This window comes from Bhargavaea cecembensis (genome assembly GCF_001619585.1).
Lineage (GTDB): Bacteria > Bacillota > Bacilli > Bacillales_A > Planococcaceae > Bhargavaea > Bhargavaea cecembensis_A.
Genome location: NZ_LQNT01000011.1, coordinates 170,349 through 225,868 on the forward strand (window position 1 = coordinate 170,349; position 55,520 = coordinate 225,868).

Below are 55,520 nucleotides of genomic sequence, written 5' to 3' on the forward strand. Positions count from 1 at the left end.
GGGCAAAGTCCATTTCGTGGGTGACGATCACCATCGTCTTCTTCTCCTCCGCTATGCGTGCAATCACGCGCAGCACTTCCCCTACCCATTCGGGGTCCAGCGAAGAGGTCGGCTCATCGAACAGGATGGCATAAGGGCTGACTGCTAGCGCACGGGCGATTCCGACACGCTGTTGCTGGCCGCCGGACAGGGCGACCGGGTAGTTGTCCTCTTTTTCCGACAGCCCGACTTCCTTCAGCAAAGCCCGGCTCTTTTCGTATGCATCGCTCTTTTTCATCTTTTTGGCGACGATCAGGGCATGCGCCACGTTTTCAAGAGCGGTCTTGTTTTTGAACAGGTTATAGTGCTGGAACACCATGGACGTCTGCATCCGGAGCCGGTTGATGTCCGCCCGCTTGGCCGTGGCGGCATCAACGGACTGATCGCCGATCTGGATCAGCCCGGAATCCGGGCGCTCGAGAAAGTTCAGGCAGCGGAGCATCGTGGACTTCCCGGACCCCGAGGGCCCGATCACGACCACGACTTCCCCGTCATTCACCTCAAAATTGATTCCTTTCAGCACTTCTGTGCTGTTAAAGCTTTTTTTCAGATCCGTGACCTTGATCATTTGGTACCTCCCTACCATGATTAACCCTATAAGGTTAGTAGGTTTAACTGGAGTTAGTATAGTGTGATATTTCTATATCGTCAACGAGATTTACTTACCCTAATTCTGTAAGTGCTTCATCTGTATTTTTTTGTGAAAACAGCATAAAAATCCCCTTGCTGCAGATTTCATTCCGCAACAAGGGGACGGGCTTATATGGCTATGGTCCTGCTCATCCACATTTATTCTTTCTTCCCTTTGTTTGATTCAAACTCGTAGACGGCAACCGTCCCCGACACTTCATGGGTAGCTGCCAGAAGCGGCTTTCCGGTCGAACTGGCATCGGCAGGGATGAATTGCAGACCCTCCGGCGAGACATCGCCTTTCACGTCTTCGCTGAAGTCACGGCTCGTGATGAATGTGATGAACTTCGGCTTTTCCGGACGGCTCAGGTCATACACCATGATGCCGCTTGTGCGCTCAAGGGCGATGAAGGCATAGGTCGTGCCGTTGATGTCACCGGTCACCACGGTTTCCGGTTCCGGCCCTTTTGAAGAGCTGCGGCCGTCATACGTGATCTCGTCATTTGTCGTATTGAAGTATTCAGGAAGCGCCTTTGCGGTAATTTTCTCAAATTCATTGCCGCTGTCATAGACGAGTTCCATCGTTTCGGCGTCGAAGATGGAGAAGCTGCGTGCGCCGTATGAATAGAGCGCTTCGTAGTCTCCTTCTTCATTCAGCCCGTTCTCAAGCGTGATTTTCGTATCCGCCAGTTCATTCAGCAGCCCCTTGTCCAACAGACGGTCCAGCTGCTTCTGGTTATACCCTTCGTAGTGCTTGGCATTAAGTTTGATTCGGTCCGAAATGTCGCCGATGTCGGCTTCTTCGGAATACGCATCATAGTCCCTCGCGTCGCCTTCATTCGGCGTCAGGATATAGGTCTTGTCGCCAGCCGTGAACGTATCGATGGCGTCCGGCATGTAGAGACCGAGGAGCGGCAGCCGCTCCAGTTTCGTCTCACCGTTTTCTTTGCCGTCGAGTTCATTGCCCGGGATCGAGTGATCCTTCACGCCGAGACCCTTGACGCCGGTGATCCTGTCCGACTCCAGATCGACTGTAGCAATGGCATTGTTTTCTTGCATGGACACGAACGCCTTCTTGCTGTCATCGGAAACCGTGATGTATTCCGGCTCCAGCTGCTGCAGGACGCTGCCCTTTGAACCGACCCGGACCTTTTCATCCAGCGACACGCCTTCGAACGTCAGCGTCTTTGCAGTGAGTGTATCCAGGTCAATAATGGAAATGCTGCCTTCCGGATCAGCTGAGTAATCATCAGCCGGCTCGCCTTCGTTGGCGGCCAGCAGCTTCTTGCCGTCCGGCGTGAACGTCACCATGTCCGGCAGTGCGCCGACCTGGATTTTATCAACGAACTTCCCGTCCTTCGTAAGCAGAACGACGTAGCCCGGGTCTGTCTTCGGGTCACTGACGACAGACAGGGCAATCAGGTCACGATCCGGATGAGCCGCGACGCTGGTGATGTCATCCACATCCCGGATGTCAAATTCGGCAAGGTGGATGCGGTCCAACCGCTTCATATTATTAAATACACCGGAGTCCATCTGTTTAAATGAAACGATATCGATCGCCGACTTCGCTCCGTTCGTCACGAATGCCCGCTTCAGCTTCTCATCGTAAGCGAGAATCTCCGTCCCGCCCTCACCCGATCCGCTGTCATACTGCCCGACCTGCGACACCGACATCTGTCCGCCCTGGTACTGGACAAAAGCAGGCTCCTCCCCCAGCACTTTGTAACTTTGTCCGCCCGCAACCAGCAGCCCGGCGGCGGCCACGCCTGTCCATACGATATTCCTGAACTTCACTCCGGTTCCCTCCACTCAAATGCTTTCAATGGAGAGCTTAACAATCGAATGTTGAGAGATTGTTGAGGGCGTGTTAAAGAACCGATTAGCCAAAAAATCCCTCCGTGGGTAACTATCACGGAAGGTTTGTATCGTGCGGTTCCAGGAGAATGTCCCTTTCCGTCAGGTCCTCCCCCTCGATGGCAAGGGCGGTCATCCCCTTTTCCGAGCGGGTCTCATGCCACTCCCCCTTTTCCCAGAAGACGGCCGACCCTTCCTTGACGGAAATGAACCGTTTTTCTTCATTACAGACGGTCCCGCTTCCGCTGAGCACGATCAGCAGCTGCGGCACGGCAGCCTGATGGCAGCCGATGATGCCGTTTTCCCCAAGTGTCATCAGCGCGGTCTGGAAGCGGCCTCCGGAGCGGACAAAAGGCTGGATGGTGAAATCAGATCGGTCATGTGTGACAGGTTTCGCTGTGCCCGCATCAAACCGGAACCGCTTCACTCCTCTTCTCCGTTCAGCCTTCTGACGATCTCCGAAATTTTGCCGCGTCTGGCTTTAAATCCGTTCTCGCCCGACCATAGAGACAGCAGGCCAGACTTGCCCTGTTTGCCGGCTGCCGAGCGGATCGGTTTGGTCAGGTCGTTCTGGATCGGGTACGGAGCAATTGCGGCGTCGGCCATTTCCTTGATAAAGCGGTTGTTGAGCCCGCGCGCATTTTTCCCGCTGAATGCTTTTGTGATAACCGTCTCGCCTTCTAAGGAATTCAGAATGGCCTCCTTATGTAGGGCATTTGCGCCGCTTTCCTCCGCCACGAGGAGCGCCGTCCCGACCTGGACGGCGGAAGCGCCGGCATCCAGCGCCGCACGGACCGTTTCCGCATCATGGATGCCGCCGGCGGCGATGACGGGGACCGTCAGCCTGGCCTTGTCGAGCAGTTCGCGCAGAGTCAGGAACCTGTCTTCGCCGATGAATGCCCCCCGGTGGCCGCCAGCTTCCTTCCCCTGCAGTACGATTGCGTCCATCCCGCTCCCTTCCGCTTCCATCGCCTCTTCCGGCGTCGTTGCCGTGCCGATCAGCAAGGCACCCGCGTCCTTCAGCCTCCGCACCGTGTCCTCATCAGGCAGCCCGAACGTGAATGATACCACCTCGACACCTTCATCAATCATGACATCCACCTGGCGCGAGAACTCGCTCTCGCTCAGAGCCGGCGGTTCCCCGGACAGTCCGAGTTCCTCCCGGTAAGGCGCGAGTGCCCGGTGTGCCTCACCGATCACTGTCTCGTTGCGCTCAGGATGCTCCGGCACGAACAGGTTGACGTTGAACGGCTTATCCGACCGAATCCGGATTTCCCGGATTGCCGCCCGTGTCTCCTCCGCTGTCATGTAACCTGCGCCGAGTGAACCCAGAATCCCCGCGTCCAGGCACGCAGCGATAAACTCAGGCGTTGTCGAGCCGGCCATCGGCGCCTGGATGATCGGGTAGTCCATCTCGAGTTCTTTCCACCAGTTTGCGTTCATTTGATCGTCTCCTTTGATTCCTGATCCGCCGTCTATTTCTCCGCCTCATTCCATTTCTCGTTCCGTCCATCGATTTCCTTCCTGCATGGCCTGCCCGCTTCCCGGGTAGACAGGGGGTATTCCGAACAGGGAGGTGCCGCCATGGAACAGCTTTGGAGAGCATTTGACGGAGTGATCCCGTTGCTCTTATTCACTGCCCTTGTCGCAGGGGTGACCTTTGTCGTTCTTCATCTCAGGAACCCCGAACTGGGCAGGAAACAGATTTTTGTAAATGTGCTTTTTGCACTGAGCATCATGGCGATCCTGTTTATCACGCTGTACCCGAAAAACCTCGGCCCTGCAGGGGAACAAACCGTTCACCTGATTCCATTCCAAAGCATGGCCGAGATGATTGCAAACGCGGAAAGTCCGGGAGTCCTGCTCCGCAATATCGGCCTGAACATCCTGCTGTTCGTGCCGTTCGGATTCCTGTTCGGGGCGAGAAGAACGGTGCGTAGACATACCGTTTTGAAAGGGACGCTTGCGGGCCTGCTGCTGTCCGGAGGCGTGGAAGCGGTCCAGTACTTTCTCGGACGCACGACTGACGTGGATGACGTCATCCTGAATACGTTCGGGATGATGGTCGGTTGTGTGGTGTGGAAAATGGTTGAATCGAAAAAAGCTCCCTAAAGGGAGCTTTTCACATGGAGAGGGCGGATTTACTCCCGAATCCCCACATATCCCGTTTTCTCCACAATCTCCTGCCCTTCTTCCGACAGGATCCAGTCGATGAACGGGGCAACGTTCGGGTTGTCCGTGCCCGCGGTGACGGCGTACAGCTCGCTGACGATCGGGTAATCGCCCGAGCGGATGTTGTCTGCCGTCGGCTCCACGCCGTCAATCTCGAGCAGCCGGACATCATGATTGCCGATCATCGACTGGGAATAAAACCGGAATGTATAGCCGATGGCTCCGCCATAGTTGCGGTAGTCGGCGACATCTTCGATGATGCCGCTCATGAGGTCCGCGGTCTGTTCGGTCGGCGCCTCCATGATCGGCGTGACGCCCATGAACGCTTCGAGCGCCGTCTGGCTTCCACTGTCCGGCGGCCTCTGGTAGGCGCGGATCTCCGCGCTCTTGCCGCCGATATCCTTCCAATTGGTGATCTCTCCGGAATAGATACCTCGGATCTCCTGCTGGGAAAGACCTTGGACCGGATTTTGTTCGTTGACGAAGAAAACGAATGCTTCTTTGCCGATCGGTGTCAGTTCCAGCTCTTTTCCCGCCTGTCTCGCGCGTTCTTTCTGGGCATCCGAGGGGCCGGCAACAAAGATCACATCCACTTCACCGTTGATCAGGCTTTCGTACGCCTGGCCGGTCCGGTTTGACATCACTTCGCTCATATAAGGGTCGTAATCCTTCTCCGGATACACCGCCTGCGCAAATGAGGCGTACAGCGGATAAAGGGCTGTCGCTCCGTCGATCACGGGCAGGTCACCTTCCAGCCTGAAAGAAGCGGGTTCATCCGTGGAGACTGCCTTCGTGTCCTCCAGGAACGGCGCATACTCATACAAATTCACTCCGTCGTCCTGCACGACCGGCTTGGTAAGCTTGTAAAGCGACGGCGAAGTGATGAGTAAGCCGATGGCGAGTAGCGCCAGCGGGATTCCAAATACAATCTCTTTCCGTTTGACTCCAAACACCGCAAAGCCGAACCATAAAATCACCGTGAGCACTCCTGCCACGATTACCGGCATCCACGCCTGCCCGCCGGCGAACAGCACCGTCAGAAGTAGAGGTATGGACAGAAAAAGAACGAAGATCACAATCCCGATAAACCCCAATACCTGTCCCGCTCGCTTCATGTAAGGCGCCCCCATTGTCACGTGTTACTTCCAACTATTGCATAACCATCACTGCCCCGCAATCCTTATTTCGTGTAGAATATAGGCAACATCATGGGAACGTGGCCGGCGCTGTTGAGCAAGCATAGAAACCAATGCGCGCTGCCGGCCCGTATCCTGAAGGCAGGTGAAGTCATGAAAAAACTGAACCATTTCTTCTTCGCGCTGATGATCGTCGGCGGTATCCCGGTGACTCTGGCGTTTTTTGATGTCGGACGTGGATTTTACAATGACTATCGCTGGTGGTTCGTGGGCGTCCTCTGGATCGGAATTATCGGCAACTGGATCACCGAGCGAAAACTCCGGAATCAGCAAACAGCCTGAACACGCATGCAATTGGCATGCGTGTTTTTGTGTGCACTGTGGGATAATATCCGGTTCACGTCGGCATACCCCGAATCGGCGACGGCAGCCTGCGATTTTGCGGCGGCAACCCCAGATTTCGCGACCGGAAACTTAGACTTTCACTGCCGGAAGCGCATGCGTGAGTGATTATCCCAAAATAAAAAACGCATGCAACCCGCATGCGTTTTTTTAAATGCTTTGCCTCGTACGCATCTGTTCTTATAAAGAAATGACTTCTTTTTCTTCCAGACACTGCTTCATGTATTTCTTCACCAATGTGGCGGCCCGTACTTTCAGATCGAGCTGGTCCGAAAGGTCGATGCGATAGTTCCATGCGGCAATGGCCTTTTTAAGGTCGTCACTATTCTCGCATTCATCATCAAAGTGGTTCTTGACCGTCCCGTATTGGAGAAACTGGTGGGTGTCACTGCCGCCGACAACCGGGACACCGATCGTGTACGAAAGCTCCTGAACCTCACGGCGGCAAACTTCCGGCCCTTTCACATGCAGGTCCTTCCCGTTCAGGTCAAGCGCATCCAGACGCTTCAGCTGTTCGGCCGGTACATTTAAGGCGAGGGGGGTGCTGTCCCGGAACGGGTGACCGCCGATCTTCAGCATATCCCGCGCCTCGGCCAGATCCATCAGCCCTTCAAAAGGAATGAAATTCCCTTCCGTCAAATGACCTTCCAGTGCGGCACGAATTGCACGGATTTCTTCACGTCCCCCGACCAGCAGGACGTGGCCATTCTCCCGGACGTCTACTTCGATTCCCGGGAAGACCTTCATCCCCTCGGCTTCATAGTGGCCGCTCCGGTATGGATATTCCGCGTCGAGGAAATCGTAGATATCCTCCCAGCGGGTGGTGTTGAAGTGCTCGGTGAGTGCAATGGCAGTCAAGCCGCTTTCTTTTGCCTCGGCCATCATCTGCCGGAAATAATCCGGCATGAACGGGGACTTTTTTGACAATTTGACATGCGTGTGGAAATCAATGATCATGATGAGCCCTCCCTCAGAACAGGATAAACAATGCCGCCGCGTAGACGGCTGAAAATAATAGAAAACCATAGTCGGCGCGACCCATCTTCAGGCCGGACAATTTGAGCTTTTTCACTGCCGGGTCATTAAAGCCGTTCAGGCTCCCCTTCGTCTCGAGCGCCTCGACAGTCGTCCGGGCACGTTTGGCCATAGACAACAGCAGCGGATAAAATGACAGGACTGCGAGCTTGATAAAGTATGCAATCGTGCGCCAGTACAGAAATCCGTGCTTTTCCGGCGCCTTCCCCCTCAACCGGAAAGATTGGAAGACGTGCTGATATTCCTCAATCAGGGTCGGAAGCATCCGGTAGCCATAGGCGATGCTGAAAGCTGCCTGGCCCGGGACGCCGATCTTCAGCAGGCCGTTGCTCAATTTTTCGGGGTCCATCGAACAGAACGCCGCGATACTCGCAAGGGAAATAACCGAGAGTTTCAGCGTCAGGACAAGCAACGGGTACATGACGGCCCAATCCCCTCCGAAAAACAGTGCCGCGATGAATAAGTAGCCGCCCTGTCCGAGCAGACCGAGACAGAGGATAAAAATGATCACCGGGCTCACTCTTGCCGTGAACGTAGCGGCTGCCATGAACAGGAACATTCCTGCCAGCACCTTTTCGTTATGGATAAACCAAGGGACGATTCCAAAGAAACTGTACCAAATAAACAGCGTGCGCGGATCGAGCTTGGCGAGGAACGTCCTGTCGTTGCCGTAGGCTGTGTTAAGCAGTTCCACTTTCAACTGCTCGACTGACAGCTTATCTACCAGCTTACGCGTATACTCCATGTTCAGCCTCCTTCCCTGCAAATCGCCGGACGAACTCATCCACCGTATAGGCCGGCGGCTCCCATCCGATTGATTGGCTGAAAGCGAATACCTGCGGCGGGATGAGCCCCGCCTTTTCCAAGAGCCGGGCATTGCCGAATACCGAATCCCGATCCCCGTCATGGATGATGCGGCCTTCGTTCATCACGATGATCCGATTCGCGAACTCGCATGCCAGCTGCATGTCGTGGGTTGCAATCACGACCGCCTTCAGCTGATGCTTCAATTCATCCAGCAGCCGGGTAATCTGTTTTCTCGTTGCGATATCGAGGTTCGCCGTCGGCTCGTCCAAGACCAGAATCTCCGGTATCATCCCGACACCGATTGCCAGCGAGACACGGCGCTGCTGGCCGCCGCTCAGGAGACGGCTGTCCCGCTCCCGCAGTTCCTCCAGCCGAAACTGCCGGAGAAGTTCCTCCACCCGCACTTCCAAATCTGGGGTCTTCCGTGCCTTCATGAAAAAGCCGACGTCTTTCTCGACGCTGTCATCGATAAACATTTGCTCCGGGTTCTGATGGATATAGGCGACCTTCTCCGCAAAGTATTCCGGGGGGCGGTCAGCGGTCCGCTCACCGCAGACCATGACCTCTCCAAGATCTGGCTTCACCAACCCTGTCATCAGCTTCATGAACGATGTTTTTCCCGCCCCGTTGTTGCCGACAAGAGCGATATGGTCACCATCACGGATGGTCAGGTTCAGATCGTCCAGAATCCGTCTCTTCTCGCGGGTGATCGTGTTCACCGAAAATCCTGTATCGCGGTATACGACCAGTTCCTCTCCGCCGCCGGTACGTGCCGGGCCCGTCTCGGACGGAAGCGGCCGGACTCCTCCGCTGAAATGCTTTGCCGCCTCATCAGGCGTGATCGGAAGAGGCCCGTCCACCCCGGCCAGGCTGGCGGCCTGGGTAACTTGAGGAGGGAAAATCTGGCGTTCGAGAAGAAGTTCAACTTCGTTCAGTGCTTCTTTGACCGGCTTTTTAAACAGCACTTTCCCGTCGTCCATCAGTACGACCTGCTGTGCGTATTCGGCGACAAACTCCGTATGGTGTTCGATGACGATGATGGTCTTTCCCTGCTCATTAAGAGACCGCAAAATATCGTAAATCTCCCTGGCATGTTTCGGGTCCAGCTGGGCGACCGGCTCATCGATGATGATGATATCCGGATTCAGCGACAGGATGCCGGCCAGTGCAAGCAGGTGCTTTTGCCCGCCGCTCAGCTGCCAGATAAAATCATCCTGCCGGTGGTCCAGACCCACCGAACGGAGCGCTTCGTGGCCGCGTTCCAGATAATCCGTCATCCCCTGGTGAAGCGGCGCGAAACACGCGTCATCCAGAACACGCGGACTGACGATCTGGTTCTCGAAGTCCTGATAGACATAGCCGACGATACCGGACAGCTCTGCCACCTTGCAGTCGAGTGTCCGCATGTTTTCCACGATGACTTCCCCTTCGAAATCGCCCGTATAGTAATGCGGAATCAGACCGTTCAGCAGCTTGCACAGCGTTGACTTCCCGCTGCCGTTCCCGCCGAGAATGGCAACAAATTCGCCTTTCTCGACCGTCAGGCTGGCTTTGTCCAGCACAGCGCGGTCACCTCCCGGATAGCGGAAGGTCACATCACGCACTTCGATCTGGGCAGTCATGACGCTACTCCGCCCGGCCCCGGAGGCATATTGTCACGACGGCGTTTCACCATTACAGCGATGACCGATACCGCGATAAGGAAAGCCATGCCGATGCTGACCCAGATCAGCGTGGTTTCAAGCCCGCCGCCAAGATCCGCTTCCCAATCAACCGGGTTAAAGTCCGTCTCCGACAGAAACTCGAACATGAACGCAAGGGATGCGAGCACCAGTCCGCCAGCCACAAGACGCGGTCCGATGACTTCCTTCAATGAGTAGCGGTCTGTCCGCTCACGGGGCTTCATGCCGAGAAGCGGCTCAATCTTGCCGTACAGCCGGGGCACGAGGTATACCGTCGGCAACAGCGCGAACAGGATGCCGGAGAAGAAGATGTCATTCAGGAAATAGAACCCTTCGATGATCACGACACTCTCCGCGAGACCAGGCACCACTTCCAGCTCTTCCACCCCGACCCAGACTTTCAGAACATCGACGGTCATACTGATGAACTGATGGATGATCACACCGAGCATCGCGGCGATGCCAACCTGGATCTTGTTTTTCGGATCCCGTACGAACGTTCCCGCGACATACATCGCCAGAGAGAAGGCGATGAACTTCTCCAACTCCCCGAATCCGCCGAACTGACCGAGCATCAGTTCACCAAAGATAATTTCGCCCACCGATGCGCCGATCGCCGCATACAACGGATGGAACAGGATGCACAGTGTCAATGGGATAAATGCAAAATACTCGACCGAGAACTCGATTGGCCCGATATAAACCTCTGGTATCAGCTCTGTGATCATGTTCGATAATCCGTACAGCGACATGGACAGGATAAAAACCATCATCTTCTGGGACTGCGTCAATTTGTACCGTTCAGACAGCTTTGCCATCTTCACGCCTCCTCTTGTTTGATCATCTTCATTGTAAGAGGGGGATGTTAACACAGAGAGCGAATACCGTTAACGATATGTAAATTTTTAAACTTTTGTTTTCATTCTGTAACTTTTCTATCATTTAAAGGCCTTTCTGGTATAGTGTGTGGAAAAAGGGGGAGAAGTGATGGCTATCATCCGGGAAGACTGGGACAATTTAACCCCCGGCCAACTCAAAGTGGCACAGTACGTGACGCGGCATCTCCAGGAGGTGCTGATCTCGACTGAACAGGAAATTGCGCTGGAAGCAGGGGTTTCGATCGCGACCGTCTCAAGGTTCTGGCGCGCAGCCGGCCACCGAAACCTGAAAGCCTTCAAGGCCGCCGCGAAAAAGGAGGTGGATGCCACACCCGCCGCGAAGATCCGACGCACACAGAAAGAGGACGCGCTGCTCCCCCTTGAGAAAGGGGTCGCACTTCTGCAGGAAACCCGCGACCATATGGATGACGGAGAGTTCAACGAGGCAGTCGCACTCCTGCTTCGGGCCAGGCGGGTATACGTGCTTGCGAACGGCCCGTCACGGGGTTTGGGCGAACTGCTCATCTACCGGCTGAAGAGGCTTGGCATCGACATCCGGCTGCTCGCGCATCAGGGAAACGAACTGTTTGAGGACGTCATCCACCTGGAGGCGGAAGATGCTGTACTCATGTTCTCTTTCGGACGTCTCCTGGCAGAGGCGAAAGTGTTGCTCGACTGTCAAAGGCGGCAGGGCTTCGGAACCATCGTGATCACCGACCGGCTGATCCCGTCAATTCACGGTGCTGCCACCCTGTACGCAAGCCGCGGGGAGGCCAGTGAATTCCATTCGATGATCGGCCCGGTCTACCTGATCGAAAAACTGATCCTTCATGTGGGCCAAACAGCGCCTGACCCGCTTTCCCGACTGGAAGAATTATCATCGCTTCGCAAGACTTATCAGAAAGAGCTTCCGAGATGACGAACACCGACAGGCCTTTTGCGCCGGTCCGATGATTGGCGTGATCCCGACGATTCTGGCGTTCTTTGATATTGGACGGTGTACATGCAATGACTATCGGTGGTGGATCATGGCCGGTTCGCGTCGGCATACCGCGAATTGCCGACGGTACCAGCCGAGTTCGCGGCCGCAACTCACAAATTCGCGTCGGCACCAGCCGAGTTCGCGACCGCAACTCGCAAATTCGTGTCGGCATAAGCCGGTTTCGCGACCGCAGCTCACAAATTCGCGTCGGCACCAGCCGAGTCCGCGACCGCAGCTCACAAATTCGCGTCGGCATAGGCCGGTTTCGCGACCGCAGCTCACAAATTCGCGTCGGCACCAGCCGAGTCCGCGACTGCAGCTCACAAATTCGCGTCGGCACCACCCAATTCCGCGGCCGCAACTCGCAATTTCGCGTCGCCACACCCAATTCCGCGACAGCAACTCGCAAATTCGCGTCGGCCACACCCAATTCCGCGACAGCAACTCGCAAATTCGCGTCGGCATAAGCCGGTTCCGCGACCGCAGCTCACAAATTCACGTCACATCAATGACCACAAAAAAAGCATGCCTCCGCATGCGTTTTTTATATTCCTATTTGCCTTCGTCCAGCAGAACCTCAACCTCCGAGCCCCCGGAAAGGGTTTTACCGTTTCCGTCAAAAACCTCGCTCGTTCTGATTATGAGACGGTCAGCCGCATCATCTTCCAGAATGAATCCAACACTTCCCTTTTTCGTCTCGCCCGGCCCAAGATTGCCGGCCAAGTTCTCGAGATAGATGTCGTCCTTCCAGAGCTTGCTTTCGCCGGTGTCCGTCTCCAGAACAGCGACCGGTTCGAATTGGATGGGGACATTTCCTGTATTCGTCACTTCAACAAACAGCTTGGCGACCGGGAAGTCCGTCTCTTCGGTGTATAAATGATAAAAATCGGTGAAGCTGGAGTCCGGATAGTAATGAAACAGCTTTGCTTCCCGAACGGTTACTTGGGCCGGGCCCGCTGTGATCCGCTTATCCCGGTTGCCGATTCTTAGCAGTTCTGCCTCGCCGCGTTCGTCCAGGACCGTCCCGCCGGGCTGAAGCAGCAGCCGGTCATCCGTTACCTGCGGGTTTAATGGGTAGCCTTTGTAATAAGGCGGCACATACTCAGTTGCCGGCAGTGTTGCCGCCTCCGCCTTGTGCACGTTCTGAATCCGCTCCGTCTCTACCATTTCCCAGGAACAGCCAGTGAGCATCAGTGTTGTCAGTCCGATCATTAAAGTCGCCCGTTTCATCCGATCCCTCCTACTCCCGCCTATTACCTGCCTTCATTCTAAGCATGGTTGGTATGTCCAACTGGCGAGAAACTATCCGTCTTTGGTCCGAACGCTTGCACCGGTACGTCCCCGACCGGATCAACGTCCGTTTTTCATCCCCTCCGCCTGATTGGAATTCCGACTTTCCTTTTCCGGAGCCTGTCCGGTTCCCAAGCTTCCTGAGCAGTCCTGCGAAATAGGGATCGCCACTTTTTCATGAAACTCATGAATTTCGCCTCCTTCGGGTGCTTTCCTGAGTGTCTAGAACTTGATTTCCACTTTGTCCCCGTCCTCACGATGATTCCCGTCTGCAGATCCGGTATGAAGGGTCAGGACTTGTGCATTCGCGTCATCCAGAATGAATCCGATGTTCCCGGTCTTCACTTCACCGGGGTCGATTTCACCGCCGAGCCCTTCCAGATAAATCTCCTCGTCCCAATGGAGCGTTTCGTCCTGATCAGTGACAATCATCGCGACCGGGTCAAAATGAATCGGCTCGTCTCCGGTGTTCCGAATTTCGACGAACAGCTTAACAATAGGGAATTCAGTCTCATGGGTGAATTTCCGGTAGCGGTCTGCCAGGCCGGGGTCCGGCTCGTAGCGGAGCATCTTCGATTCCCGGATCGTCAGCTCTGCCGGACCCGCGCTCACCTGCTTCTGCTCGCCGGTCGCCTTCAACACTTCCGCTTCTCCGTTGCTGTCACGAATCACCTCGCCGGGTTTCCCGAGCCGCCGGTCATCGGTGACGTGCGGATTCGGCTGGTAGTCCCCGTAAAAGGCCGGCACCTTCGACAGCACGTCCGCCTGCAGGGCCGCCGCCTCGACTTGCCGCTCCGGCGGCACCTGCTCCACAGGCGCGGCCACATCCCCCATGCATCCCGAAAAGAACAACGTTGCCAAACCGATCATGAACAGCCGTCTCATTGCAGCCTCCCTATGTCCGCTCTTCCGTCTGCTCCGTTTGCCCCCACCATACCCCCTCTGTATGAAGCCCATATGAAGCGCGTTTTAGAACTTTGTTAAGGATTAAAAAAACGCATGCGGCTGTCCGCATGCGTTTGCTTATTCGGCGATTTCTTTCACCCGCCCGACCTGTCCGTCTTCAAGACGCACTTTGATGCCATGGGGATGGGTCGGGGAATTCGTGAGGAGATCCTTCACAATCCCTTCGGTCAGCGCGCCCGTGCGCTGATCTTTCTTGAGTACAATTTTCACGCGCAGGCCGGGCTTCACGTCCGCACGGTTTTTTCCGTCTTTCATCCAAATCCGCTCCTTCCTTACTCCGTTGTACCACGTTTAAGCGGTTCTGTAACGGGAGAACCTGTATATCCGGAAGGGAGTGTTTGGATGAAGAAAGGAAATCGGGAACCGCATGAGCGCATGGCCGAGACCAATAACGGCCTTCGCGACACGCAGGAAGTGCTGTATCAGGACGAGTTCAAGCGCGCGGATGCTGCCGGCAGGAAAAACAACGAGCCGGGCAGCCGCCAGCAGGAAAAATGAAAGCAGCCGCCATCCGGGAAGGATGGCGGCTGTTTGTCGGCATAGCAAAGCCGCCCCGCACCAGCGGAACGACTTATCGTGAAGCATTCCCTATTTTCAGGAGAAAAAACCAAAATAAACAGAATATTTTACCTTTTACTGTATTTCTCCTTGTGTTGGGCGACGGATTGAACCCCTGCGACCAGGGCCACGACCCCGAGCAACGCTGCAAGCAGCATGGAACCCACCTTGAGCGTCAGGGATTCAGCGCCGGCCCCCGTCACGGCAATGATGGCGCCGGGGACGATAAACAGGAGAAGGATCCCGATATCCTTCACTGCCTCACTCCTTGTCTGTCAGGGTTTTCACGAACCGTTCCAGGCGGCGCATCACTTCATCCTCCGAAAGGGTTGTCATGCCGAACCGTCTCCAATGGGAAGAGATGCTGCCCGGCCCCTGTTCCAGCCAGCCATATACCGCCAAAAGGTCCCAATAGCGGCTGTACTCAAAGCCTCGGTCTTTCGACAATTTTTTATACGTGTTCAGGAACCTGTCCGCGACGTTTCCGCCGTGGATCAGTTCAAGCGCGACCCGCATCCGGCCGACGTCCAGCTGGGCAGGACCGCTGCCGGCATGTCCCCAGCCGGTTATACCGGTCACCCGGCCGTCCAAGAACAGCACATTGGCCGGCTCAAAGTCCCCGTGGACAAAGACCGGCGCGGCATCCGCCCTCTCCTCCCTGAAAATCCGGTAGGCCCGCTCCCAGGTGGCGCGTTCAAATGCCCAGCCGGGAATGACCGCTTCTGCCGCCGGCCGGTGTGCCTTCATATCCGGAATTTGGGTGATGTGAGTGGTCAATAATATACCCGCAATTTCATCGGTCCAAGCCTCAAAATCGAGCGGCTGCAAAAATGGGAACCCTTCGATTTGCGGCATGAGAAGGAACCTGCCGGCCATGCCTATTGCCTTTGGTGCGGGAAGGCCTTGGTCGGCGGCAGCGTTCAGGAACTTGAATTCCCGCTCCGCCGCTTGGGCCGAGGCCGTCTCCTTCACGACAAAGTGTCCGCCCTCCTCGTTTCGGAACGAGTAGATGAGCCGGTCCGACGGCAGGCGCCGGAACGATTTCAGGACGGACAGCCCCGCCTCGGCATCCACCCACTCCATCGTCTCATCGGGAAGATCGATGGTAGGCAAAAGGGTTTTCTGCCAGAACAGCAGGCCGAGCAGGGCACCAGCAGCAATCAGGATAAAGGCCGGCCAGTTGATCACCGTTGCGCTCAGCACGAGTGCCACGACCGCCGCTCCAAATTTCTTCTTCCACACGAGCATGATCCCGAGCAGCGCCAGGATCACCCCGAACACCGTCGGGAACAGGATCGTATCCAGCCGGATCCAGATTCCCTGCGTGACCTCCACTTTCACCGGATCGCCGTATCCCGGAATACAGAGTGCGCCGTACACACGGATCCAGTACGTGTAGTAGTAATACACCGTATATAGCCCGCCCGCCAGGACGAGCAGCCCCGGCAGATAATTGCGGACCGGGCGTGCCATAGAAGCCATGGCCATTCCTCCTATGATGTGGGGCTGAGTGGCGGGAAAGGAACCCGGTTAATGCCGGCGGGGCGTGAATGATACGCAACTGTTCGCGAATGTGAAGCAAAGCCCCGTGAATGTTACGCAACCCGCCGCGAATGTGAAGCAATGCCCCCTGAATGTGAAGCAACACTCAGCCGCTCACTCCCCCACGCGCTCACTTCCTGAACTGAACGTCCCCGTCAACGACTGTCATGAGCACATTCGCCTTCACGATATCGTCTTCCGCCACATGCTCCAGGTCGGCGTCGACGGCCGTGAAGTCGGCAAAATGTCCCGGCGCGATCTTGCCTCGGATGCTTTCCTGGCCGAGCACTTTCGCCGCCTCGGTCGTATACAGCCGGAGCGCTTCATAGCGGGAGAGTTTCTCCTCCGGCAGATAGCCGCCTTCTTTCGGGTCATTCGGCAGCTTTCGGGCGACGGCGGTGTAGATGCCGAGGAGCGGGTCCGGGGAATCAACCGGTGTATCGGATCCGCCACCGCAGATGAATCCGCGGTCCAAGAGCTTTTTCCACGCATACGCCCACTCGAGGCGCTCCGGCCCGAGGCGGTCTTCCGCCCACGGGAAGTCCGAGCCGACAAAGATCGGCTGGATGTCGAGGATGATCGGGAGTTTTTCCATGCGGTCGACCAGGTCCTCGCGCAGTACGCACACATGGATCAGCCGGTCGCGCTTGCCTGCCGGGCACGGATATTTCTCGATTGCTTCAATCGCCATTTCCGCGGCCGCGTCTCCGATCACATGCACCGCGATGGCCTCGCCGTGGCTGCGCGCAAGGCGAACCAGTTCTTCCGTCTCTTCCTGTGTCACGACGAATGTGCCGCGGTTGCCCGGGTCGTCCGAGTAGTCCTCCGACAGTGCCGCGGTCTTTCCGCCAAGTGCCCCGTCGATGAAGAACTTCATCGCGCCGGGCTCCGCCCACGGCTCGTTGTACGCCACATCCGCTTTCATCATGTCATCAAACACTGTGGAGCGGCGAAGCAGATGCGCGCGGAACTTCCGCTTGCCTTCACCCAGCACTTCATGAAACGCCTTCATCGGATTCTCATAGCCGCCAAAATAGCCGAGGTCATCGGTATGGCCACCTGTCAGCCCCATCGACACGAGGTCGTCGACTGCCGCTTCCAGAGCAAGGCGGATTGCTTCCTCCGACGGATGCGGGATAATCGACTCGACCAGGTCCTGCGCATCTTCCTTCAGGAAACCGGTCGGGTTTCCGCCAGAATCACGGACGATGACGCCGCCCTCCGGATCGGGTGTCTCTTTCGTGATCCCGGCAAGCTGCAGCGCCGCCGAGTTCGCGAGGAGCATGTGCCGGCATGTCCGCTTCAGCATCATCGGCTTGTCCGTCACGGCATCCAGTTCCGCCAGCGTCGGGACATGGCGATCCGGGAACAGGTTCTCATCCCAGCCCTCGCCGAGCACCCATGAGCCTTCCGGAACCGACTCCGCGGCCTTCCGCATGTTTTCCAGCAGTACCTCCGACGACGACACCGCGGACAGGTTATTGCTCAGAAGCTGCCGGCCGTGGCCGATTAGGTGCATATGGGTATCGACAAACCCCGGATAGACAACGGCCCCTCCGACATTTTCCTCCCGGTCTGCCTGTTCCTTCAGTTCTTCATATGTACCGGTCGCGACAACTCTGCCGTCCTCCACAAGCACCGCTTCGACCTTATGCCCTTCCTGTTCCATCGTCACAAACGTTCCGCCGTACCAGAGCGTCTTCATAACCATTCCTCCAATGAACCTGGATTTTCTTTTAGTGTAGCACTTTTCAGACAAGGAAAGTGTGAAGGGATTAAGGCGAATCTCTCCGTCTTCTGACCTGATTAATTTCCTTAAAACTGACCCTTCCAAATTCAAATTAAAGCCGATAAGTTTACTAGAGTTTATTCGTGAAAGGAAGACGATGCATGGAAGACCGAAGAACCCTTTCCCTGCTGACCGACAGCCTGCTGGCAGACTGGATGGATGAGCAGGCAACACGATCGGGCTACGTTCCCATTCACACCTATGAAGAAACAAAGCGCGTGACGATCCATGCTTTCAGTCAGGCGAAAGGATGTCTCATGAAAGTTGTCTACCATCGCCAGTCCGGGGAACGGACCGTTGAACGGTTTGATGTCCAGTCCGGTGAAATGATGATCCGGCGGACGGCCGGTGGGATGGGCTGACCCGTATATAGCGAATCAAATAAAAGGAGTACCGCCATCGACTCGATGCGGTACTCCTTTTCAGTTCAGTCATGCCTTTCACACAGTCAGTTCGCCGGCTGCTTCACTGGGAACCAGCCTTCGACCTCCAGAATGAGTTTCCACAGGGGTGTCGGGATCACTGCGCGTTCCTGGTCTTCCGGTGTCAGGAATGGGATGATTCCGTCCCCTTTCTGCGCTTTCTCGACCCAGTGCGGATCGATGACAAGCGCCCGACCGATCGAGACAAAGTCCACTTGCCCTTTTTCCAAGACGAGCGCAGCCTCTTCAGGCGTGTGGATGCTGCCGACTCCGATAAGCGGGACACGTCCGCCGATATATTCCGATATCAGCTCGGTACGTGATCTTTCGCTCGTGATGCCCCGGCGCGGCTTCGCCCATGCATCCGTCGTCGCGATATGCAGGTAATCCAGTTCCGCTTCCAGCAACTCATCGATCAGCGCAAAGGATTCCTTCATGGTGATGCCGGGCGTTTCCGGTTCCTCGGGAGAAAAGCGGTAACCGATCAGGAACGGTCTGTCGGCATGCTTTCCGATGACGCGCTTCACTTCCTCGATCAGTTTCCGTGCAAACAGATGACGGTCCCTGAACTCATCCGTTCTCCGGTTGGAGTGCGGGGACACAAACTGCTGAAGCAAATAACCCGTCGCTCCGTGCAGCTCGACGCCGTCGAAACCGGCTTCGATCGCCCGGCGTGTCGCTTCTCCGAAATCATTGATGATCGCGCAGATTTCTTCTGTCTCCAACGCTCTCGGGGGCTGGTCAATGCTATAGAATCCCCGGTCACCGAGTGGCGTCACCGAGTGGCGTCACCGCGCTTGCGCTGACTGTCTCCCCGCCCGGAACGAGTTTCGGAACTGCCAGGCGGCCACCATGATAAAGCTGGACGACTCCTTTGGCCCCACCCTCGTGGATCACGCCGGCCAGTTTCGACAGGCCTGCAATGGTACCGTCATGATCGATGCCCATCTGCCCTTCGAATCCTTTTCCGTTTTTCGATACATACGCGCAGGCGGTGATGATGGTCCCTGCTCCGTTTGAACGCTCCCGGTAGTAATCCAGTTCTTCCTGCGATACGAGGTCTTGTTTGTCTGCGGAGAAGGTTGTCATCGGGGCCATCATAATCCGATTTCTGACATGGACGCCGCTCTTAAATGTAAATGCCTCAAATAAGGCCTGATGATTGTTCATGATTTCCTCCCTGATCTGTTCGTTCCTTCGAGTGCTTCGATTTCTTTTGTGACTGCTTTGCTTCCGGCATGGAGTTTCGCCGCGATCTGCCTGATTTGTCCACGCGACAGTTCCTCCGCCGGAGCGGCAATCGCCAGTGCAGCGACCACTTTCCCGTCGCGGGATACCGGCACGGCAACGCATCGGATCCCTACGATCCGCTCCTCATCATCAAAGGCGAAGCCGTCCTGACGGATCGCCTTCAGATGGTAACGGAAAAGCTGTGAATCCTGGAACGTATTTTCCGTTGCACGCTCCAGCGACATCCGGCCAAGAAGTGACTCGAGCCGCTCGGCTTCCATGTGGGCCAGAATCACTTTTCCCAAGGCCGACTGGTGCAGTCTGGAACGATTTCCGATTTCCTCGTCTGCCGAATGCTGATAAGGGCTATGTAAAACCTGGGTCATGACGAGATCGGTCCCATCCACTTTTCCCAGATAAGTACTCATCTGCAAATCCTGCGCGGTCTGATAGACCGAACGCAGAGATGCCCAATCATTCATGGGACGATTTTCCTCAACATCACTAAACCGGTTCGGATTGAAAAAGTACTGGGCCTGAATTTTATAGAGATAGTCCATGTCTTCCAGAGTGGTCAGCAGCCTGAATGCCGTCGACTTGCTTAACTGGAGCTTTTTCATGACTTCGGCCATGGTAATTCCCTTGTATTGGCTGACCAGCTCCAGAACGAGAAGTCCTTTTTTCAACGTGGATACTTCGTTTTTCGACATGTCATCACCTCGTCTCCCGTAGTATAGGCACGCCGTTCCACCGCTACAACTTAAGCTGCCGTTGTTTCATTATGCGAAACTTTCTGGGAGAAGTAACACTTCCGAGAACTGGTTCTGAGATCGGGACGTTCAGAACCTCCCCCGCTCCTTTAATCTCTATGGTAAAGTGACGATAGTTTGCCGATAGGGGGATCCCTTTCATGATTAACAGAGAAAAGTTAGAGAACAACCAGGTGCTGCTCTACGTCATGGTCCTGGCCGCAGCCTTCGGATTCGGATTCATGGCACCGGACCTTGCCGGGCAGGTCGGCGGGTCCATTTCCATCATCATCGCGATTCTGATGTATAGCATGTTTTCACAGATCCCGTTTGTGTCATTGAAAGATGCGTTCGGAAACCGGCGGTATCTTGTTGCAATCCTGCTCACCAATTACATTGCCGTGCCGATCGTGGTGTGGTTCCTTTCAGGATTCCTGCCGGATCACACGCCGCTGCTGCTCGGGTTTTTCCTCGTTTTGCTGACGCCCTGCATTGATTATGTCATTGTGTTCACCGCGCTCGGCAAGGGAAACGAAAAGCTGGTCCTGATGTCCACTCCGCTCCTCTTCATCACCCAGATGCTGTTATTACCGGTCTATCTGTGGCTGTTCTTGGGCGATTCCGCGACAGGCATCGTCCGGTCCGGTCCGTTCCTGGAGGCGTTTTTCGGCCTGATCGCGGTCCCGCTCGGCATCGCCATTGCGGTCCAGCTATTGGCGCGTAAATCCTCTGCCGGCGGCCGGCTCATCGATCTGTCGGCTTGGCTGCCCGTTCCGTTCATGGCGCTGACCCTTTTCGTCGTCGTCGCCTCCCAGATCGGCAAGGTCTCGGCCTTTGCCGACCAAATCGTCAAGGTCATTCCTCTCTATATCGCCTTCATGGCCATCATGCCGGTCATCTCGCGATTCGTCGCCAAATGGACGGGCCTCGACACCGGGGCAGGCCGGGCGCTCGTCTTTAGCGGGTCAACCCGGAATTCCCTTGTCGTCCTTCCGCTCGCCCTGGCGTTGCCCGGTGAAGTCAGTACACTGGTCGCGGCCGTCATCGTGACGCAGACGATCGTGGAGCTTGCCGGCGAACTCGTCTACATCCGGTGGGTGCCGAAGCTTATTAAATAAAACAAGCCCTCAAACCGGATTGGTTGAGGGCTTGCTGGTTCTGCTCATTATTGTGCCGTGTATCCGCCGTCGACGATCAGGCTGGAGCCGGTCATGAAGCTGGAGTCGTCGGATGCGAGGAACAGGACCGCTTTCGCGATTTCTTCTGCCTGGCCGAGACGTCCCACCGGAGTGGCCGCCCGCAGGCCATCCTTCATCTCTTCCGGAATGATCGGTGTGTCAATGAAGCCCGGGCAGATGGCGTTGATGCGGATGTTGCGGTCCGCGTATTCAATTGCCAGGCCGCGTGTCAGGTTGACGACGCCGCCCTTCGATGCCGCATACGGCGCGTTTTGCGCGACGCCGACATGACCGTACATCGAAGCCGTGTTGACCATGACGCCGCCATCGGTTTTCAGGAAACCACGGAGCGCTTCACGCGCGACGAGGAAGACCCCGTCGAGGTCTACGCTGACTGTCTTGCGCCATTCTTCATAAGTCAGCTCATCGGATGGCTTGTTTACGCCGATGCCTGCGTTGTTGAAGACGACATCGACCTGGCCGAACTTTTCCGCCGCCTCTTTGAACAGGTTCTGGACGTCGTCTTCACTCGTGACGTTCGTCTTCACGAAGAGCGCTTCCGCACCGGAATTCGTGAGTTCTTCCATTGTCTCCTGGCCTTTTTCCTCGTTCAGGTCGGCGATGACGATCTTCGCACCCTCTTTTGCGAACAGCAGGGCCGACGCCTTCCCGATGCCGGACGCGCCGCCAGTCACCAATGCCACTTTGCCTTCAAGTTTACCCATGGTGCAACACTCCTTTAATTAAGTCTCGAATTCAAGATAACTCACTTTCACCAAATCGTCAAAGACTCTGCTCATGTTGGGCATCCCGACCGGGACACCCTTCTGAGTTTCCCCTATACTGAAAGAAAAGAAACGAAAGGAGGAGTATCCATTGTCCATTTCTGCACTAAAGTTTGTGCGGGCCCTGGGAATTGCGGACGGCGTGTCGCTGATTATCCTGCTGTTTATCGCGATGCCGATGAAATATATGGCCGGCATGCCGCTGGCCGTCTCGATTGTCGGTGCGATTCACGGCGGCATCTTCGTTACCTACGTCCTTGCCCTCCTCCTGGCGCAGATTGTGGTCCGCTGGAACATCATCTGGTCGGTGCTCGGTGTTGCGGCCGCATTTGTGCCATTCGCCAACTTCTTCCTCGACCGGAAGTTCAAGATGATGCAAAAGGAACGCGAAGAAGAGGCCGGCATCCAGGCGGTCTCGTGACCCATATAGAAAAGGCAGCTGTCCCAGTGGACAGGCTGCCTTTTTCACATCCGCTTGATTCCGCTGACCGTTCCTGAATCGGTCCCCTCTGCATCCGGATCCACGAGGAACAGCAGGAGCACCGCTCGTTCAAGAACCGTCAGGCCCTTCAGCTTTTCCGCGGTCCCGCTCACCCCGTCCCCTTTCTCCAGAACTTCCCCGCGCACTTGAATACTGCCGCCAAACACATACAGCCATGGCGTATAGCCGTCCATGTGCGGTACCTTGAGCTCCGTTCCGGCGTCAGCCTTCGCTTCATACACCGCCACGCGCTGGCGGATCTCAAGCGGCGCGCCTGAATCGGATGGTCCGCCGATGAGTGTCCAGCCGCTAGCAGCGCGTTCCCCGGCATCCCAGAACCGGACGCGCGGTTCCAGGTCCGCCTTTTCCGGCCGGATCAGGATCTGCAGCATCTCGACATCCCCGTGCGGCGCCGACTCTTCGTGGAAAAAGCTTTTACCTGCATTCATCATCATGTGCCGGCCGGGCGACAGCAGCTCTTCCTCCCCGTCCGAATCCCGATGAAGCAATTGCCCTGACCCGATATAGCTCAGGATCTCATCGTTCACGTGCTCATGCATCCTGATTTTCGTGCCCTTTTTGATCGTCGCATGATCAAACCGCGCCAGCGGCCCGAATGAATAATCGTCACTGTCTCTGTCCTGGTTGACCAGACCGGGGCGGTTCACCTTCAGGCTAAAGAACCTATTGCCCGCCGGGAATGCCTGGCTGCTCCGGTAAATGTCCATGTTTCTCCCCCCAGAACGTATTATGTGAAGTGTATCTCAGGATGTTCGCTGGCAAAACAAACTTGCCCGGAGCATGGGGCACGAATCAGGTTTCTATGAATTTCCAGAGTGGATGTATGATAAAATTGTCCATGCAATAGCTTGTCAATTCTATTAGTGAGCTGAGATTTTCATGGACTATTTCACAGGAAAACTGATCTTCATTATTCTGTTCATTTTTATTATCCACTCCATTGAAACGCTTGCCTATGCCGTTCGGCTTTCGGGAGCAAGGGTTAAAATGATCGCGTCCGCTTTGTCTCTTTTCAATATCATGGTGATTGTGTCCAGAATGGCAAACATGATGCAACAGCCGTTTACCGGCAGCCTGATCGACACGGCCCCGAAAGAAAATGCTTTGGAATTTGTAGAAATCCAGTTCCGCATGCTGATCGGAGCTGCCACTGCCGGAACGCTTTTCGGCATCCTCTTGCTGCCGACTTTCACAGCATTATTTTCGAGGGCCATCCTTCACCTGTCTGCTGAAAAAGGGTCTGTTCCTTCCCTGATGAAAAGAATTCTCTCTCCGCAGTACATCAGGCGGGGGTTAAATCATTTTAGCTTTCCCGGATTTCATTATCTGAAAGAGATCAGGTTCAGAGATTTTCCGATCCGGTTATTCTTCATCAACATGCTCATCACAGCTATCTATACAATAGGGGTCCTGAGCGCCCTGTATGCTGCCCTGCTGGCTCCTGAAAGAGCAGCTACAGCTGTCATGGCTTCCGGTCTGATCAACGGAATTGCCACGATTCTTCTCGTAATATTTATTGACCCGAAAATCTCCGTGATCGCTGACGATGTGGTCAATCGCAGGGGAAGCTACATACAGCTGAAAACCATGTCCATCATGATGATCACCTCAAGGCTTTGCGGCACCATTCTGGCACAGTTTTTATTCTTATGGGGTGCACAATATATCGCCTGGTTTACCCAATTCATCGTGTGACCAGCCATTGACCAATCCCAACAATTTCTATATCATAGTAGAGACAACTAAATGCCCGGACATGCCGGGAGAGGTTCATAGCGGATACCCTCTATAAAAAACTATGGATTCATGACGATTCAAGCCATGTCCATGCCGGACACGGCTTTTTGTTTTTTTATGGGAACCCTTAAAGCCTCTCTTGTGCGCCGGGCGCGACTAGGAGGCTTTTTTATCATGTCTGGCAGAAGCCAAGAGCAAGGACTGAAGGATCTGACCCTGCTGGGAAACCAGAATACCCAATACTCCACTGAATACGCACCGGAAGTACTGGAGGCGGTGGATAATCTTCATACAAACCGCGACTATTTCGTGAAGTTCAACTGCCCGGAGTTCACGAGCCTGTGCCCAATCACGGGACAGCCCGATTTCGCGACGATGTACATCTCGTTCATCCCGGACAAAAAACTCGTCGAAAGCAAGTCGCTGAAGCTGTACCTGTTCAGCTTCCGCAACCACGGAGACTTCCATGAAGACTGCGTGAACATCATCATGAACGACCTCATCAAGCTGCTCGATCCGCGCTACATCGAAGTATGGGGCAAGTTCACCCCGCGCGGCGGCATCTCAATCGACCCGTGGTGCAACTACGGCCGCCCGGGCACGAAATATGAGGAAATCGCCGACTACCGCCTCATGAACCATGACATGAACCCTGAGACGATCGACAACCGCTGACCGGACCCGGTAGAAGTTCTTAGCGACCTTCTCTAAAAAACTAAGGGAAACAGCAGGAGAAACAACGAGAGTCCAAGAAGCCGGGATGAAAGACCATGCAGGCCAAACGAAAGACCAAGCATGCCTCTTGAAAGACCAGGCAACTCCCGTTTCCCGCTGTTTTCAAATCAAAGGAGACCATTTATCGTGAAACAAGAAAAAGCGGTCGTCGTGTTCAGCGGCGGCCAGGACAGCACGACCTGCCTGTTCTGGGCATTGGAACAATTTGCGGAAGTGGAGGCCGTGACGTTCGACTACGGCCAGCGACACGCACTTGAAGTGGAATGCGCAAAAGACATCGCAGAAGAACTTGGCGTGAAGCACCACGTCCTCGACATGGCATTGATCGGCCAGCTCGCGCCAAGCGCGCTGACGGATACCGGAATTGAAGTCGCCGACGGCGAGGACGGGTCGCTGCCGTCCACATTCGTACCGGGGCGGAACCTGCTCTTCTTTTCATTCGCCGGGATTCTTGCCCGCCAGATCGGCGCAAAGCATATCGTCACAGGCGTCTCCGAGACCGACTTCAGCGGCTATCCCGACTGCCGCGATGCATTCATCAAATCGCTGAACGTTACGCTCAATCTTGCGATGGACGGACAGTTCGTCATCCACACGCCGCTCATGTGGCTCGACAAATCGCAGGTCTGGGAACTGTCGGACACGCTCGGGAAACTCGACTATGTCCGCACCAAGACGCTCACCTGCTACAACGGCATCCAGGCGGACGGCTGCGGCGAGTGCCCGGCGTGCCGCCTTCGCAGGAAAGGCCTTGAAACCTTCCTTGAGAAGAAGGACGGAACCATTCTTTCCTTGAGCGGATCGGCTGAGGGGGTGGCACAGCCATGAGGATCTTCCTGTACCTTATCTCCATCGTCATCGCCAACGTCGCGACCGCCGCACTCATGCCGCTTGAATTCGGGATCTTCATCATCCCGGTGGGCACCCTGTTCGCCGGAGCGACGTTCATCTTCCGCGACCTTGTCCAGAACCGGTACGGCCGCAGGAAGACCTACATGTTTATTGTAATCGCGCTCGTCCTGTCCGCGACGGTCTCCTTCCTGCTCGGTGATACGCTGGCCATCGTCACCGCTTCGGCACTCGCGTTCATCGTCGCCGAATCGGCGGATACGGAAATCTACACCCGCCTGAAAGTATCGTTCGTCTGGCGCGTGTTCTACAGCGGCATCGTCGGCGGCATCCTGGACTCGGCCGTCTTCGTCATTGTCGGCATGAGCCCGATCGGCGCCGGATTTATCCCTTGGGAAGCCGTTCCGGTCGCCATCCTGAGCCAGGTCATCGCGAAATCCGCCGTCCAGACAGTTGGCGCGCTGATCCTCGGTCAGATGCGCGGATTCCGTGCAGTGCCGGCCCAGACATAAATTGAAAAGAAGCATGCCGCCCAGGCCGGGCTGCATGCTTCCTTTTCATATTGAATGTGCAGTCTCGTGGGACGACTGTACAATCTCACCCGCCGCCAGCATTCGGCTTGCTGATTTTTCGCGGACGTGTTGATCATTGACCTTACCAGTAAGCATGCAGTCCGCCATGGGCTGCATGCTTCTATTCATTCATAAAACGTCATATGCGGCTTTTCCTGCCGGTAATAGTCCAGCCGGTCTTCCAGCGTCCCGGTATGGAACTCGAACTTGTGACCGTCTGGGTCGGTGAAGTAGACGGATTTCCGGTCCCGCTCGTCCCTTTCGCGGCCAGGCAGGATGTTCACGCCAAGCTCCTTGAGTCTGGCGACCTGTCCGTCGAAATCGGCTTCACCGACCGTGAAGGCGATGTGCGTGTAGGACTCATGAATCTCCTGACGAGGAATGTCCAGCTCCTCATTGAGCGCGAGCCACATCCCGTTCAGATCGAAATAGGCAGTGGTCCTGCCCTTAACGAGCAGCTTTGCTTCGAAAACCTCACTGTAAAATTGGATGGACCGGTCCAGGTCGGACACCGAAAACAAGAAGTGATTGATCCCCTTAATCGTCATCTGCACTTCCCCCTCCTTCTTGGCTCCATTATGAATGTGTAATCTTGCGGCGTGAATATGTAATCTCGCTCCCTGATCGTGTAAACTCTCAAGCCAAACGTATCTTCTCGCGAATTCCAGCTCTAAAGAGAGAGAAGCATGCAGACCAGACCGGCTGCACGCTTCACTTCATTCCACGATCCGTTTTTCCATAAGCACATTGTTGCGCCAGGCGCCGTCGCGCTTCGCGATTTTCTCGCGGATGCCGACGATACGGAATCCGCATTTCTCATGCAGGCGGATGCTTGCAACATTTTCTTGGAAGATGGCGGCCTGCAGTGTCCAATATCCGGCACGGCGCGCTTCTTCTTCGAGATGGCGCAGCAGCCGTGTACCGATACCGCTCCCTCCCGAATTCAGTTTCACGTATACGCTCACTTCACCGACACCGCGGTACACGTCACGTGCGGAGAACGGCATGAGTGATACCCATCCGAGAACCTTTCCTTTTTCTTCATAAACGAACCGGAGCTCAGGATGAAATTTCCGGTCCCACCCCTCTTCGGAAGGCACCAGGGTCTCGAATGTCGCGAGGCCTGTGTCCATCCCTTCCTGGTAAATCTCCAGCACGTCCCCTAAAAACTTCACGGCTCACTTTCCGGATCATATGCCCCCTCCCCTCAGTAACCGCGTGCTTTCCTCACTCCTCCCCATCCTTCTCCAATGCCAGGTAGCGGTAGAGTGTCGTTTTCGAGATGTTCGTTTTCTCGCGGATTTCGGCGAGTGTATATAAGTTAGAGCGGTACATCCGGAGTGCTTCGCGGACGTTTTTGTCCTTTTTGCGCGGGCGTCCGGTGGATACGCCTTTTTCCCGCGCGCGGTCGATGCCGGTCTTTGTTGCAAGGCTCACGGTTTCAGACTGGAATTCCGTGAACATGCGCACCATCTGCTCCAGCGTGAGCGACAGCGGCTGTTCGGAGTCGAATTCCTCTCGGTGGAATCGGATCACGGCTTTTTTCTCCGACACCTGTTCGAGCACGGCCATGAGGTGTGCAGGCGAATGGGCGAGCGTGACGAGCGAGTGGACGTAGACCACGTCCCCTGCCCCGAGCCGTTCCAATAGCGCATCGAGTGCTTCATTGATCTGATACTCCTCTTCCCGCACCCATTCATCGACCGGATGGGTGCCGAGGGTCTCCTTTTGTGCCGCCATGTCGCGGTCGGACGGCAGGCAGCGGATATATGCGTAGTTCATCATAGACTCCTTTCCGGAAAAGCTTCGTTCCCATTATAAACGGAGAAAGGACCAAAAGGGTTCCCTTTTGGAACAATCGATGTTAGAATGTGTCAGTCAGATTACAATAAAGAGGTGTACCAAAATTGATAGATACATTAAAGAAAGAATGGTTCGGCAACGTCCGGGGGGATATCCTGGCGGGTACCGTTGTGGCCCTCGCCCTGATTCCCGAGGCCATCGCCTTTTCCATCATAGCAGGCGTGGACCCGATGGTCGGCTTATATGCCTCCTTCTGTATTGCGGTCATCATCGCCTTCGTCGGCGGGCGGCCGGGCATGATTTCGGCGGCGACCGGCGCGATGGCGCTTCTCATGGTGCCGCTCGTCCGCGAGCACGGACTGGATTATCTTCTTGCGGCGACGATCCTCACCGGGGTCATCCAGATCCTTTTCGGTGTACTGAAGATCGCAAAGCTGATGAAATTCATTCCCCGTGCTGTCATGATCGGCTTCGTCAACTCGCTGGCGATCCTGATTTTCATGGCGCAGGTGCCGCACTTCCTCGGCATCAATAACATGACCTATGTATTCGTCGCGATCACGCTCGCAATTGTCTATATCGTCCCGCGGTTCTTCCGTGCGATTCCCGCTCCGCTAATCGCGATTGTCATCCTGACGGCGGTGGCGATCTTCTCCGGCTTCGAGCTTCGCACGGTCGGCGACCTCGGCACGATTTCGCAGACGCTCCCGGCATTCCTGATCCCGAATGTTCCATTTAACCTGGAAACACTCGCGATCATCTTCCCGTACTCGCTCGCGCTCGCAATCGTCGGGCTGCTTGAGTCGCTCCTCACTTCCCAGATTGTCGACGACATGACCGACACGGGAAGCAATAAAAACAGAGAAGCGCGCGGCCAGGGCATCGCGAACGTCATCAACGGATTCTTCGGCGGAATGGCGGGCTGCGCGATGATCGGCCAGTCGGTCATCAACGTGAAAAGCGGCGGACGCGGTCGGCTGTCCACACTGACGGCGGGTCTCCTGCTCATGTTCCTGATCATCGTCCTCGGCGACCTCGTCGTCCAGATTCCGATGCCGGTCCTCGTCGGCATCATGATCATGGTATCGATCGGCACGTTCGACTGGGGCTCGTTCACGTACCTCAGGAAAGCACCGAAGTCGGATGCGGCAGTCATGGTTGTCACGATGGCGATCGTCGTGGCCACACACGACCTGTCCAAAGGCGTCATCGCCGGTGTCATCCTCAGCGCAATCTTCTTCGTCGTCAAAATCTCCAAAATCAAGGTCGAGAAAAAGCTTACGGACGCCGGCATCCTGTACAGCGTCCAGGGCCAGCTGTTCTTTGCTTCGGTTGAGGACTTCCTCGCAGGCATCGACCTGACCGAGCAGAATAAAGACATTCGCATTGACTTCACCGACTCCCATGTATGGGACGACTCTGCGGTCGGTGCGATTGACAAGGCGGTCCTGAAGCTCAGGGAAAACGGCAACGATGTCACCGTCCAGGGCCTGAACGCCTCCAGCCGCCGGATCATCGACAGGCAGGCCGTCTATACAAACGAAACGGCCATCGCGGCCACAACCGAATAACTACTGCGACTCAAGGCGGCTCCGGAATCCTATCCGGAGCCGTCTTCTTGGTCTTTCGTTGTCTTTGCTTGGCCTCTTATTGCCTCTGCTTGGTCTTTCACTGCCCTCTCCTGGACATTCGTTAGCTCTGCCCGGTCTTTCGCCCTTGATATATTTTTTATACTTGATATACTAAGTATACAACAAAGCAAACACATCAAAGGAGGCGTGCCCTTGCAGACTTGTCCCTATATGGAGGCGGCTTTTCAGATCCTCGGGAAAAAGTGGAACGGCCAGCTGGTCCACTATCTGTGGTCCCGCGAAAATTACGCCGCCCACTTCTCGGAGATGAAGCAGGACCTCGCGGGCATGACGCCCCGTGCGCTGTCACTTAAGCTCACCGAACTGACCGAGGCCGGCCTCATCGAAAAGACCGTCCACCAAGACCCGTCCATCAGCATCCTTTACCGTCTGACGGACAAAGGCGCGGCACTGGCCGAAAGCCTGAAACCCATCCAAGAGTGGGCCCAGCAACATCTCGACGTCCAACTCACCCCAACAAAGGAGGAACAATGATGAACAAAAACAACCTGATCTGCGATATGGAAACCGGCGTATGCGGCGTCCCGGGAGAGGAAAACACGAGCGGCTTCCAGATGCTTGACTTCAGCCAGCCGAAGGAAAAAGTCGACCTGTATTATGTGACCGACCCGATCTGCTCGCACTGCTGGGCGCTTGAGCCGCAGTTCCGCGCATTTACGGAGCGCTATGCCAATCACCTGAACGTCCATACGGTCATGGGCGGCCTGCTTGAGAAATGGGACGGATTTGCCGACCGGGCCAACGGAATTTCCGGCCCTGAAGACGTCGCGTCCCACTGGCGGGAAGTCGGCGAGCACAGCCGGATGCCGATCGACGGAACGCTCTGGCACACGGATCCCGTCACGTCTTCGTTCATCCCGTCCCGCGTATTCAAGGTCGTCCAAAAGCACGATCCTTCACTTGCACCGGTGTTCCTGCGCCGCGCCCGCGAAGAGCTGTTCGCCTTCAACCGCAACATTTCCGATGCCGCCGTCCTGAAGGAAATCGTCGACGGACTCGGTCTTGACGGAGACGCCATTGTAAAAGAATCCGAAACACCGGAAGCACAGCAGCTACTCCAAGAAGATTTCCGCACGGCGGCCAGCCTCGGCGCCCGCGGCTTCCCGACAATCGTCCTCGTGAACAAAAACCAGCAGGGCGTGAAAATCGTCGGTGCCCGCCCGCTTGAAGCGTACGAAGAAGCGCTGAAGCAGGTCCTCACCGAAGGCGAACCGAAAGCGGCGGACACGCCAACACTCCAGACCGTCCTGGGGAAAGAAAAGCGGCTTTTCTCCAAAGAAATCGAGGTGCTCTACAATATCTCTCAAGAAGAAGTGAGCAGCTTCGTCGCACGCGAGCTTCCGGACGGCTCGTTTGAAACGGATGAGGTGCTCGGCGAAACGAGTTTCCTTCAGAAGTAAGCACTGGAAAATATCACATCGAATCGTTCTGCCTCCAGCGGTTATTCTAACTGCACAAAGGAGGCGAAAACCACATGCCAAACAACAACAATTCCAACAAACTCGTTGTACCGGGCGTACGCCAGGCACTCGACCAGATGAAGGAAGAGATTGCACGGGAGTTCGGTGTTCAGCTTGGAGAAAACACAACAGCGCGTGCCAACGGTTCCGTCGGCGGAGAAATCACGAAGCGCCTGGTTGCCCAAGCTCAACAGCAAATGAAAAACGGCGGCCAGTAATCCGCCCTGAAATCAGTATGTCCCTACCCAAATCCGCCATACAAAAGAACCGCCGGAGGGCCTTCAACCCTTCCGGCGGTTCTTATTATTTTCCGCCCTGTTTCAGGCTCGGCGGGCGGATCTGTTCGCCGAAGCTTTCTATTTCGATCTCAAAATCAATGTCGACATCGGCTTCGGTAAAGTGCTCACTCCACCCGTAATCTTCGAATTGCTTCATGGTCCAGAAGTTTTTCCGGGTAGCCGCGTACCAGACAAACGGCTCTCCCCCGTATTCTTCCTGCAGTTTCATGACCAATTCATCAGATTTCTTCTCCAATCGTTCTTCGACGGCTTTGACAAGTCTTTTTTGCCTTTCCTCGTTGCGCGTATAGTCCTCAAGCGAAAGGTTGGAGTTGATGCGCATCTTCATGGGCACCATCACTTCGACTTTGGCCGGCGACCGGTCCGTATTCACCCGGATTTTGGAGTTTTCGGATCTGTTGAAGACGACGGATATGCGGTATTCCTCATTGGCGGGGTCAGGGAAGGAGGCTGTCATGGCCTCGATCAGATTCTTCCTTCTGAGCAGCTGCGAGAGCCGTGTTTCCTCCCCATCCAGAGTCCCGATCATTTGGCCATTCCTTAAGATCGCCGATCCCATCATCTGGACGGGGTCTCCCGAACTCTGCGGCACCTGGCCCGCCAGATACGTATCATCGTTTTCATGTTCCTCGGGATCTCTTTGGGCCGTGGCGTAAACCGCCAGGAACAGTTCATGATCCGTACGCTGGTAGAAGGTGTTCAGGTTGGACAACGGGACGTAGCCGGTATGCTTCCAATTCTGTCTGATGAACTCATAGTACTTGTGCGGCCGGGTTTCCATCGTCGGGTTGTTGTTCTTGATAAAGTCCTTGGCGGGTTCTTTTGTAACGATCATCATCGCTTCCCGCCTCATCTCGGGGTCGATAATCGCAGAGCCGATGATATGTTTGAACAGTTTATCCCTGGCGAGCTCTTCTCCGATGAGGATCGTCTCCAGATGGCTGAACGTGATTTTCCTGGGCAGGGAGGACTGCGCCATTTCCTTGGCAGACAGCAGATCGGGGGCGGTGATGGTAACAATGTCCGCCGGCGGTTCCTTCTGTGCTTCCGCCGCCTGGGATGTATTCACCTGCGGATTGGAGATCTGGAAGGTCACCTCTATGAGATTTTCTTTCTCGGCTTTATCCAACCCGATTGCGACAACAAACGCCTGCATTTCCAGCTCCAGCCGCTCCCCGCACCCGGACAAAAACAGAGCCGCAAGCACAATCCCCAACTTCCATCCGATCCTTCTCATGGTTTCGCCTTCTTTCTAAACCTGTCCAATACCCATAACAGCACAGGCAGCAGCAGGAACAGACCCGAGCTGACCTCAAGGAGAAGCTTCCTCCACTGCTCACCCTGAAGATGGTTGTCCGGAATCATGCCCAGCACGACGGCAATCCCAGCCAGCGGCAAGATCAGATACTCGAATTCCCTGTAGTTGATCACTTTGCCGAGCAAGAAAGCGGACAAGTACAGATAAATGGCAAAGTGGAGAGATGCCCCGATAAACCAGAGCGCCAGGAAGACTGCTTCCACATGGTTGGCCACCGTTCCGATCATCGCCATCCTCGTCAGGTGATGATAAGGAAACGCGATATTCTGCACGGCAGGATAGTCGAACATCATCACGTAGACCGCCAGAAACACCGCCATCTTGAAAGCAGGCACCCATAGCCCCCACAGCGCCGCTTTACGGAATGCCCCATGTGAACGGACATAGGCATACAGAATGCCGATGAGGATGATATCCCCGTAAAAAGCGCTGTATGCCACACTGTCTTTCAGTATTGTCCCCGCTCCGGAGCCGGCAATCGGAAACACATAATAGTAGTTGAGCTGACTGGCCACACTGATGATCAGAAAAACAGAGGTCAGCATGAAGACAGGGACCACGAGCAGAGCGGTCCGGCTGACCGCTTCCAGTCCCCTGTGGGCGATATAGAACGATGCACCCAAAATCAGCACCACCATGATCAAGAGGACGGAAGTTTCCGGATAATACATCGTGGTGACGATGTCCGCGTAATTGCGGCCGTTGAGCGAGGTCGAGGAAAAGATGGCCACAAACAGGGCGAGCGTGATCAGCCGTCCAAAAGCATTCCCGGTCAGTTTGTAAAGCAAGTCGACCAGGCCGATATTGTGTTTTTTCAAGAGCGGCAGCAGCAAAAGCAGGGGCCCCAACAGAAAGGCTGCCGAAAGCAGAGGCATCATCCAAGCCGCCGTGATGCCCGAATCCAGCAGCAGATTGGGCGTTGAATTCGTAATGCGGATCGCCATCATCGAATAGATGATGGCGAAAAATTCTCTGCCTCCGATTTTTCCGTCCGACACCCGGATCATGAGCCGGCCCCTCCTTCCTGTTCAGTCCGCTTGGATTCCTGCGGACTGAGAGACTGGGGACGAAGATTCTGCTTCCTGGAGATCGGCCGCAAAAACAGATCCCGTGAAGACGGCATATGCGGGGACAGCGGCGAGAAAAATGGCACGCCGAACGACTTGATCGACGCGGCATAGGCCAGCAGAGCTGCAAATGCTAGGGCGATGCCGATAAACCCAAGCAGAAAAGCAGCGAGAATAAAACCGAAACGCAGGATGCGTACCATGACACTGAGCCCCAGGTCCGGAAGCGCAAAGGAAGACAGGCCGGTGATCGCGATCACCACAACTAGCAAGGGGCTGACCAGGTTGGCCTGCACGGCCGCCTGGCCGAGGATCAGCGCGCCGACAATCCCGATGGTGGTCCCGAGTGGGGTCGGTACCCGGACCCCCGCCTCCCTCAGGATCTCGAACGTGATCTCCATCAGGAGCAATTCCATCAGAGAGGGAAACGGCACGCGCTCGCGTGTCCCCGCAATGGCCAGCAGCAGGTCGGTCGGAATCATTTCCGGATGGAACGTGATGACGGCCAGGTAGATGGCCGGCACGAGCAATGCGGTAAACAGGGCGATCAGCCGCATGATCCTGGCAAAATTTCCGTATGCCCACCGGAGAAACTGGTCCTCCGCCGTATGGAACAGCGACCAGAACGTGATCGGGGCGATGAGCGCTTCGGGCGAATTGTCCATGAGGAGCACGACATGCCCTTCCAGCAGAAAGGAACTTGTCCGGTCCGGCCGCTCCGTCGTCATGATGGAAGGAAACAGTGAATAAGGCCGCTCCTCGATCAGTTCCTCCAGTGCGGAAAGCGTCAGGACTGCATCCTTGTCCACTCGGGCAATGCGGTCCTTCACGTTCTGGACCAGCGTCTTGTCCACGATGTTGTCCAGGTAAAGGACCGACACATTCTGCGGGGATTCCTTGCCGACGGTCACCGTCTCAGATACGAGCCGGTGGTCCTTGAGCTGCCTGCGGATGAGGGATTGGTTGACATCAGTCGCTTCCACAAAGGCATTGTTGGGCCCTTTAATGACAATCTCCCGGGTCGGTTCGCTCACGGAGCGTTTTTCGAATCCGGCGGTATCCGCCGCGATGGCATTTTTCTCGCCGTCGATCAGGATGACGGTACTGCCGTTGATCAGGCGCCGGACTGCTTCCCGAAAGTCAGCGATGGTCTCGCTGCCGGTGATGGTCAGGGTGTTGTCTTTGATGTCATCAACCGACGGCTCTTTCCCCTCCTCTGCCGGTTGGGAAGCCAGGAGAGGCCTGATGATATGGTCGTTGATCTTCTCCGTATCAGCGGCGCCCGCGATAAACAGCACCCTTGCACGGCGATTAATGGACGGTATGCTCAATGCCCTGGACTTCAGGGCGTCGTTGGCGGGATAGAGAAACAGGTCCTCCAGCTGCTTGACATTGTCTTCAAGCCGGTCCGAAAACGGGTCGTTCGGGACCTGGTTCAGGGCCGACCGGTCCTCTGCCGAATCCCCACTGAACAGCCGCTTCAGGAAATCACTCATCTTCTGCACCTCCCCTTATAGGGATGGATTCATAGAAGAAGGATGGACTGAAATTCTTTGAGTTAACCATGTTTCTCAGAAAAGAATGGGAGTCTTGGGATATAAAAAATGATCCCGGCATCATGCCGGAATCATCTTGGGTTTCATCTTTTATGGAATCCGTGCGGATTTCCGCTACAGGCCCTTCGCTTACCGCGGGCGTTGCCTTAGCCTCCTCGAGCTGCGCTCTGCGGGGTCTTCGGCTAACGCTTTTCCCGCAGGTGTCTCGGGCCTTCCGCTCCAATCCGTTATAAGGAGAGCTTTTCAGTAATAACCCAATTCGTTCAGAAAAAACGGCTAAGAACCCGGCCGTACGATGTACCTTAATTAGGCTTAAATACAGTCTTATTGCGACTTAGACTAGACAAGCTTATCAGTATTCCAATCGACTTCTTTTCATCTGACAGGCCCCGATGTCATCTCAGTCAGCGGGGCGTTTACGTCGAAGATGCGGCCGCGGATGCCGGTGATGCCGAAGCTTTCGAGGCGGGCGGTGTGCATCGTGAGGTAGTCCTCTGCATGCTGTTTCGTCTCGAACAGGTAAATGCCTCCGGCTTCCCTGTCTTCCGCGTTTTCCGTCCAGATCTTCCAGAGGAAGCCCGGTTCTTTGGTGATGCTTTGTGCGAGGTCCGCGTAGGCTTCGGACATCTCCTGTCCAAATGGACCGTCTGTCTTGAAATCAACCTGCAGCAATACTGGCATTGAATTGCCCTCCTTTTGATTGAACACCCACTATTCGCTCAACACTCAAAATCGACAAAGATGCTGTCTTCGATTCCGATTTCCTTCAGATAATCCACGATTTCCAGGTGATTGGGATGGGTGCCGTACGCGTCGAGCGCCGCACGGTCTTCAAAGCGGACGGTGAGTCCCATCTCATAGCCTTTGCTCCTGTCCGAGAAGTTCATTCCCTGACGGATGTCCACGATGCCCGGGATATTGCCCTTCAGCGCGAGTGTCCGGCGGATCAGCTCTTCCTTCTGTTCCTGGGTCGTCTCCGGGGAGAACTTCAGGAGTGCGATGTGCTCAATCATTGGTGACGGCCGCTTTCTGATTGAGCGATTCCCTGTCGAAGCCGGCGATCCGCTTGTACCGGTTGGCGACAGCCTCCAGTTCTTTCCGAGGGATGACGTCCTCGATGTCCTCAAATCCGTTCGGCGCCCGTTCCTCGGCCATCTGCATGACGACTTCCGGGCCGTTCTGCCGGTTTGTCCGGACGATCTGAGACGTTGGGCCGAGCCGCTCGGCTTCATACGCTTTCAGGGCGGACTCGGCTTCCGGCTGTGCTTCGATGGCGATGCGGAGCGCTTCCGAATCGAGGATCGCCTGCGATGCCCCGTTCGAGCCGATCGGATACATCGGGTGCGCTGCATCGCCGAGAAGTGTCACGCGCCCGAACGACCACTGCGGGAGCGGGTCGCGGTCGACCATCGGGAACTCATAGACGGCCTCCGCCCCCTTGATCAGCTTCGGCACGTCCAGCCAGCCGAAGTCCCAGCCTGCAAACGCAGAAGCGAACTTTTCCCTGTCGATCGACTTGTTCCAGTCCGCTGGCTCCGGCATGTTATCTACCCAGAGCTCTGCAATCCAGTTGATGAGCGAGCGGCCGCGCGCCTCTTCCTCCGGACCGATCGGGTAGGCGACGAACTTCTGGTTCTGGTGACCCGCCATGATCATCGACCGGCCGCTCAGGTAAGGATCGCCTTCCGTCACGGCACGCCAGAGGATCCGCTTGCCGTACTTCGGAAGCCCTTCGTCGGGATAATAATGCCTGCGTACGACGGAATGAATGCCGTCCGCCGCGATGAGCACATCTGCGGAATGTTCCCCGAGCGGCTCGCCGGACTTCTTATCCACAAATCGCGCGGTGACGCCGCCCTCTGTTTCTTGGAACGACTCTAGATGGTGCCCGGTCCGCACCGCTCCCTCCCCGAGGCGCTCTTTCACTGCATCCAATAGCAGCATCTGCAGGCGTCCGCGGTGGATCGAGTACTGCGACCACTTGTAGCCTGCGTGCTTTCCCCGGTCTTCCTGCCAGATCCGGTTCCCGAATTTATTCACATAGATCAGTTCCCTTGTCGGAAGGCCCGCCGCTTCCAGCTTTTCTTCCAGCCCAAGCTCGGTCAGTACCCGTACCGCGTGCGGCAACAGGTTAATTCCGACACCGAGCGCACGGATTTCCGAGACGCTCTCGAACACTTTCACGTTAACGCCGGCCCTGTGCAGTTGGAGCGCCGTGACGAGCCCGCCAATGCCTCCGCCGGCGATGATGGCCGATTTCACATTCGTCATCTCTAATCTCTCCTGACGTCTTGCTGTATGATTTCCCCGACCTCATTATACACCCCTTCAGCCTCATTTCGCCTGAATCGTCCGTTAATTCCGAATGAATGCTTGGGCTAGAATGTCCCTCTTCCCCTTTGCATACATTTACAGGCGAATGGAATGGAAAAGAAAGGACGGGTGATGACATGGATCGATTTCCTCCTGGTCCGGAAAATGAAGGCCAAGGCGGCGAAGGCAGTGACGACTATAAAGGCTTCGAAGGTTTCGAAGGTCCCGATAACCCCAAGCAACAGCAGCTAGACGAGTACCGCATCAAGAACACCGACAACCCGATGACGACAAACGGCTCCGTGAAGAAGGCGGGTGATTCCGAGCAGCTGAAGGCGGGCGTACGCGGCCCGGCACTCCGGCAGGACTTTCTGTTTTTCGAGAAGATGACCCACTTCCTGCGCGAAGAGATCCCGGAGCGGATCGTCCACGCACGGGGCTACGGCGCCTACGGGGAGTTCGAGTGCTACGAGTCGATGGCCGAGTTCACGAAGGCCGGATTCCTGCAGAAGCCGGGCAAGAAGACACCGACATTTGTCCGGTTCTCCACTGTACAGGGGCCGCGCGGCTCATACGACACCGCGCGCGACCTGCGCTGCAAGGGTGTGAAATTCTACACAGAAGAAGGCAACTATGACCTGACGACAATCGCGATGCCGGTCCTGATCAACCAAGATGCGATGAAGTTCCCGGATGTCATCCACGCTTACCAGGCCAAGCAGGATGAAGGCATCCCGACCGCCACCGGCGCCCACGACCGTTTCTGGGATTACGTCGCGAACAACCAGGAAGCCCTCCACATGACGCTCTGGGTCATGTCGGACCGCGGCATCCTCAGAAGCTACCGGATGATGGAGTCCTGGGCGATCAACACCTACCTGTTCGTGAACGCGAAAGGCGTTCCGACGTTCGTCCGATTCGTCTGGAAGCCGGTGCTCGGCGTCCACTCGCTGCTGCAGGACGAAGCGATCAAAATCGGCGGCATCGACCCGGACTTCCACCGCCGTGACCTCCGGGAAGCGATCGACAAGGGCTATTATCCGGAGTATGAGCTCGGCGTCCAGCTGATTTCGATGGAAGACGAGTTCAGCTTCGACTTCGACGTGCTCGATCCCGCCAAGTTCTGGCCTGAGGAAGTCGTACCGGTCAAACTGATCGGCAAGATGAAACTGAACCGCAACATCTCCAACGAACACGCCGAATCCGAACAGGTTGCCTTCAACCCGGCGAACGTCGTCCCGGGCATCGACTTCTCGAACGATCCCGTGCTGCAGGGCCGCCTCATGGCCTACCAGAGTGCCCAGTACCACCGGCTCGGCAGCAACAACTTCCAGGACCTTCCCATCAACCGGCCGCTCTGCCCGTTCACGAACAACACCCGTCGCGGTGTGATGCGCTACCGGATCGACACGGACCAGGTGAACTACCACCAGAACTCGCTTGCCGACAACACCCCGTACACCGTCCCGGTGGATGAAGGCGGCTACGAATACTATCCGACACGGGTGGAGGGCCACAAGATCCGCGCCCGGAGCGAGTCGTTCAGTGATTTCTTCTCGCAGCCAAGGATCTTCTGGAACTCCCTTACCCCGATCGAGAAACAGCACACAATCGAGGCGCTCAGCTATCAGCTCGGCCGGTGCAGGAACATCTCCGTCCGCGAACAGAACGTCGATATCCTCGCCAAGGTCGACGAAGGCATGGCCGCCGTCGTCGCCAACAACATCGGCGTCCGGCGCTCGAAGAACTCCCAGGTTGATGCAGAGGAGCGCTACCCGTCGCTGAGCCAATACAGCACGCCGAAATACCCGACCACCCAGAAAGTCGGCGTCCTGATCGGCGACGGCTATGACTGCGAGGAAGTCGCCCAGACCCTCGAGACCCTGAAGCGGAATGGCGTCTTTATCGCCATCATCTCCGACACCCTCAACCCTGTCCAGGCATCCGACGGCTCGATGCTTAAAGTGGACGAAACCTTCCTCACCTACAGCCCGTACCTCGTCGACTCGGTCTACGTCGTCGGCGGCAAAGCCAGGGACCAAAAGAAATTCGACCGAGACATCGTCGAATTTGTCCGCGTCGCCTACACCCATTTCAAGCCGATCGGCGTCGCCACGACCGGTCAGATTTACGTTCAGGCCACTCCGCAGAACAACCTCGCCGGCGTCATCTATGCGGCGGACAACGAGTACTTCGAGGAAGAGTTTGTGAAGGCGATCGGGAAGATGAGGTTTTGGAATCGAACGTAGGAAAGTACTGTCTCGGGTTCAGCGAAAGCTGAAAACCTGAGACAGTATTTTTTAAAATCACGAAACCTATCACCCTGCCCAAACGGTTACACTTGGATATAACAGGATAAAACGATGCGGAACAGGAGTGTGGACTACCTTGTATTTAACCATGCTGTATGCGGGCGCGTTTTCAATGCTCATCAGTGCCGGAATCGGATTTGCTGTCCGTCTGTTCCTTCAAAAGTTCTTTAAGTCCGGCATGCTTCCGCTGGTATCAGGAGGCGCCATGACATTGCTTCTCAGCTATCTCATCATGTCTTTCTTCAAATTCGGTTTCTATTCTGCAACGATGGCAGGGGTGGCGCTCCTGGTCTATGCCCTGTTCCTCGGCCTTTGGAATGATAGAACCGGCTCTATTACACGACGGGCAGGCATGACTTTATCCGTCTTGTTTGTCGCTGCCTTGATCTACCTATCCGCGATCTCCAGCCAACCAGGGGTTGACCAGACCTACTTGTTGCCGCTGGGTTTTAAAGGGTGCGTCTTGATCAACTATGAGGTGGAAGGCGCCCCGCCATTGAAAGTTGAAGACAATGACAATGAAATCGTCTATCATGTCCCCGATGGCGGAATCATCAATACTTCCTCTCCGATGGAATTCGGCTGGGTAAGCAATGAAAACTCAGGCCCATTACAATTAAGAGCATTTTTCGTGGATGAAGTCGGAAATAAAGTGCAGGAACTTCCACGAGAGAACATCCTTTTCGGGGCCAATGGTTCTATACAGGAAGAAGGCAAGCCAGAGCGGACCTACTATTTTCAACTATTTGGTTCCAAGGAAGTTGAAACAGAGGGATGCCCGGCGGTTGAAAGTTCTGGAGAATCGCCCTGGTGACAGTAGCATCAGCCTCAAGACAAGATCATGCGATATGAAAAAGCGGTCCTCACATAGGAGTCACTTCATCAATTCAGATCCCCCTTGCCTTCCAACTGGTATTTCCGGACAAAAGACGCGAATCGAGTCATCCATTCATGATCAGGAAGCATTCGGAGATTTCAGATATAATGGACATTAGACGACCACCAAATCCTTCGTAGCAAAGGAGAAACTCCCTCATGTCCAACCAGCAAGCCATCCTGACTGCCATCCAAGAGGTTATCCGTACCAACGGACCCATCTGCCATCTGGACGATATCTATACATACGTCCGCAACCATGAACCGGCCATCCGGCACTATCAGGATGAGGAAGCCATCATCCGGAACATCATTTACCGCCATTCGAGCGACTGTGAAATCTTCAGGGGCACATTCAGATGGGACAGCTACGACCTTTTCTATGCCCCTAAGGGAATCGGGTCCGGCCTCTGGAGCATTTGGCCGGATGAACTGCCGCTCCGCCTGCTGGTTGAAATCCTCAAGCATCGCGGTGGACTTGCCACAGTTGAGGAAATCAGACAGCACCTAATGCTCGACTATCCGAGGCTTTACGTACCGGGTAAGGACACCTCGAATGAAATCAGGGAAACGTTGCTCCGAAATTCTACGTATCATCCCAATTCCAAAAATCCGCTCTTTTTCTACTCAAGCATTGTGGATGCATGGGGAATAAGACCAGAAATTGACTAAAAGCGGACATCCGAGTATTCTGGACGCCCGCTTTATCTGGTCTTTCGCTCAAAATACTCATGCAGCCGATAAGTCGTAATCTGTTCGGTCCAGTGATGAAGAAGAGCGGATTGTTCTGCGTTAGACAGTGGCAGCTGGATCGAGAAGTGATTGTCCTCGAACAAAACCTTTCCTGCCTTCTCGCTTCCGCTCCACTTGGTCATTGGCATCTTGGCTATAAGATCCGCAGTTCTTTTCTCATCATATTCAATCAGACGTTTGCCTGTTTTATCACTAAGATCAGCCCTTTTCCGGTATTCCTTCGTGGTGAGATACCGCTGAAAGAACGGCGCAACTTCCTCAGGCGTGACGGGATCTGTCCAATGTTTAGAACCTCTTGAAAGCATATAGAGTAAAACGACCATTTTATAGCTCTTGTTCATACCGGTTTTCTCGACTTCGATGAACCAGTCCTTAAACGTCTCCCAGACTCGGAGTTCCTCTTCTCTCAACTCTCCAGCATAGGCCAGCATACCGAAATAGCTTCCAAATTCCTGCTTCACGGACCTGGAGTCGGCGTCTGCCTGCAAGTGAAACTCCAGGTAGTCCGGGCGGCGGCCGAATTCTCGTTTCAGTTCATAATAGGCTGCAATAAGCGCGTCCTTTCGGGGTGCGCGTTTTTGTGCCATTTCCTTTAAGAGGTTGATGACCTGAAGGTCCAAATTGAACTCACAGACTTCCGGCACGGCCGGTTCTGCAAAGCGTCCCCGCTTTTCCCCATACTCGCCTGTTTCATCGAAGACTTCGAGCTTCACGTCTGCATTCCGGTAGTTGCCGATAAAGTCGATGATGACACAGTGCGACTTGCCGTCAGCCAGCCGAAGCCCGCGGCCGATCTGCTGAGTATAGACGGTGAGCGACTCGGTCGGACGGATGAACAGTAGTGTATCTACTCTCGGGATGTCGACACCTTCATTGAACAAGTCAACGGTAAAGACAGCTTCCAACTCGCCAGCTTCAAGCCGAGCGGTCGCTTTCCGCCGTTCTTCTCTTGGTGTCTGCCCGTGCAGCACCATCGAGCGAATTCCCTTTTTACGAAAGAAGTCGTTCATGAAAGTGGCCTGGCGGACAGACGAGCAGAACACTATCGTCCGGGTCTCCCTGTGCTCCATGTATCCTTCGTAGATCTTTTGAGCAAAGTCTTCCCGAAGCTGAACGGTGAGCAGTTCCTCTTCGTCATAACGGGTTCCCCGCCAGGTAATCTGCGAGTAGTCGGTGTCGTCATAGACACCGTAATACCGGAACGGAGCAAGCCAACCCCGCTCGATCGCCTCCAGGAAGTGAATTGAGATGGCGACATTCCCGCCGCAGATTGCATAAACATCCTTGTTGTCCATCCTGTCCGGCGTGGCGGTGATGCCAAGCAGGAACTCCGGATTGAAGTAGTCAAGAACGCGTTCATATGTAGGTGCCGCGGCATGGTGAAACTCATCGACGACAATCAGATCAAAGTCATCCGGGTTGAACCGCTCCATGTTATGGAGGCTGCCGAGTGTGTAGACGGAAGCAAAGACAAAGTCAGTTTCCGTTTCTTTTTCAGCAGCATTAAAGAAACCGGTGGTCTTTTCCGGATGAACATGCAGAAAGGATCGTTGTGCCTGCCGGAGAATTTCTTCGCGGTGTGCGATAAAGAGAACCCTCTTGAACTTCCGTGCAAAAAAGGCCGCAAGGTACGTCTTGCCAAGCCCGGTTGCGAGCACGACCATCGCCCGATCGTATTCCTCTTCTATCGTTGCTTCAAGTGCGTCCAATGCCATCTGCTGAGCAGGACGGGGCTGCAGTGGTTCGGCTGAGGCTGGCTTTGTTTCATAGCCAACACCAGTTTCTGCGATTTCCTGCGATTCCCCCGGCCCGAGCATCATCTCGGTCTCTTCTTCCGCTGACCAGGCTGCGCTGAATGGCCGCTGAAGATTGGCTTCCCGGTGATTCTCCTTGTACTCAGCAAGGGTTTCTAAATTTAGCGGGACGGTAGATTCATCATAAAACAGCTTCATGAACTGATCTTCCGCCTCTTCGAACGCCTGGTCATCTGCTAGTGACGGAGCAAGCAGATTCCACTCGACTCCTGAAGTCAGCGCGGACTTCGACAGATTCGATGAGCCGACGATGAGATGATGGTTTTCCTCTCTGCCGCGAAACAGGTAGGCCTTTGGGTGAAAGCTTGCCCCGCCGCTCTTCCATATCCTGATTTCGGCTTCTGGAAGTTCTTTAAGCAACAGTTCCAATGCATCTGGTTGAGTGATATACAGATAGTCCCCCGTCAGCAGCTTGATCGAAGTGCCTCTCTCCAGAGATGCCCTCAATAACGGCAGCACCTTCTGAACGCCCGACTTCATCGTGAAGGCGGTCATCCAGTGGATCTCCCTTGCATCACCCGACAGTTTTTCAAGATGCCGGATAAGCTCGGACGTGATGAGTTGCAGCTTAGTCATCCACTACCTCATTCAGATAAACCTTCTCATCAAACGCGCCCCGCTTTTTGGCTTTTTCCTCACGGATCATGTCCAGTTGGTGCGGTGTGGCGCCGTGTGCGGCGGCAGTTGCGTAGATGAGCTCGAGCATGTCGGCGAGTTCTTCGACAGCTGCGACGGCGTTTTCAGCCGCTAGATATTCCTCGTATTCTTCACCGATTTTTTTCCTGAGTTCTTGCATGTATTCATCATCGTTCAGAATTCTAGTCTTTGGTTCCTTACCTGCAAGTTTGATGATTTCCGGAATCCGGTCACGTACGAGTTTGTTGTGGATGGGCATGGTTCATTGTCCTCCTCTTTGAACTGCTTTGTCTCTTTCTATTATAAATGTTTTCCAGTTCAGGGGGCGGGATGTGCTCATGTATCGCGGTTTAGCAAAGAAAAAACCGCCGGGGTTCCCAGCGGTTTTTTGGAATGACACCTTCCTTCTAACTTTATTACCAGATCCTCATTGCATCTTCTCTTAATCCAGATTGCCTTTGTTCAATTGTGGAAACATCCCAGTCCTCATAGTTCAACAATTGCCTTGTGATAGATATCTCGCTATCTTTGTACATTTGTTTCTTCGTGCTAAACCCTTTGTTTTGTATTTTCTTGTTATATTCTTTGCCCAATAAAGTCAGGTTCCCTAATTTCCATAGATTTTCTTGGTGAGTTTCTTCTTCAATAGACCACTCATCACTCAGATTAACTGGCATGATATGCTCAATATGCACATTTTCCGAGGTGGAAATAATGGTCTCACCACTCGAATATAAGGAATTAATTTTAGAGAAGATATAACGTATAATTGGTTTGTTTTTGATTACTAGCCGTTCCATGTAAGAAGAAAATTCTTCATCAGATATCTTCTCTTTGTTAATCCTATTAACAATGTCTGTGACTCCTAATTCATCATTTGCTATTCCTCTTGCCCAACCGGCAAACAGTACTTCATACTTATTTGCAACGTTGCTGGCGATGATGATATTTCTAAAGATAAGGATTTCAATTTGGCCAAGAACTTTCAACATATGTTCCTCATCCCAATCCTTGTTATACATCGCTAATACAATAGGATAGTACGAGCTAGCACCAAACACCTTCAAATTCTTTATAGTCTCATTTAGTTTTTCACTATTAAACACAGTTACGCCGTCTTTTTGGCTTATAGAATTGTAAACTGGTGCAAGTTTGTCCAAGTGGGTTACGATTTTTAAACTTTCTCCCGGGCTGTTGATTTGATTCTTCATACGTTTGTATAAGTTTTGGGTACGCACGAATTCTTCTCTTGAATTCCAATAGTAACGAATAAATCTCGTTGCATCGTTCCCATCTAAGTTATTAACCATGGACTCCCATTTTCTCTTCACAGTATCTATTTGAGCTTTGGATACTTTAAAAAGATGGTTCTTTAAGAGATCAGATGTCTCTAGGCCTCTTCCTCGTGCGTTTAGCGATTCAAAAATTATAAAAGCCTCTTCAAGTGATGTTGTTTCCACATACATAACCTTAAATCCATTTATGAAACTCTTATAATATTCGTTAATGATTAAGAAACTTTCATCAGGGTTTAGTCCTTCAATTTCGCTATTCAATTGGTTCAACAGATATTTGTATGACTTTTCAATTCTTTTTTGTGCTTTGGTCAAAGGTTGTACATCAGGCGCAACAGTACTTCTCGTTTGTACGAATGCTCTAAAGAACTCATTATCACTATTAGCAATTCTTAGTTGCAGCCTGTCGTTATTCGGACTCCAACGGCCGATATACTTGATTTTAATGTCTTCAACTATTTCCTGAGCTTCAAAACACCCTTGCTCGTCAAGGCTGTTACACACCTCACTAAGTGCACTTAAAAAGATAACTGAAGTAATGCTCCTTTGTTGCCCGTCAATAATAAACTTCTTGCTTGTTTTTTCTTCTTTTTCATCCTGAACAACAATCTGACCAAAGAAATGCTCCTCTTCGTTGTACTCTCTAAGTGTCTTGAGATCATTCCAAAAGTCTTCAACTTGAGATTCTTCCCAAGAATATTCTCTTTGGTAATCCGGTATATAATATGTATTATCCTGCAAAAAAGATCCTATTGATTTAAAAGCATAATTTTGTATAGCCATTGTTAAAGTCCTCCTTCTTTTAGAATATTGGTACCTTAATTGTATATCATTAAATCTAGACATTAAATATTTATAGCTTTTGATGGTTAATCCCACTTATCTCCAACCATTTAAAAAACCGCCGGGTTTTGGCGGTTTTTTCATAGTCCTATTCAGTTGAAAGTCAGATCATTGAATTCCAAAGTCCCTTGCGAAGACCATATTAGTGTCGACCAGGACCCCTTCTGCGTTTTCATCGAGGTGGAAGACGCGTGCGCCACGGAGGCGGTCGTTTTCCTCGCCGCCGAGGCCGTAAGAGCCAAATCCGGCGCTTCCTGCATAGCCGAGTTTGATGCCGTAGTAGTCGCCGACGTAGGTGTTGATGTGGTCATGGCCGGAGAAGACGCCTTGTACGTCGCCGCGCTCCAGCATGGCGGCGAACATGCCGCTGTTGAATGGTCCGGTGCAGACGCATTCGTTCTTCTCACCGACGAGGTTGTGTTTCTCCACTGCTTTCTGATTGCTTTCATCTGTCCGATCGGATGGGCTGGCATACCACATATACTCAAACTCCGGAAGCGGAATATGCATGAATGCGAGTGACGGAACTTTGTGTCCGGTTGTCTGCTCCAGCTTTTCTGAAGTCTTGTAGTACCACTGAACCTGGTCGTGGCGGAGCCAGTCCCATGTCTGGTAGCCTTTGAAGTCCTGTTCTTCGATCTGTTCCGGTGCATAGCGGCCGCTGTCGAACAGCCAGACGTTGAATGCCGTCTCCGTGTTCTTGGCGTTCTTGATTTCGATCGATGCGTTGCCGGTTCCAGTGACATCGTTAGGGCCCGGCTTGTTTACGTTGTGTTCATACGACATGTAGACATCCAGCATATCCGCTTCGGTCATGCCGGTCTTCGGCGTGTGGTCTTCATCGTGGTTGCCGAATGTTACGGCCCAGTGGACACCGCGGTCTTCCATCGGTCTCGCCATGTTTTCAATGGCCTGCTTGACCTCTTCTTCCGTGTCGATGTCCGCATTCATCATGTCCCCGTTCAGGATGGCCAGATCCGGCTCTTCCGCATCCAGCACCGTTTCCATCAGTTCGATTGTCCGGGGATCGATCTCCTCGTCATCCTGAATATCGTTGAACTGAACAATCTTATAGTTGCCGTCAGCGTTGAACTGCAGTTTCTTGTTCTCGTTCGTCTTCCCCTCGACCGAAGGGTTGATGAAACTTGTCGTCATCAATACGAATGCACAGGCAATGGCGATAATGCCGGCCAGCGATTTCCACTTCATGATCAATCCCTCTTTCCTATGTATGTAGTGTTAGACAGGCTTGGTACCCATTTCACCTACCCTCCATGATTTGGCATTTCTTCTCGCTCTAGTGTAGGTAAGCTGTGTTGATAGATTGTTAACTGGGTATAAACTTTTGTTAAACATCTGATCTGTGGAGAAGATTGGCTTAAACCGGAATAAGAAAAACCGCCGAAGCTCTCCGGCGGTTTGATAACGGTTGTTATTTCGCATTCTCATCCGTCTGATGAATCCCGAAGAGGTTGCCTTCCGGGTCGGTGTAGTAGCCCTGCCAGGCCATTCCGGGGAGGGCGTGTTTTGCGAGGGCGACGGTGCCGCCGTTTGCGAGAATCTTCTCTTCCGTGGAGTCGTAGTCCTCGATGCCGAGCGTGCAGGCGAATCCGTTGAGGGGCTGGCCAGCAGACGGCGGCGGTCCTTGGCGCTGCATGAGTGCGCCGTTGATGCCCATTTCGTCCTTGTCCCCGGTCACGGCACCGAAGTACGGCATGCCGGCGTATTCGCTCCAGTCCTCGAACGTCCATCCAAATACCTCTCCGTAAAACGTCTTAGCCCGCACCATGTCGTCAACGTGGATTTCAAAGTGAATCGGTCTGCCCATTTTTCATTCCCCTTCCTAGTCCTGTTTGGATTCCAAGTGTTCCTTCAGTGAGTCCAGGTCTTTGGCACAGGCCTTGCCGAAGGTCGAGACCATCATCCTGACGAACAGCTTCGTGAGGCCGGTAAGTCCCCGGATCTCGCCGTTTAATGTGACAGTGGAGGCATCGCCGGATTCCTCAACGGTGTACGTGAAGCGGTATTCCCCCTTATCCGATGCGCCTTTTGTTCCGTCTACGCGGAGCCTGATCTTCTCAGGCGCTTTGAGTTCCACGACCTCGAAATGTTCAGACGCCTCTCTTCCGTACATCTTCCTCGTCTCAATCCAGCTGCTGCCTTCCTGCATCGGGCCCGTGTCCTGACGCTCCATCCGGACGAGTCCCTGCATCCAATGTTCCGCGGCCTCCAGGTCCAGCAGCGCGGCATACAGCCGCTCCTTCGGCACACGGACTTCCCGCTGCACTTCGAACTGAATACTCAATGCTGTCCCTCCTCGGACCAGTCCCCACTTCTTACATGGGTTTATGTTCGACTTCGGATGGATGATGCCCTTTCGATGTGAGCAATTTTAAATAAGAAGGAATTCTGCTTTCCTATCCAGAATTTCATCCACAGTCTTCCTATTAAGGGGTGAACGATCAATGATCAGTAAAGTCGGCCAGATCATGCTGTATGTCAATGACCAGGACGAGTCCGTGAAATTCTGGACGGAGCAATTGGGGTTTGCCGTGATCGCGGAGGAGAACATTCAGCAGGGGGTGCGATGGATTGAAATCGCGCCAACCAAAGACGCGGAAACGAGCATCATCCTTCACGACAAGGAGTTCGTTGCAAAAATGTCACCCGGCTTGAACTTGGGCACACCTTCCCTCATGTTCTTTACGGACAATTTCGATCAACTGCACCGTGATCTGAAGGAGAAAACGACCGTCGGGGAAATCGTCGAGATGCCATCGGGCAGAGTCTTTAACTTTTCCGACTTTGAAGACAACTACTTTGCGGTGATGGAGAAGAAATAATCCAAAGAAAAGGAAGTCCCTCCGAAACGCCTGACAATCAGGCCGCTCGAAGAGACTTCCTTTTTTAGTTTCTATCAGAAAAAGATCAGCAGCAGAATCCCGGCGATGAAGCAATAGTATGTAAAGTACACGAGCTTCCCGCTTTTCATGACGCCCATGAACCACTTCAGTGCAAAGTAGGTCATGAACAGGGTGGCGACAAATGCGGCAAGGTAAGGGATCATCAGGTCCGCTTTGTTCGGTTCATCCATAAAATCACCTACGCCCAGTACGAGGCCACCGAGACTCACGGGGATGTAGAGCATGAACGAGAACCGGAGTGCGGTTTCCTGCTTCATGCCGACGGCGATCGAGGTGATGATTGTCGCACCCGAACGGCTGATTCCCGGTGTCAGTGCCACGGCCTGACCGAAGCCGACCGCGATTGCGTCCTTTACTGTGAGGTCGCTTTCGCCTTTGGTCCCTTTCATATTGCGGATCAGCCACAGGGCGATCCCCGTAATGAACAGCATGATGGCGATTGTCGTCATGCTGACGTTTTCCGCGATATAGTCGCTCAGCAAAAAGCCGAGGGTCCCTGCCGGAATCGTCCCGATGACGATAAAGCAGACAAAGCGGAAGTCACTCTTGTATCGGTCATTTTTCGTCTTCAGATACTGCAATGAGTTGACCGCAAGCCGAACTATGTCCTGCCGGTAGATAAACAGGATTGCAAGCAGCGATGCGGTATTGGTCAGGATCGCAAATGTGAATCCCTGTTCCCCCAGCCCGAGCAGTTCGCTTGCCACCATGACATGCCCGCTGGACGATACCGGAATCGGTTCGGTAAAGCCCTGGACGAGCCCGATCACAATCATTTTGATAATGAGAATTAAATCTGTTTCCATGTTGTCCTCCTTGTAAAGCCTCTTCCCATTTTATACAACATGGCCGGAGGATGAAACTACGAAAAGCCTTCGGCATCCGAAGGCTTTTCTTTTACGCACTATTCACTTCTAGACTTCTCAGTAAAACGAGACTTCGACTTCGCCGAGCTTTCCGAAGGTGGCCTTGAACCGGTCTCCGGGCTATTGCGCCACCGGTTCATAGAGGGAATGGGTGGCCACCCGACTCTCCCACTCGATGGCGATTTCCTGTTGGTCGATCTGTTTCAGCAAGCACTGCTTCATGAATGAGATGGTCTGCTCTTCACTGTCCACATAGATCTGGGAGTCGTGCCACGCGCTCCCCGTGCCGATCCGGACGTTATAGATGCCGCTCTGGGGCAGCATGTAATACTCCTTGAGAGACAGGCAGTCTCCTGATACTTCGGCGCGGGTCGTGTAGCATCTGCCGAGCAGTTGCTTCACTTCTGCAATCCGTCCGCCCAGGATCGCTGCACGGATGCGGGTCGAGCTGATCTTCTCGCGGCGGTACTGGACTTCCTCCACCTTGGACACTCCGATCCGGCCGCCCGAATCTGCATGCAGGCGGTCAATCGTTCCTTCTCCCTTGAAGCCGTAGGAAAAGTCATAGCCGGCGACTGCGTGGTCCGTGCCGAACGTCAGGAGGTACTGTTCCACATAAGCCTCAGGGCTCAGCGATGCAAAGGCTTTTGTGAACGTGACAATATAAAACCGGTCGACGCCCATCTCTTCCAGCAGCCTAGCCTTTTCCTCCAGCGGAATCAGGTAGTCCACCTTGACCTTGCCGCCGGACAGCACCGTCTTCGGATGAGGAAAGAAGCTCATCACATCCAGCGGAACGCCCGCCCGCTCCGCCTCACGCCTCGCCGTTTCGATGACTTTCTGATGCCCTTTGTGCACGCCGTCGAAAAAGCCGAGCGCGATAACGTTTCGTCTGGCTTTTTCCTGCCAGTCCGCGAGATTGCCATCGTTCAGGACGATGATTTCCATACCACTCACCCCTTCCTTACTGGACGGCTTCTGCGAATTCTTCCAGTCGGCGGTACTTGCCGCAGTTGAAGATGAGCGGATCCCCGTCCACCAGCGTCATGTCATTCACTTTGCCGATAAAGAGCACATGGTCCCCTTCTGTGTGCTCGTTGTAGACTTCGCACGACAGCTGGCAAAGCGCGTCCTTCACGACCGGCGTGTCCCCGAGTCGCTCGAATTCGAACTTCTCTTCGGTCGTTTTCTGGCCGGCGAAGATCATGGACACCTCCTGCTGTTCACAGGAAAGGACGTTCACCGAGAACTTTCCGCTTTGGCGGATCCGCTCCAGCATTTTGGCCTGATGGCCGATCGAAATCACGATCAGCTTTGGATCGAGTGACACGGACATGAACGCGTTGGCGGTCATGCCGAACGCTTCCCCATCCGTCTCCGTCGCAATCACATTGACTCCAGTGGCGAATTTCCCCATTGCATTTCTGAACTGACGATCATCCATGACGATCCCCTCCTTGAGTTGGTCAGAACCTATAAGACTAAATACTCAACATTTTAAATATACAGACAACCGATTGTAAAAAAATATTCCCCGGACTATAATCATGTAACCGCTACCAAATACTCCGATAGATTAAGGACTCTGAATAGATTACATATACCCTACCACTTTAGAACGTCGTCGGTTACCTATGATAAGTACCAATTCGGACGGATATTTCGTATGAAACACACGAATTCCTTCGAAAGTTGCCAGTCAGAGCGTTCAGATCAAAGGAGTGGATCGATTGAAAATGATGGCGAACAAAGCGAGACTTCGTGATGTGTTTGAGCTACCCACGGATCAGACGATGAAGATTTTCCATGACAGGCTGATCAGCATTCCCGTGACGGCGCTGTCCGCCCTGAAGCGGGAACTGGTCGCAAGCATCGGGGAAGATCGGGCAAAAGGCGTGTTTATCCGGTACGGCTGGCACACGGGTGTGAGCGAGGGCGAAAAGGTCAGGAACTTCGAGTGGAAGGACGAAACGGAACTCGTCGAAGCCGGCCCCAAGTTCCACGTCATCCACGGTTATCTGGATGAGGTCATCGTGGACGACATCCGGTTCGATGAAGCCGGCCATGTTGAGTACGTAAAGGCGCTCTGGTCCAAGTCGTACGAGGCGGATGAATACAAGCAGACGAAGCAACTGAGCGATGAGCCCGTATGCCACACGCTGTGCGGATACGCGAGCGGCTACCTGTCCACCGCCCTGCAGAAACCGATTCTCGTGAAAGAAACGAAGTGCGAGGCGATGGGACACGAGCGCTGCGAGATCGTCTGCATGCCCGTCGAGAAATGGGATGAAGAGGACCGGAACGAATACCGTTATTACCAATCTTCAAGCATGATCAAGGAACTGGACGAGGTCACGGCCAAGCTGAAAACGGAACGGGACTACCTGACGAAGGCCAATGATATCCACAAACAGCTGATCAAGGAGCTTCTGTCCAAGCAGGAACTCCATAAGATCACGGAACTGCTTTACGGGACGACCGGGCTGCCGACATTCATCGAGGACGAAAAGCACCGGGTCATTTCCCGCTCCGGTGACATCGAACTCAACCTGGACCTGAAGGCGCTCGGTACGGACACAACCTGCTTCACGCAGCTTTCCCACGGCAGGGGAATTCTCAGGACCCCCATCCTCTTTGAAAACGAGATCAAGGGGTTCTGCTCGTTCGTCTACCAAAACGGCGAGGAGCCCACTGAACTGGAGCGCATGATCATCGACCAGGCGTCACTCACCTCCTCCATCATCCTGATGAACGAGAACATCAAGCTGCAGACGGAACAGAACATCAGGCGGAGCTTTCTGAACGATATCCTGGATGAAAAGATGGACAAGGAGGAGCTGTATCAGGTTGCGCGTTACCTGGAGCTGGACCTGGAGTCGGACTACTGGATGCTGACGCTCGAACGGAACATCGACGAAACCGACTTGAGAACGGAAGTGGAAATCAGCGAAAAGCTCCTCCGCCACCTGAACCTGTTCCTCAAGGAGCGGGGCATTACTGCCATCGTCTCCCACCGCTCCGGGAACATCCTCATTGTCATTGACTACTCCAGCTGCCTGAACTGCTTTGCCGACCGGACGACCTTCATCAACAAACTGCTGAAACACTGCGAAAAGCGGTTCAAGGGCGAGAGCTTTTACGTCGGCGCAAGCTCCGTGGCGGACAGCCTCGAGGAGCTCCCTGTCCTGTACAGCGAGACACTGACGGCTTTGAATGCGAAAAGCGACGACAAGTGGATCTTGTACTACGAGGAACTGGGGGTGGAAAGCATCCTCTTCCAGATCTCCAACGAAAAGACACTGGATCGATTCGTCGACAACCAGCTCGGCACGCTGCTGGAGGAAGACAAAAGCCTGGAGCTGATCACCACGCTCCGCGACTATATCGAAAACGGCATGAACATCAATGCCACCGCCAAAGCCATCTCCATGTCGATCAGCGGCCTGCGCTATCGTCTCGGCAAAATCAGCGAACTGCTTGATGTGGAACTCGACGACACCAAACGGCTGTTTTCCGTCTACATGGCGCTGAACGTGCTGAAAGCGAAAGGAAAAATCTGAAATATGAAAGCCTGCCGATCACGAGGGTCGGCAGGCTTTTGGCTACGGGAACAAGTCTGCTGCAAAGAAGAGATTCACCAATATCCCCTGCAAAATTGAGTGAGATTAAAAACCATTCATTCCGAGCATAAACATCGCAAGAATGATTAAATATCCTGCCGGAAGCACAATCAAGATAGCGGCTGATACTTTCCGCCAAAAACCTCTTTCGCTATACCAAGAAGCCAGAACCGCTGCCGAGTATCCAATCAAAATAATAAAGACCCATGAGGCCCCGATATCTTTCCCGACAAGCGATTGTAAAATGATAAAAGTAACAACCAAAATGGCTATAGATAAGATACCCAAGTATTTCCTCATTGCAGTTCCCCCTTCGCCCCGGACTCCAGGATCTTATTGTTTAGATTTCTCTTCTTTTTTCCACTTTCTATATGAATGAACCATGTCACCAATAACAAGTAGAGTGGCTATGAGTGGAAACCACACTCTGAGAAATACATTATCGAAATCTCGATGGGCTTCCGCAGCGGCAACAACCCAGTAAAGAAATGCTAGAGCTAAAGCGCCACCCCAAATCGTACGAATGAACTTTCCCTTGGCATCCAGTTCCCGATAGCCAATCTTAATATCTTTCTTCATACCAACACCCCCATTATCTCTTGCCTTTTAGCTCCAAAAGAACCGGTGCGATATTCAGCAAGATCGAAACGATGGTCAGTACCCATAATGCCCTTTCCATACCAGGCACGACATCCATCAGAGCTGCCCAATCTTCTGCGTTTACCCATTCGGATACCAGGCTGTATTCTGCACATAGCGTTAATGCCGTGAACGATAATCCCGCCGCCATGGCAAGCTTATAGTCTTTACCTGCTTGATACAGATAAAGATTTGTAAACGTTGCGGCTATCGCAACAACCCCTACTATGATCCACATGGCTACATCCCCATTTTTTAATATATACGCCTCCATATGCTGGAAGACACCCTGGAAATCCGGACGTTCGGACTTGCTCTTAAGTTTCCTATTTCAATTTTATGTACTACTTTGAGTTAACGTCCAACAACGATTGTGTTAACATTACTTTAGAATTTGGGGGAAAGAGGGGTCAGAGTGTTGACTAAAACAGGGATTGCCTTCATCGGCAGCTTGCTGATTACTTTTGCAGGAATGCTTCGTTTGCTCACTGAATCGCTTTCAGCAACAACATTATTCGTGGCTTGTTTATTTGTAGTAACCGGATTGATCGGGATCATTTCCAATGGCGTCAAGTTAATGAAGCCTGATCGTGCGCACGAATCATAACTTTTAAATTGTAGACAAGGCGAGGTCTTCCCTCCCTGTCTACAGTTTTTTCATTTGTACGGTCTACATCTTTATAAGTCCTTTTGATACAAAGAATGTCCGTCATTCTCACCCACTTTATGAAAACCATTGGATAGATAAAAATCGTTTAATTTTAAGTTCTCTCCTACACAATCCAATCTTAGGATGCGTTTCCCCTGATTCTTCAGATCAGTTTCCAACCATTTGAGAACAACCTTACCCAAGCCAGAACCGATTTCAGAACGTTTTAAGGCTAATCGATGAAGGTAGATGGCTTCATCATTTAACTTTCCCCAAGTATGTTGATCCCACCAACTTTGTT

General features: G+C 54.0%; 62 protein-coding genes and 1 pseudogene (2 of these 63 cut by a window edge). 22 read left to right on the forward strand and 41 right to left on the reverse strand.

What is annotated here, in order from left to right; genetic code table 11:
- The 4 genes from AV656_RS11450 to AV656_RS11465 all read right to left on the reverse strand — a co-directional run.
- A protein-coding gene (locus tag AV656_RS11450) for an amino acid ABC transporter ATP-binding protein (protein WP_063182077.1) crosses the window boundary here: on the reverse strand, positions 1-607 show its 5' portion. Its footprint begins 182 nt before the window's first position; the window shows 607 of its 789 coding nt (coding positions 1-607); its start codon is at positions 605-607; its stop codon lies off the left edge, out of view.
- Positions 608-828: 221 nt separating this feature from the next.
- A complete protein-coding gene (locus AV656_RS11455; protein WP_063182079.1) occupies positions 829-2,466 on the reverse strand; it encodes a choice-of-anchor I family protein in 1,638 nt (545 codons plus the stop codon).
- A 115-nt stretch (positions 2,467-2,581) separates the two neighbouring features.
- On the reverse strand, positions 2,582-2,953 hold the full coding sequence (locus AV656_RS11460; RefSeq protein WP_063182081.1) for a cupin domain-containing protein: 372 nt from the start codon (positions 2,951-2,953) through the stop codon (positions 2,582-2,584).
- Positions 2,950-3,969 carry an NAD(P)H-dependent flavin oxidoreductase gene (locus AV656_RS11465; RefSeq protein WP_063182083.1) on the reverse strand — a complete coding sequence of 340 codons (1,020 nt, stop codon included), beginning with the start codon at positions 3,967-3,969 and terminating at the stop codon, positions 2,950-2,952. The genes AV656_RS11460 and AV656_RS11465 overlap by 4 nt, the downstream gene beginning before the upstream one ends.
- A 141-nt stretch (positions 3,970-4,110) precedes the next feature.
- Here AV656_RS11465 and AV656_RS11470 point away from each other — a divergent pair, with 141 nt between their 5' ends.
- Complete coding sequence (locus tag AV656_RS11470) at positions 4,111-4,638, forward strand: VanZ family protein (RefSeq protein ID WP_063182085.1); 528 nt, start codon at positions 4,111-4,113, stop codon at positions 4,636-4,638.
- A 29-nt stretch (positions 4,639-4,667) separates the two neighbouring features.
- On the opposite strand, the gene AV656_RS11475 is transcribed toward AV656_RS11470, so the two are convergent.
- Positions 4,668-5,813, reverse strand: a complete 1,146-nt coding sequence (locus tag AV656_RS11475) for a substrate-binding domain-containing protein (RefSeq protein WP_063182087.1) — start codon at positions 5,811-5,813, stop codon at positions 4,668-4,670.
- A gap of 114 nt (positions 5,814-5,927) precedes the next feature.
- Here AV656_RS11475 and AV656_RS11480 point away from each other — a divergent pair, with 114 nt between their 5' ends.
- A complete protein-coding gene (locus AV656_RS11480) occupies positions 5,928-6,176 on the forward strand; it encodes a hypothetical protein (protein ID WP_156484855.1) in 249 nt (82 codons plus the stop codon).
- Between the two features lie 240 nt (positions 6,177-6,416).
- Here the strand turns inward: AV656_RS11480 and AV656_RS11485 are convergent, their stop codons facing one another.
- From AV656_RS11485 to AV656_RS11500, 4 genes are read right to left on the reverse strand one after another with little or no spacing between them, the layout of a single operon-like run.
- Positions 6,417-7,193, reverse strand: a complete 777-nt coding sequence (locus AV656_RS11485; RefSeq protein WP_063182092.1) for a PHP domain-containing protein — start codon at positions 7,191-7,193, stop codon at positions 6,417-6,419.
- 13 nt (positions 7,194-7,206) lie between these two features.
- Positions 7,207-8,016, reverse strand: a complete 810-nt coding sequence (locus AV656_RS11490) for an energy-coupling factor transporter transmembrane component T family protein (RefSeq protein WP_063182094.1) — start codon at positions 8,014-8,016, stop codon at positions 7,207-7,209.
- Positions 8,000-9,700: an ABC transporter ATP-binding protein gene (locus tag AV656_RS11495; protein WP_063182096.1), complete on the reverse strand. Its 1,701-nt coding sequence runs from the start codon at positions 9,698-9,700 to the stop codon at positions 8,000-8,002. Before AV656_RS11495 ends, AV656_RS11490 begins: the two co-directional genes overlap by 17 nt.
- Positions 9,697-10,578: a hypothetical protein gene (locus AV656_RS11500; RefSeq protein WP_063182097.1), complete on the reverse strand. Its 882-nt coding sequence runs from the start codon at positions 10,576-10,578 to the stop codon at positions 9,697-9,699. Before AV656_RS11500 ends, AV656_RS11495 begins: the two co-directional genes overlap by 4 nt.
- A 169-nt stretch (positions 10,579-10,747) precedes the next feature.
- Between AV656_RS11500 and AV656_RS11505 the strand changes: the two genes are divergently transcribed.
- Both AV656_RS11505 and AV656_RS16395 read left to right on the forward strand, forming a co-directional pair.
- Positions 10,748-11,557 carry a MurR/RpiR family transcriptional regulator gene (locus AV656_RS11505; protein WP_063182099.1) on the forward strand — a complete coding sequence of 270 codons (810 nt, stop codon included), beginning with the start codon at positions 10,748-10,750 and terminating at the stop codon, positions 11,555-11,557.
- Positions 11,558-11,646: 89 nt separating this feature from the next.
- Entirely contained in the window at positions 11,647-12,087 is a 441-nt protein-coding gene (locus tag AV656_RS16395; RefSeq protein WP_156484856.1) for a hypothetical protein, read from the forward strand.
- 85 nt (positions 12,088-12,172) lie between these two features.
- Here the strand turns inward: AV656_RS16395 and AV656_RS11510 are convergent, their stop codons facing one another.
- The 3 genes from AV656_RS11510 to AV656_RS11520 form a co-directional block, all read right to left on the reverse strand.
- Entirely contained in the window at positions 12,173-12,850 is a 678-nt protein-coding gene (locus AV656_RS11510; RefSeq protein WP_063182101.1) for a hypothetical protein, read from the reverse strand.
- Between the two features lie 282 nt (positions 12,851-13,132).
- Positions 13,133-13,795, reverse strand: coding sequence for a DUF4352 domain-containing protein (locus AV656_RS11515; RefSeq protein WP_197462250.1), 663 nt, complete (start codon positions 13,793-13,795; stop codon positions 13,133-13,135).
- Between the two features lie 138 nt (positions 13,796-13,933).
- Positions 13,934-14,131 (reverse strand): YwbE family protein, encoded by a 198-nt coding sequence (locus AV656_RS11520; RefSeq protein ID WP_063182103.1) that lies wholly within the window; start codon positions 14,129-14,131, stop codon positions 13,934-13,936.
- Positions 14,132-14,218: 87 nt separating this feature from the next.
- On the opposite strand from AV656_RS11520, the gene AV656_RS16160 reads away from it, so the two are divergent.
- Positions 14,219-14,374, forward strand: a complete 156-nt coding sequence (locus AV656_RS16160) for a YfhE family protein (RefSeq protein WP_082818724.1) — start codon at positions 14,219-14,221, stop codon at positions 14,372-14,374.
- A 128-nt stretch (positions 14,375-14,502) separates the two neighbouring features.
- Here the strand turns inward: AV656_RS16160 and AV656_RS11525 are convergent, their stop codons facing one another.
- The 3 genes from AV656_RS11525 to AV656_RS11535 all read right to left on the reverse strand — a co-directional run bounded on the left by AV656_RS11525 (position 14,503) and on the right by AV656_RS11535 (position 17,681).
- A complete protein-coding gene (locus tag AV656_RS11525) occupies positions 14,503-14,691 on the reverse strand; it encodes a hypothetical protein (RefSeq protein WP_063182104.1) in 189 nt (62 codons plus the stop codon).
- 4 nt (positions 14,692-14,695) lie between these two features.
- The gene (locus AV656_RS11530; protein ID WP_063182105.1) at positions 14,696-15,916 is read right to left on the reverse strand and encodes a phosphotransferase family protein; all 1,221 of its coding nucleotides are present in this window, start codon (positions 15,914-15,916) and stop codon (positions 14,696-14,698) included.
- 190 nt (positions 15,917-16,106) lie between these two features.
- Positions 16,107-17,681: an amidohydrolase gene (locus AV656_RS11535; RefSeq protein WP_063182106.1), complete on the reverse strand. Its 1,575-nt coding sequence runs from the start codon at positions 17,679-17,681 to the stop codon at positions 16,107-16,109.
- A gap of 185 nt (positions 17,682-17,866) precedes the next feature.
- Between AV656_RS11535 and AV656_RS11540 the strand changes: the two genes are divergently transcribed.
- Entirely contained in the window at positions 17,867-18,127 is a 261-nt protein-coding gene (locus AV656_RS11540) for a hypothetical protein (protein WP_063182107.1), read from the forward strand.
- Positions 18,128-18,213: 86 nt separating this feature from the next.
- On the opposite strand, the pseudogene AV656_RS11545 reads toward AV656_RS11540, so the two are convergent.
- Together AV656_RS11545 and AV656_RS11550 are read right to left on the reverse strand one after the other, a co-directional pair.
- A pseudogene (locus AV656_RS11545) lies at positions 18,214-19,357 on the reverse strand (NADH-dependent flavin oxidoreductase).
- Positions 19,354-20,127 carry an IclR family transcriptional regulator gene (locus tag AV656_RS11550; RefSeq protein ID WP_063182109.1) on the reverse strand — a complete coding sequence of 258 codons (774 nt, stop codon included), beginning with the start codon at positions 20,125-20,127 and terminating at the stop codon, positions 19,354-19,356. Before AV656_RS11550 ends, AV656_RS11545 begins: the two are co-directional and overlap by 4 nt.
- Positions 20,128-20,327: 200 nt before the next feature.
- Between AV656_RS11550 and AV656_RS11555 the strand changes: the two genes are divergently transcribed.
- On the forward strand, positions 20,328-21,284 hold the full coding sequence (locus tag AV656_RS11555; protein WP_063182110.1) for an arsenic resistance protein: 957 nt from the start codon (positions 20,328-20,330) through the stop codon (positions 21,282-21,284).
- Positions 21,285-21,331: 47 nt separating this feature from the next.
- On the opposite strand, the gene AV656_RS11560 is transcribed toward AV656_RS11555, so the two are convergent.
- Complete coding sequence (locus AV656_RS11560; RefSeq protein WP_063182112.1) at positions 21,332-22,069, reverse strand: SDR family NAD(P)-dependent oxidoreductase; 738 nt, start codon at positions 22,067-22,069, stop codon at positions 21,332-21,334.
- A 151-nt stretch (positions 22,070-22,220) separates the two neighbouring features.
- On the opposite strand from AV656_RS11560, the gene AV656_RS11565 reads away from it, so the two are divergent.
- Positions 22,221-22,550: a DUF3817 domain-containing protein gene (locus AV656_RS11565; RefSeq protein ID WP_063182114.1), complete on the forward strand. Its 330-nt coding sequence runs from the start codon at positions 22,221-22,223 to the stop codon at positions 22,548-22,550.
- A 44-nt stretch (positions 22,551-22,594) separates the two neighbouring features.
- On the opposite strand, the gene AV656_RS11570 is transcribed toward AV656_RS11565, so the two are convergent.
- Positions 22,595-23,338 (reverse strand): pirin family protein, encoded by a 744-nt coding sequence (locus AV656_RS11570; protein ID WP_063182116.1) that lies wholly within the window; start codon positions 23,336-23,338, stop codon positions 22,595-22,597.
- Positions 23,339-23,510: 172 nt separating this feature from the next.
- Between AV656_RS11570 and AV656_RS11575 the strand changes: the two genes are divergently transcribed.
- The 4 genes from AV656_RS11575 (at position 23,511) to AV656_RS11590 (ending at position 26,464) form a co-directional block, all read left to right on the forward strand.
- On the forward strand, positions 23,511-24,326 hold the full coding sequence (locus tag AV656_RS11575) for a lipid II flippase Amj family protein (protein ID WP_063182118.1): 816 nt from the start codon (positions 23,511-23,513) through the stop codon (positions 24,324-24,326).
- A 216-nt stretch (positions 24,327-24,542) separates the two neighbouring features.
- Positions 24,543-25,043, forward strand: coding sequence for a preQ(1) synthase (gene queF, locus AV656_RS11580; protein ID WP_063182120.1), 501 nt, complete (start codon positions 24,543-24,545; stop codon positions 25,041-25,043).
- A gap of 186 nt (positions 25,044-25,229) precedes the next feature.
- Entirely contained in the window at positions 25,230-25,931 is a 702-nt protein-coding gene (gene queC, locus AV656_RS11585; protein WP_063182122.1) for a 7-cyano-7-deazaguanine synthase QueC, read from the forward strand.
- Positions 25,928-26,464: a VUT family protein gene (locus AV656_RS11590; protein WP_063182124.1), complete on the forward strand. Its 537-nt coding sequence runs from the start codon at positions 25,928-25,930 to the stop codon at positions 26,462-26,464. The genes queC and AV656_RS11590 overlap by 4 nt, the downstream gene beginning before the upstream one ends.
- Positions 26,465-26,649: 185 nt before the next feature.
- Here AV656_RS11590 and fosB read toward each other — a convergent pair whose 3' ends face one another.
- The 3 genes from fosB to AV656_RS11605 form a co-directional block, all read right to left on the reverse strand.
- A complete protein-coding gene (gene fosB / locus AV656_RS11595) occupies positions 26,650-27,072 on the reverse strand; it encodes a metallothiol transferase FosB (protein WP_063182126.1) in 423 nt (140 codons plus the stop codon).
- A 168-nt stretch (positions 27,073-27,240) separates the two neighbouring features.
- Positions 27,241-27,699: a GNAT family N-acetyltransferase gene (locus AV656_RS11600; RefSeq protein WP_063182128.1), complete on the reverse strand. Its 459-nt coding sequence runs from the start codon at positions 27,697-27,699 to the stop codon at positions 27,241-27,243.
- Positions 27,700-27,751: 52 nt separating this feature from the next.
- Positions 27,752-28,306: a recombinase family protein gene (locus tag AV656_RS11605; RefSeq protein ID WP_063182130.1), complete on the reverse strand. Its 555-nt coding sequence runs from the start codon at positions 28,304-28,306 to the stop codon at positions 27,752-27,754.
- 125 nt (positions 28,307-28,431) lie between these two features.
- Here AV656_RS11605 and AV656_RS11610 point away from each other — a divergent pair, with 125 nt between their 5' ends.
- The 4 genes from AV656_RS11610 (at position 28,432) to AV656_RS11625 (ending at position 31,657) form a co-directional block, all read left to right on the forward strand.
- A complete protein-coding gene (locus AV656_RS11610) occupies positions 28,432-29,898 on the forward strand; it encodes a SulP family inorganic anion transporter (protein WP_063182132.1) in 1,467 nt (488 codons plus the stop codon).
- Between the two features lie 213 nt (positions 29,899-30,111).
- A complete protein-coding gene (locus AV656_RS11615) occupies positions 30,112-30,453 on the forward strand; it encodes a winged helix-turn-helix transcriptional regulator (RefSeq protein ID WP_063182134.1) in 342 nt (113 codons plus the stop codon).
- Positions 30,453-31,379 (forward strand): DsbA family protein, encoded by a 927-nt coding sequence (locus AV656_RS11620; RefSeq protein WP_063182136.1) that lies wholly within the window; start codon positions 30,453-30,455, stop codon positions 31,377-31,379. Before AV656_RS11615 ends, AV656_RS11620 begins: the two co-directional genes overlap by 1 nt.
- A gap of 74 nt (positions 31,380-31,453) precedes the next feature.
- Positions 31,454-31,657 (forward strand): alpha/beta-type small acid-soluble spore protein, encoded by a 204-nt coding sequence (locus AV656_RS11625; protein ID WP_063182138.1) that lies wholly within the window; start codon positions 31,454-31,456, stop codon positions 31,655-31,657.
- 85 nt (positions 31,658-31,742) lie between these two features.
- On the opposite strand, the gene AV656_RS11630 is transcribed toward AV656_RS11625, so the two are convergent.
- From AV656_RS11630 to AV656_RS11655, 6 genes are all read right to left on the reverse strand, one after another.
- Positions 31,743-32,975, reverse strand: coding sequence for a Ger(x)C family spore germination protein (locus AV656_RS11630; protein ID WP_063182140.1), 1,233 nt, complete (start codon positions 32,973-32,975; stop codon positions 31,743-31,745).
- Positions 32,972-34,063, reverse strand: coding sequence for a GerAB/ArcD/ProY family transporter (locus AV656_RS11635; protein WP_063182142.1), 1,092 nt, complete (start codon positions 34,061-34,063; stop codon positions 32,972-32,974). Before AV656_RS11635 ends, AV656_RS11630 begins: the two co-directional genes overlap by 4 nt.
- Complete coding sequence (locus AV656_RS11640) at positions 34,060-35,619, reverse strand: spore germination protein (RefSeq protein ID WP_063182144.1); 1,560 nt, start codon at positions 35,617-35,619, stop codon at positions 34,060-34,062. Before AV656_RS11640 ends, AV656_RS11635 begins: the two co-directional genes overlap by 4 nt.
- Positions 35,620-36,054: 435 nt before the next feature.
- Positions 36,055-36,360, reverse strand: a complete 306-nt coding sequence (locus AV656_RS11645) for a monooxygenase (RefSeq protein ID WP_063182145.1) — start codon at positions 36,358-36,360, stop codon at positions 36,055-36,057.
- A gap of 38 nt (positions 36,361-36,398) precedes the next feature.
- Positions 36,399-36,692 (reverse strand): Dabb family protein, encoded by a 294-nt coding sequence (locus AV656_RS11650; RefSeq protein ID WP_063182147.1) that lies wholly within the window; start codon positions 36,690-36,692, stop codon positions 36,399-36,401.
- Positions 36,685-37,950, reverse strand: a complete 1,266-nt coding sequence (locus AV656_RS11655) for a flavin-dependent oxidoreductase (RefSeq protein WP_063182149.1) — start codon at positions 37,948-37,950, stop codon at positions 36,685-36,687. The genes AV656_RS11650 and AV656_RS11655 overlap by 8 nt, the downstream gene beginning before the upstream one ends.
- A 179-nt stretch (positions 37,951-38,129) precedes the next feature.
- Between AV656_RS11655 and AV656_RS11660 the strand changes: the two genes are divergently transcribed.
- The 3 genes from AV656_RS11660 (at position 38,130) to AV656_RS11670 (ending at position 41,852) form a co-directional block, all read left to right on the forward strand.
- Entirely contained in the window at positions 38,130-40,241 is a 2,112-nt protein-coding gene (locus tag AV656_RS11660) for a catalase (protein WP_063182151.1), read from the forward strand.
- A 139-nt stretch (positions 40,242-40,380) separates the two neighbouring features.
- Complete coding sequence (locus AV656_RS11665) at positions 40,381-41,118, forward strand: DUF6843 domain-containing protein (RefSeq protein WP_156484857.1); 738 nt, start codon at positions 40,381-40,383, stop codon at positions 41,116-41,118.
- 221 nt (positions 41,119-41,339) lie between these two features.
- Positions 41,340-41,852 carry a hypothetical protein gene (locus tag AV656_RS11670; RefSeq protein ID WP_063182154.1) on the forward strand — a complete coding sequence of 171 codons (513 nt, stop codon included), beginning with the start codon at positions 41,340-41,342 and terminating at the stop codon, positions 41,850-41,852.
- 32 nt (positions 41,853-41,884) lie between these two features.
- Here AV656_RS11670 and AV656_RS11675 read toward each other — a convergent pair whose 3' ends face one another.
- From AV656_RS11675 to AV656_RS11700, 6 genes are all read right to left on the reverse strand, one after another.
- Positions 41,885-44,323 (reverse strand): DEAD/DEAH box helicase family protein, encoded by a 2,439-nt coding sequence (locus tag AV656_RS11675; RefSeq protein WP_063182156.1) that lies wholly within the window; start codon positions 44,321-44,323, stop codon positions 41,885-41,887.
- Positions 44,316-44,642 (reverse strand): nucleoside triphosphate pyrophosphohydrolase, encoded by a 327-nt coding sequence (locus AV656_RS11680; protein WP_063182159.1) that lies wholly within the window; start codon positions 44,640-44,642, stop codon positions 44,316-44,318. The genes AV656_RS11675 and AV656_RS11680 overlap by 8 nt, the downstream gene beginning before the upstream one ends.
- A 157-nt stretch (positions 44,643-44,799) precedes the next feature.
- On the reverse strand, positions 44,800-46,461 hold the full coding sequence (locus AV656_RS11685; RefSeq protein ID WP_063182162.1) for a DUF262 domain-containing protein: 1,662 nt from the start codon (positions 46,459-46,461) through the stop codon (positions 44,800-44,802).
- 168 nt (positions 46,462-46,629) lie between these two features.
- Positions 46,630-47,730 (reverse strand): metallophosphoesterase family protein, encoded by a 1,101-nt coding sequence (locus tag AV656_RS11690; RefSeq protein WP_063182164.1) that lies wholly within the window; start codon positions 47,728-47,730, stop codon positions 46,630-46,632.
- Positions 47,731-47,953: 223 nt separating this feature from the next.
- Entirely contained in the window at positions 47,954-48,349 is a 396-nt protein-coding gene (locus tag AV656_RS11695) for a VOC family protein (RefSeq protein WP_063182166.1), read from the reverse strand.
- Between the two features lie 15 nt (positions 48,350-48,364).
- Positions 48,365-48,826, reverse strand: coding sequence for an SRPBCC family protein (locus AV656_RS11700; RefSeq protein ID WP_063182168.1), 462 nt, complete (start codon positions 48,824-48,826; stop codon positions 48,365-48,367).
- 160 nt (positions 48,827-48,986) lie between these two features.
- Here AV656_RS11700 and AV656_RS11705 point away from each other — a divergent pair, with 160 nt between their 5' ends.
- Entirely contained in the window at positions 48,987-49,364 is a 378-nt protein-coding gene (locus AV656_RS11705; RefSeq protein ID WP_063182170.1) for a VOC family protein, read from the forward strand.
- A 74-nt stretch (positions 49,365-49,438) separates the two neighbouring features.
- Here the strand turns inward: AV656_RS11705 and AV656_RS11710 are convergent, their stop codons facing one another.
- The 3 genes from AV656_RS11710 to AV656_RS11720 all read right to left on the reverse strand — a co-directional run bounded on the left by AV656_RS11710 (position 49,439) and on the right by AV656_RS11720 (position 51,755).
- Positions 49,439-50,251 carry an undecaprenyl-diphosphate phosphatase gene (locus AV656_RS11710; protein WP_063182172.1) on the reverse strand — a complete coding sequence of 271 codons (813 nt, stop codon included), beginning with the start codon at positions 50,249-50,251 and terminating at the stop codon, positions 49,439-49,441.
- A gap of 180 nt (positions 50,252-50,431) precedes the next feature.
- The gene (locus AV656_RS11715) at positions 50,432-51,259 is read right to left on the reverse strand and encodes an FAD synthetase family protein (protein ID WP_063182174.1); all 828 of its coding nucleotides are present in this window, start codon (positions 51,257-51,259) and stop codon (positions 50,432-50,434) included.
- Between the two features lie 16 nt (positions 51,260-51,275).
- Complete coding sequence (locus tag AV656_RS11720) at positions 51,276-51,755, reverse strand: flavin reductase family protein (RefSeq protein WP_063182176.1); 480 nt, start codon at positions 51,753-51,755, stop codon at positions 51,276-51,278.
- 292 nt (positions 51,756-52,047) lie between these two features.
- Between AV656_RS11720 and AV656_RS11725 the strand changes: the two genes are divergently transcribed.
- Positions 52,048-53,871, forward strand: a complete 1,824-nt coding sequence (locus AV656_RS11725; protein WP_231877297.1) for a XylR N-terminal domain-containing protein — start codon at positions 52,048-52,050, stop codon at positions 53,869-53,871.
- Between the two features lie 105 nt (positions 53,872-53,976).
- Here the strand turns inward: AV656_RS11725 and AV656_RS11730 are convergent, their stop codons facing one another.
- From AV656_RS11730 to AV656_RS11740, 3 genes are read right to left on the reverse strand one after another with little or no spacing between them, the layout of a single operon-like run.
- Entirely contained in the window at positions 53,977-54,231 is a 255-nt protein-coding gene (locus AV656_RS11730) for a hypothetical protein (protein WP_063182180.1), read from the reverse strand.
- Positions 54,232-54,264: 33 nt separating this feature from the next.
- On the reverse strand, positions 54,265-54,510 hold the full coding sequence (locus AV656_RS11735; protein WP_063182182.1) for a hypothetical protein: 246 nt from the start codon (positions 54,508-54,510) through the stop codon (positions 54,265-54,267).
- Positions 54,511-54,523: 13 nt separating this feature from the next.
- A complete protein-coding gene (locus AV656_RS11740) occupies positions 54,524-54,808 on the reverse strand; it encodes a hypothetical protein (RefSeq protein ID WP_063182987.1) in 285 nt (94 codons plus the stop codon).
- A gap of 177 nt (positions 54,809-54,985) precedes the next feature.
- Between AV656_RS11740 and AV656_RS11745 the strand changes: the two genes are divergently transcribed.
- Positions 54,986-55,177 (forward strand): hypothetical protein, encoded by a 192-nt coding sequence (locus AV656_RS11745; RefSeq protein ID WP_082818728.1) that lies wholly within the window; start codon positions 54,986-54,988, stop codon positions 55,175-55,177.
- Between the two features lie 71 nt (positions 55,178-55,248).
- Here the strand turns inward: AV656_RS11745 and AV656_RS11750 are convergent, their stop codons facing one another.
- Positions 55,249-55,520, reverse strand: partial view of a GNAT family N-acetyltransferase gene (locus tag AV656_RS11750; RefSeq protein WP_063182186.1) — the 3' portion only. It continues 238 nt past the right edge of the window; the window shows 272 of its 510 coding nt (coding positions 239-510); its start codon lies off the right edge, out of view; the stop codon is at positions 55,249-55,251.

Excerpts from the sequence above, each read along its gene's own strand:
- AV656_RS11465 (WP_063182083.1), bottom strand. The coding sequence starts at position 3,969 with ATGAACGCAAACTGGTGGAAAGAACTCGAGATGGACTACCCGATCATC.
- AV656_RS11470 (WP_063182085.1), top strand. The coding sequence starts at position 4,111 with ATGGAACAGCTTTGGAGAGCATTTGACGGAGTGATCCCGTTGCTCTTA.
- AV656_RS11475 (WP_063182087.1), bottom strand. The coding sequence starts at position 5,813 with ATGAAGCGAGCGGGACAGGTATTGGGGTTTATCGGGATTGTGATCTTC.
- AV656_RS11485 (WP_063182092.1), bottom strand. The coding sequence starts at position 7,193 with ATGATCATTGATTTCCACACGCATGTCAAATTGTCAAAAAAGTCCCCG.
- AV656_RS11490 (WP_063182094.1), bottom strand. The coding sequence starts at position 8,016 with ATGGAGTATACGCGTAAGCTGGTAGATAAGCTGTCAGTCGAGCAGTTG.
- AV656_RS11495 (WP_063182096.1), bottom strand. The coding sequence starts at position 9,700 with ATGACTGCCCAGATCGAAGTGCGTGATGTGACCTTCCGCTATCCGGGA.
- AV656_RS11500 (WP_063182097.1), bottom strand. The coding sequence starts at position 10,578 with ATGGCAAAGCTGTCTGAACGGTACAAATTGACGCAGTCCCAGAAGATG.
- AV656_RS11505 (WP_063182099.1), top strand. The coding sequence starts at position 10,748 with ATGGCTATCATCCGGGAAGACTGGGACAATTTAACCCCCGGCCAACTC.
- AV656_RS16395 (WP_156484856.1), top strand. The coding sequence starts at position 11,647 with ATGACTATCGGTGGTGGATCATGGCCGGTTCGCGTCGGCATACCGCGA.
- AV656_RS11510 (WP_063182101.1), bottom strand. The coding sequence starts at position 12,850 with ATGAAACGGGCGACTTTAATGATCGGACTGACAACACTGATGCTCACT.
- AV656_RS11515 (WP_197462250.1), bottom strand. The coding sequence starts at position 13,795 with ATGAGACGGCTGTTCATGATCGGTTTGGCAACGTTGTTCTTTTCGGGA.
- AV656_RS11520 (WP_063182103.1), bottom strand. The coding sequence starts at position 14,131 with ATGAAAGACGGAAAAAACCGTGCGGACGTGAAGCCCGGCCTGCGCGTG.
- AV656_RS16160 (WP_082818724.1), top strand. The coding sequence starts at position 14,219 with ATGAAGAAAGGAAATCGGGAACCGCATGAGCGCATGGCCGAGACCAAT.
- AV656_RS11530 (WP_063182105.1), bottom strand. The coding sequence starts at position 15,916 with ATGGCTTCTATGGCACGCCCGGTCCGCAATTATCTGCCGGGGCTGCTC.
- AV656_RS11535 (WP_063182106.1), bottom strand. The coding sequence starts at position 17,681 with ATGAAGACGCTCTGGTACGGCGGAACGTTTGTGACGATGGAACAGGAA.
- AV656_RS11540 (WP_063182107.1), top strand. The coding sequence starts at position 17,867 with ATGGAAGACCGAAGAACCCTTTCCCTGCTGACCGACAGCCTGCTGGCA.
- AV656_RS11550 (WP_063182109.1), bottom strand. The coding sequence starts at position 20,127 with ATGTCGAAAAACGAAGTATCCACGTTGAAAAAAGGACTTCTCGTTCTG.
- AV656_RS11555 (WP_063182110.1), top strand. The coding sequence starts at position 20,328 with ATGATTAACAGAGAAAAGTTAGAGAACAACCAGGTGCTGCTCTACGTC.
- AV656_RS11560 (WP_063182112.1), bottom strand. The coding sequence starts at position 22,069 with ATGGGTAAACTTGAAGGCAAAGTGGCATTGGTGACTGGCGGCGCGTCC.
- AV656_RS11570 (WP_063182116.1), bottom strand. The coding sequence starts at position 23,338 with ATGGACATTTACCGGAGCAGCCAGGCATTCCCGGCGGGCAATAGGTTC.
- AV656_RS11575 (WP_063182118.1), top strand. The coding sequence starts at position 23,511 with ATGGACTATTTCACAGGAAAACTGATCTTCATTATTCTGTTCATTTTT.
- queF (WP_063182120.1), top strand. The coding sequence starts at position 24,543 with ATGTCTGGCAGAAGCCAAGAGCAAGGACTGAAGGATCTGACCCTGCTG.
- AV656_RS11590 (WP_063182124.1), top strand. The coding sequence starts at position 25,928 with ATGAGGATCTTCCTGTACCTTATCTCCATCGTCATCGCCAACGTCGCG.
- fosB (WP_063182126.1), bottom strand. The coding sequence starts at position 27,072 with ATGACGATTAAGGGGATCAATCACTTCTTGTTTTCGGTGTCCGACCTG.
- AV656_RS11605 (WP_063182130.1), bottom strand. The coding sequence starts at position 28,306 with ATGAACTACGCATATATCCGCTGCCTGCCGTCCGACCGCGACATGGCG.
- AV656_RS11620 (WP_063182136.1), top strand. The coding sequence starts at position 30,453 with ATGAACAAAAACAACCTGATCTGCGATATGGAAACCGGCGTATGCGGC.
- AV656_RS11625 (WP_063182138.1), top strand. The coding sequence starts at position 31,454 with ATGCCAAACAACAACAATTCCAACAAACTCGTTGTACCGGGCGTACGC.
- AV656_RS11630 (WP_063182140.1), bottom strand. The coding sequence starts at position 32,975 with ATGAGAAGGATCGGATGGAAGTTGGGGATTGTGCTTGCGGCTCTGTTT.
- AV656_RS11635 (WP_063182142.1), bottom strand. The coding sequence starts at position 34,063 with ATGATCCGGGTGTCGGACGGAAAAATCGGAGGCAGAGAATTTTTCGCC.
- AV656_RS11640 (WP_063182144.1), bottom strand. The coding sequence starts at position 35,619 with ATGAGTGATTTCCTGAAGCGGCTGTTCAGTGGGGATTCGGCAGAGGAC.
- AV656_RS11645 (WP_063182145.1), bottom strand. The coding sequence starts at position 36,360 with ATGCCAGTATTGCTGCAGGTTGATTTCAAGACAGACGGTCCATTTGGA.
- AV656_RS11650 (WP_063182147.1), bottom strand. The coding sequence starts at position 36,692 with ATGATTGAGCACATCGCACTCCTGAAGTTCTCCCCGGAGACGACCCAG.
- AV656_RS11655 (WP_063182149.1), bottom strand. The coding sequence starts at position 37,950 with ATGACGAATGTGAAATCGGCCATCATCGCCGGCGGAGGCATTGGCGGG.
- AV656_RS11660 (WP_063182151.1), top strand. The coding sequence starts at position 38,130 with ATGGATCGATTTCCTCCTGGTCCGGAAAATGAAGGCCAAGGCGGCGAA.
- AV656_RS11670 (WP_063182154.1), top strand. The coding sequence starts at position 41,340 with ATGTCCAACCAGCAAGCCATCCTGACTGCCATCCAAGAGGTTATCCGT.
- AV656_RS11675 (WP_063182156.1), bottom strand. The coding sequence starts at position 44,323 with ATGACTAAGCTGCAACTCATCACGTCCGAGCTTATCCGGCATCTTGAA.
- AV656_RS11680 (WP_063182159.1), bottom strand. The coding sequence starts at position 44,642 with ATGCCCATCCACAACAAACTCGTACGTGACCGGATTCCGGAAATCATC.
- AV656_RS11685 (WP_063182162.1), bottom strand. The coding sequence starts at position 46,461 with ATGGCTATACAAAATTATGCTTTTAAATCAATAGGATCTTTTTTGCAG.
- AV656_RS11690 (WP_063182164.1), bottom strand. The coding sequence starts at position 47,730 with ATGAAGTGGAAATCGCTGGCCGGCATTATCGCCATTGCCTGTGCATTC.
- AV656_RS11695 (WP_063182166.1), bottom strand. The coding sequence starts at position 48,349 with ATGGGCAGACCGATTCACTTTGAAATCCACGTTGACGACATGGTGCGG.
- AV656_RS11705 (WP_063182170.1), top strand. The coding sequence starts at position 48,987 with ATGATCAGTAAAGTCGGCCAGATCATGCTGTATGTCAATGACCAGGAC.
- AV656_RS11710 (WP_063182172.1), bottom strand. The coding sequence starts at position 50,251 with ATGGAAACAGATTTAATTCTCATTATCAAAATGATTGTGATCGGGCTC.
- AV656_RS11715 (WP_063182174.1), bottom strand. The coding sequence starts at position 51,259 with ATGGAAATCATCGTCCTGAACGATGGCAATCTCGCGGACTGGCAGGAA.
- AV656_RS11720 (WP_063182176.1), bottom strand. The coding sequence starts at position 51,755 with ATGGATGATCGTCAGTTCAGAAATGCAATGGGGAAATTCGCCACTGGA.
- AV656_RS11725 (WP_231877297.1), top strand. The coding sequence starts at position 52,048 with ATGATGGCGAACAAAGCGAGACTTCGTGATGTGTTTGAGCTACCCACG.
- AV656_RS11730 (WP_063182180.1), bottom strand. The coding sequence starts at position 54,231 with ATGAGGAAATACTTGGGTATCTTATCTATAGCCATTTTGGTTGTTACT.
- AV656_RS11735 (WP_063182182.1), bottom strand. The coding sequence starts at position 54,510 with ATGAAGAAAGATATTAAGATTGGCTATCGGGAACTGGATGCCAAGGGA.
- AV656_RS11740 (WP_063182987.1), bottom strand. The coding sequence starts at position 54,808 with ATGTGGATCATAGTAGGGGTTGTTGCGATAGCCGCAACGTTTACAAAT.